This window comes from Mesorhizobium sp. M0848, assembly GCF_040319805.1.
In the GTDB taxonomy this organism is placed as follows: Bacteria; Pseudomonadota; Alphaproteobacteria; order Rhizobiales; family Rhizobiaceae; genus Mesorhizobium.
Genome location: NZ_JAMYOM010000010.1, coordinates 110,707 through 166,673 on the forward strand (window position 1 = coordinate 110,707; position 55,967 = coordinate 166,673).

The window sequence follows — 55,967 nt, forward strand, 5'->3', positions numbered from 1 at the left end:
TTCAAACAAGCGAATAGATTTGGCATGACCTATTCGATATGCTGATAGCACCATGGCCGCGCCACTCGATCTCAATCTGCTGAAAACCTTTGTCGCCGTCGTCGAGAGCGGCAGCCTTTCCAATGCGCACCCAGGGTCGGCCGCAGCCAGTCGGCGGTCAGCATGCAGATGCAGCGGCTGGAGGAGATAGTCGGCAGCCAGCTTCTGGTGCGTGGTCCCAGAACCGTCACTCCCAATGCGATCGGCGAGGATTTCCTGATCTATGCGCGCCGGTTGCTGAAACTGTCGGATGAAGCCTGGGCAAGCGTCACCCGGCCTAAGGAAACAGGCAGCGTCCGCTTGGGGGTGCCCGACGATTATGCCGCCTTCCTCCTGCCGCCCGTGCTCTCACGCTTCGCGGCGGAGCATCCCCTGGTGACGGTGGAGTTGATCTGCGAACAGTCGACCGCGCTGGTGAAGACGCTGGCGGAGGGGCGGCTGGATCTGGCGATCATCACCCGCTTGCCGGAGCAGCCGCTTGAGGTGATCCGGCTGGAACGCTTCGTCTGGGTCGCCTCATCAAACCATGTCGCCTGGGAGACCGATCCGCTTCCGGTCGCCTTGTTCGAACCGGGCTGCGCCGCCAGGATGAATGTCCTGCAGGCGCTTGGCGATGCCGACCGCTCCTATCGCTGTACCTATTCAAGCGCCTCTCTGCTTGGCCTGATCGCCGTCGTCCAGGCCGGGCTCGCGGTGGCTGGCCTCGCCCTGCGCAGCGTACCACCGTCGCTGCGCATCGTCGGCGGCAATGAAGGGCTTCCGGTGCTGCCGGACCTCGAAATCGGCATCCTGCGCAACCCGCTGTCGACGACCCAGGCGGTCGAGCGGCTGAATGATTTCCTGCGCCGCGATCTGGCACAACAGGCCTGACTCGCGGGCCTGTCTTCCGCAATCCCGCCGCGATGCAGCGTTTGTTAAAGCCTCGGTACTATAAGGCCGCCAGCCAGAACTCTCCGGAGGCAGCATGTTTCGAGCCGCTTCGTCCGCCAGCATCCTTCTCCTTGCCAGCTCGCTTGTGGCCCATGCCGGCGGCGACCCGGCCCTGGGCAAGAAGGCCTTCAACCGGTGCATGGCCTGCCATGAAGCAGCCACCGACCGCGACAAGGTCGGTCCGCATCTGCTGGGCGTCGTTGGTCGCACCGCCGGAAGTGCGGAGAGTTTTCTTGGCCGCTATTCCGAGGCGATGAAGAGTGCCGGCGCCGCCGGCCTGGTCTGGGATGAAGCCAATCTCACCGAGTATCTCAGGGCACCCAAGCTGAAAGTGCCCGGCAACAAGATGGCGTTTGCCGGCCTGGCCAAAGACGACGACATCGCCAATGTCATTGCCTATCTGAAGGCCGATCCCAAGCCCTGATCCGCTGTTCGTCAGCTCTGTAAAGCCGGCTTTCTCCTCGCATATCGCGGCCGCGATTGCTTCGGTGGTTTGCCCAATACAAAGGCATCCGTGCGCCTTCGCCTTGCCGCATGAAAGTTCAATGACAGCTGAACTATGGCTGGTCGGCAAGCTAATCACGCCAAGCCCACGCCTTCACTGGTTTTCAAGACCCTGACGAATTTTTTTGTTTTCACGCCGCCCTTATCTTCACGTCTTTCAATCCCCTGATGCCCCACATATATTCGCCGCTGTTCGCGACCAGCGACGTCATGCCGAAGCGGGAGGCCCCAATGGCGACATTGCAGAATTTCGACGCCGAAATTGCCAAGACCAAGCAGGTCGTGCAGGACATGCGCTCCAAGATCGAGCAATCCGGCACCATGCTTGATACGCTTGCCACATCAGACAAGAAGATCGGCGACGCAAATTTCGACCTCGAGAACGCCCGCATCGAGGATGTGCTGAAGCAGCAGAAGGTGATGGAAGGCAACATTGCCGACCTGATCATCGGGCTGGAGGACGCCACCAACGTCTTCGGCGCCGAGTTCGAGAGCATGAAGAACTACACCGGCTGGGAAAAATTCATTGGCATCTTCTCCAGCCAGAGCAAGCAGCGCATGCGCACCGACCGCGTTCGCAACATGTCGCTGGCCGGCAATCTGCAGGAACTGCTGGTCAAATCCGACACCATCGTCGGCATATTGAAGGCGCAGAAAGAGGTTCTCGACCAACGCTACAAGACCTCGGAAACCAGCCTGTCTCAGGTTATCGAGCGCCGCAAGACCACCATGACCAATCTCGAAGCCGTGCAGAAGCGCATCGAGGAGCTCAACCCGATGCTGCTCGACATCGAAAACAAGATCGCCGCTTCGACCAGCCAGAAAGACCGCACGCAGCTCGAAGGCGAACGCTCCAAGCTGGCGACGGAATACAACGAAAAGCAGGCCAAGGAGCAGGAGCTGCTGGCCGAGAGCCAGACGCTCGAGCGTTACACCTCGATGTTCCAGACCTTCGTCGATTCGCTCAACAACCAGATCGCCGCGCAATCGACGCTGATCAACAAGCTGACCATCGATACCGAGCAGCGCATCGTGCTCTACAAGGCGCTGGAAGATTCGCTGAAGACCGCGGCCCAGCAGGACGTCGCCCACAAGATCAACACGCTGGGCAGCCGGGTCGACAACACCGCCGAGGAAACCATGGCCGGCATCGGTGCCGCATCGCAAAAGCACATCGGTGACCTGCTCGAGATGCACGAGAAGAACATGGTCGCCACCGCCGACATCCAGCGCCGCAAGAAGCTGGCCGACGATGCCTTCGCCCGCCGCTTCGACGAGGTGCTGAAGAAGCACAATTCGGCTAACTACGTGCAGTCTTAAGGGTGACAGCACTGCCCGCGAGCGACCAGGCATGACCCCCGAAAACGAAGCGGCGGCACGGTATTTTTCCGCCATCACGGCCGCGCTCAGCGGCCTTGAAGTGTTCATGCGCGACGATCGCTCGCCGCTCTACCGGCATGGCATCGTCGCCAAGATCGTCGCCGAACACATCGCCAGGCTCGACAAGTCGTTTTCCTGCTGGCGCAACCGGCTCGGCTTCATGGACACATTCCGCATTTCGCGCGCCGAAAGCGGATTTCCGGTGTTCCAGAACCTGCTCGAACTGGAAAACGACCGACGCCAGGCCGACGCGCGGCTTGCCAACATTCCGCTCGCCGGCGAGTTGCGCGAGGAAATGGCCGACTTCATCCTGCGCCACAAGGAATTCCCCGCGGCGCTGCAGAAGTCGATAGCCGAGCGGCTTTATCTCGAGGACGTGAAAAGCGAGAACACCTTCGGCCCGTTCACCCTGGCGCAAACGGCCAAGGTCTCGGTCAATCCGAAGACGGGGCGGCCTTATTATCTCGTCCACTGGGCGACGTTCGACGGCAGCGCCAACCTGCCGCTAGTCTACATGGTGACGGTGGAGGATTCGTCCGAAACGATGATTCGCCAGCTTGTCGATAGAAACGGCAAGCTGAACGAGACGATTGACATTCCGCTGCCGGTCGATGGCCTGCTCAATCCCGAGCTTGCCCACCGTTTCGACGATTTCACCGAGAAGAACTCCGCCTATACGCTGTCGCCGGCGACCATCGCGGTCAATCTCGACAAGGATTTCGAGCCGCTGCACCCCAAGCAGCTGCGCCGCGTCGTGCTCGGCCCGTTCTATTCGGCTGGCATTACCGACAACAATTCGACGGTGACCGAGGTACTCGCCAAGGTGCGCAAGCCCGAAAATGCCTGGCTGCTGACCTGGACCATCCAGGAGGTCTATTCCAAGGCCGAGAAGCCCGGCCGCAAGGGCCTGTTTTCGAGCGAGAAGACGACCCAGGAATTCTTCATCAACACCGACGATCTGGAAGCCGCGCGCCAGGGCGTGTCGAGCTATGAAAACCACGCGCTGATCCCGCACGAGGCCTATCAGGCGCTCTACGCCGCTGGCGAAGCGCAAAAGGTCTTTGCCGGCTACAAGGTTCACATCCTGTCCAACGGACAGGTCATCTCGGACGTCTGACCGTCACACCACGGAGCACCCTTCATGGATACCGGCCTGACCACCATCCCGGAAGCCGCCATCGAGAAGCACCGCGCTACCGCGCAGAGCTTCATCACCCGTGTCGTCGTGCTGGAGGACCCGTCTAGCTCCTCCGGCACAGCGCTTGCCGGCACCAACCGCCGCTTCGTTTCGACCGTCTCGGTCGGTTCGGTGCGCCGCACGCGCGAGGTCGAGCTGTCGAAGACCGTCGGCGCCGTTCATCCCGATGATCAGCTGCTGACCATCCCGCAGCACACGCTCCTGTTTCGCGCCCGGCGCGGCACGGCGATCGCGCTGGCAATATCGGACGTCTTTGCCGAGGGCTCGGACCTTGAAAGTCTGCAGGCCAAGAACACCCGCGCGCCGCTCGAAGGCGACGAGGCGTCTACCTTCAAGAAGCTTCTGTCGGCCTCGGCTTACATTTCGGCCTTCAGCCTCGCCTCCTACCTGTTCCAGCTGATCGACAGCGACGGCGAGGCGCCCAACGACAGTCCCGAACCGGACTTCCTGTTCGACACGCCGCAGGATGCGGTGAAGTCGATCCTGGCCAGCCTCGACAAGGCGATCTCGGGATCGTCCGACGACGCCGACCTGATGACAAGGGCGCGTGCCTTCGCCCGCGTCGCCATCGACGGGCTGCTGGCCCGCAAGGGCCGCTTCGACGGCATCGGCCCGTTCGAGAACGCGCATATCCGTATCGATGCCGACGATTTCACCCTGGATGGTTTCGACGTCGCGCCGGGCAAGCGTTCAAAACCGCTGGTGATGACATTCAAGAAGCCGGAAGAGGTCGTCGGCAATCACATCGCCAAATACCAGTCGGTCAAGCTCGCCAAGATGCTGATGGCCTACGACTTCGAGCGCGAACTCAATCCGTTCGTCGAACTCGGCGGCTTCCTGTTCACCTTCATCGGCGACGGCGCCCCCGGCACCGGCAAGACGACCCTGATCCAGATGATCGCCGGCCTCGTCAACGGCTACTGCCAGGTCGCCGGCTATCCCTTCGCCTACGAGAATTTCGGCGTCGACCAGATCTCGTCCTATCAGGGCAAATCAGGCCAGAACTGCCGCCAGTTCATCAACAATGTGCTGAACCCGCGCGTCATCGGATTCGGCACCATCGACGACATCGACCAGGTGGCGGCGCGCCGCTCAGACGACCGCGCCTCGGCCGGCCAGCAGGAAATCACCGGCGTGTTGATGGATGCCTTCGCCGGTGCCGCGACCGTGGTGCGCGGCAATTGCTCGTTCGGCATGTTCTCCAACTATCCCGAAAATGTCGACGACGCGCTGCGCCAGCGCGCCGGCGCCCGCTGGCTGGTCGACGGGCCGCAGAGCCGCAACGACTACATCGATATTTTTGTCCTGCTGGCGGGAAAAAACCACAAGATCCCGCTCGGCGACCACGATCTCTACGCCGCGCAGGAAATCCAGCGCGCCGTGACCGAAGCCTATGAGGGGCACGAGAAGCCGCAAGAAGACGGGCTGATGAAGGTCTACGAGCGCTACATGAAGGAGAACGGCGCACCGAAATCGATGGCCGACATCGGCACCTATCTGCACCTGATCAAGGATGCCGAGCCCCGCTTCACCGGCCGCGCCATCAAAAACGTCACCGACGCCATCAAGATGCGCGCCATGGACATCGAGCTTCCCGACGACTGGTTCGAGAAGCCGGAAGTCTTCATGCACAAGGGTTATGACGAGAAGAAAGCGATGATCGAGGAACTGCGCGGCCCCTTTTCGATGGACATGGTCATGCAGGAGATCAACCGCTACGCCGACTCGGAGTTCCGCTATTCCGACAAGTCCGACGACTCCGCCGTACAAAAGCTGCTGCGCGACGCCCGCCTGCGCGAACGGGCCGCGCGCGAGATGGAGGAGATGAAGAAGAAGGGGCTGTGGAATGCGTGAGTGCGCGCCTACCCCCCTCTGGCCTGCCGGCCATCTCCCCCTCAAGGGGGGAGATCGACTTTCACCATCGCTTTTGCCAATCTTCGACCTATCTGGAGAAGCGACACGGACGACGCTGCCAATCTCCCCCCTTGAGGGGGAGATTGCCGGCAGGCCAGAGGGGGGTGCTGGCACGCTCCTCGGGAGCGATGCACCTTGACCACAAAACCCGCCAAACCCGATCTCCTGCGCGACAACGAGCTGATCTATGGCCGGCTGCTGACGGTCGACGAGCCGCATTTGATCCAGCGCTACAACAAGGCGCTCGCCGCATTCGGCTTGAAGCCGACCAAACTAAAGAGCTTGCAGATCGACCGCACCGGCTTCTCGCCTGAAGTGGCCGAGGAATGCGATGATTATGACTATCTCGATCCCAACGAGGTCAACCGCCGCTTCATCATCCTGACGCCGTCGCAGATCGACCTGCCGGTGGTGCACACCGCCTTCTCCAACACCTCGCAACTGATGTTCGAGTTCATGTCCAGGAACCGGCGCGCCATCGATGCGCTGACGATCAAGGACGTCATCTACGGCGAGATCGAGGATTCCATTCCGAAGGTCAACGACATCGAGGATTTGCTGTCGATCAGCCAGGTCGAATTCAAGGTGCTGTCGGCCGAGGATGTGCTGGGCAAGGCCGCCGAACTCGGCAAGCTCGTGGACCGGCTGAAGCAGGAGCCCGATGCCTGGCGCGACAGCGCCATGCTGAACCGGATGGTGGAGCTTGCCAAGATCTGCGGCGACATCCGCGAGAACGCGCTGGTGCCCGACCAGGTGATCTTCCGCCACAATGCCTACTGGACCAGTCACTTCGGCGGTCTCTACGTGTTCGTCGACCCTGATATAACGACGGTGATCAGCGATCCGGCCGCCCCCGGTTTCCGCCGCTCGCGGCCGTGGCAGGTCAGCTATCTCTCGATCAACGACGCCGACAAGGTGTTCAAGTTCCTCGCCACCACCGGCCGCATCGAGCTGCCGCGTGCCTCCTGGGTGGAGACCTCGGGCTATCTCGAGCACCGCGCCGAGATGGTGGTGCGCGCGCTGATCCGCGATGCCGAGCCGAACCGCAATTTGACCGATGTCGACAAGGTCTGGCTGCAGACCTGGATCCAGAGCCATGCCGACCTGATCACCAGAGACGGCAATTTTCCGTTCCTCAACGCCGCCAAGCGCGAGATCGCCCAACTCGGCCACCTCAAGATCGAGGATGTCTTCCCGCAGCAACGTTTCCTTGTCATCCGCGCCAAGCCTGACCACCCCGACGCCTGGCTGACCAACCGGCTGATCTCGGATTTCGTACCGTCGGACTTCGTTTCGCGCTACATCTTCAACAAGGACGGCTTTTATGAGGACTATGGCGGCTTCAGCGACGCGTGGCGATCGCATGTTGTGGACGTTCTCAAAACCACATATTTGAAGGACAAGGTGGCGTTTCGCACACGCCTCTACGGCCTGACTGACTAGAACGAAATGAATCGTTATGTCGTTCTAACTTCTTGTTTTGGCGCATGATGTTATCCAAAAAGCCTGCAACTTTTTGGCGTCATGCTTTGAGGGGGTGACACAGCCATGCTCGATCCGATCGTGAATTTCTTCACCCGCATTTTCCAGTGGATTGGCCGCGGCATCGGCCTGTTGATCGGCGTCATCCTGTGGCCGTTCCTGTGGGCCGGGCGCTGGTACACGCAGCGCGGCTGGATCCTCAAGGCGGCGGTCGGCCTCGCCCTGCTGGTGCTGATCGGCCTCTACGCCAATTTCTTCTACGCCACCCAATGGTGGAACAATTTCAACCCGAACTATCCCGACACCTACACGTTCGAGAAGCGCAATGTCTCCGCCGGCGAACAGGTCTCCGCCGGCGCCGGCACCGACACCGCCAAGACCTGCGGCAACTCCGGCATTGCCCAGATCGCCGCCGACCTGACCGACTTCAACGTCAACCAGAATGCCTGGATCTCGTCGATGATCCTCTACAAGCTTGGCCTGTTCGGCATCGACTGGGACAACACGCCGTGGATGGACAACAAGGCCTCCTTCCAGCGCGGCATCAACCAGGCGGTGCGGCGCACCGCGACCGAACTCGCTGACAATCTCGGCCGCGTCCGCACCACCTCGCAGATCGACAGCGATCTGCAGAATGCCCGCGGCAACCTGCAGTTCGACGAGGAGACCTGGTATTTCGGCCTGAACCCGTTCGGCCCCAAGACGCCGACACCGAGCTACTATCGCGACGCTGTGCGCATGCTGCGTTCCTTCAACGCTCGCCTTGCTACCTGCCAGGCGACATTCGACGCCCGCGCCGACAATCTGAAACAGTATATCGACCGCATCTCGTCCGACATCGGCTCGACCTCGGCGATCCTCAAGGAACGCGCCGAGAACCACAACAATGGCTGGTTCGACTTCCGCGCCGACGACCGCTACTGGTTCGCCTATGGCCAGCTCTATGGCTATTACGGCCTGATGAAGGGCGCCCAGGCCGACTTCGAGGACGTCATCAAGGAAAAGCATCTGCAGAACCTGTGGGACACAATGGACTCGCAGTTCGTTTCGGCGCTGAAGATCCAGCCTTTCATCATCGCCAATGGCCGCGAGGATGGCTGGCTGTTGCCGACGCATCTGACGACGATGGGCTTCTATGTGCTCAGGGTGCGCTCCAACATGGTCGAAATCAGCAACGTTCTGACGCAGTAGCGCTGTTCCATTAGGGACCAGGCGATGGCGAATTTGCGCCGTCGCCTCTGTCGCATTCCGTGCATTGTGCGGCTGTTTTGAGACGGCGGCGCGGCGTGTCCTCTGGCTTCTATACGGCGCGGCAACGGAGCCAGGAAGAACCGATGACAGGTCGGCCGGTCCGCAGAGGAATTTTCTCTATAGGAAACATAGTTGCATGAAAGTTGACGCCGCGGCAGCGACAGGGTTAGAACATGCCCGCGCCCGGGTCCAACCTGCCTGCGAGTAAGATCAACCCGTCCCCTCCATCGTCCAATCCAGAGGAAAGCCGTCATGGCCGAAGTGAAGTCCGACATCGAGATCGCGCGCGGCGCCAGGAAAAAGCAGATCCAGGAGATCGGCCAGAAGATCGGTATCCCGACCGAACATTTGCTGCCCTATGGCCACGACAAGGCCAAGATCTCAGCTGAATTCATCAAATCGGTGAAGGGCAACAAGGACGGTAAGCTGATCCTCGTCACCGCCATCAACCCGACGCCGGCCGGCGAAGGCAAGACCACGACCACGGTCGGTCTCGGCGACGGCCTGAACCGCATCGGCAAGAAGGCGATCATCTGCATCCGCGAGGCCTCGCTGGGCCCGAACTTCGGCGTCAAGGGCGGTGCCGCCGGCGGCGGCTATGCGCAAGTCGTGCCGATGGAGGACATGAACCTCCACTTCACCGGCGACTTCCATGCCATCACCACGGCGCACAACCTGCTTTCGGCGCTGATCGACAACCACATCTACTGGGGCAATGAGCTCGGCATCGACACCCGCCGCGTCGTCTGGCGCCGCGTCATGGACATGAACGACCGCGCGCTGCGCGAAATCATCTGCTCGCTCGGCGGCGTCGCCAACGGATTCCCGCGCGAGGGCGGTTTCGATATCACCGTCGCCTCGGAAGTCATGGCCATCCTGTGCCTGTCGACCGACCTGAAGGACCTCGAAAAGCGCCTCGGCGACATCATCGTCGCCTATCGCCGCGACAAGTCGCCGGTCTATGCCCGCGACCTCAAGGCCGACGGCGCCATGGCCGTGCTGTTGAAGGACGCCATGCAGCCGAACCTGGTGCAGACGCTGGAGAACAACCCGGCCTTCGTGCATGGCGGCCCGTTCGCCAACATCGCGCATGGCTGCAACTCGGTCGTCGCCACCACGACGGCGCTCAAGCTCGCCGACTACGTCGTCACCGAAGCCGGCTTCGGCGCTGACCTCGGTGCTGAAAAGTTCTTCGACATCAAGTGCCGCAAGGCGGGCCTCAAGCCGGCGGCGGCCGTCATTGTCGCCACCGTGCGCGCCATGAAAATGAATGGCGGCGTCAAGAAGGAAGACCTCGGCAAGGAAAACGTCGAAGCGGTGAAGAAGGGCTGCGCCAATCTCGGCCGCCACATCGAGAACATCCGCCAGTTCGGCGTGCCGGCGGTGGTTGCCATCAACCACTTCTACTCCGACACCGACGCCGAGATCCAGGCGATGAAGGACTATGTCGCATCGATGGGCGAAGAGGCGATCCTGTGCAAGCACTGGGCGCACGGCTCGGCCGGCATCGAGGATCTCGCCAACAAGGTGGTGGCACTGGCCGAATCCGGTGCTTCGCAGTTCGCGCCGCTCTATCCCGATGCCATGCCGCTGTTCGAGAAGATCAACACCATCGTCCAGCGCATCTATCGCGGCTCGGAAGCGATCGCCGACAAGTCGGTGCGCGACCAGCTCAAGGCCTGGGAAGACGCCGGCTACGGCCACTTGCCGGTGTGCATGGCCAAGACGCAGTACTCGTTCTCGACCGACCCGAACCTGCGCGGCGCGCCGACCGGCCACACGGTGCCGGTGCGCGAGGTCAGGCTGTCGGCCGGTGCCGGCTTCGTCGTCATCATCTGCGGCGAGGTCATGACCATGCCCGGCCTGCCCAAGGCGCCGTCCTCGGAAAAGATCTTCCTCAACGAGATGGGCCAGATCGAAGGCCTGTTCTAAAATCCTTCAGTTCAAACCGCAAAGGGCGCCGCAGCGATGCGGCGCCCGTCTGTTTTCGGATAACCCTAAGCAGCGCTGCGCGACAGCGCCCGCTGGTTGGAGCCGAAGATCGTGTCGCGTTCCGGCAACGCGCCGGTTTTCAGGCACTCGACCCATTCGGCGGTCTTGAGCACCGCCGCGAAGCGCGACTGCAGGATGATCGTGACCACGCGGTGGATCTCCTCGGCCGAGGCGTAGCCGGCGCTGTTGGCGTAAGGCACCGAGCCGGTCGCATCCGACAGGAACTCGACGGCAAAGCCCATATGCACGGCGTGGATGATGGTCGACAGGTCGCAATTATGCGTCATGTAGCCGACCACAGTGATCGTGTCGATGGCATTGGCGCGCAGCCAGTCCTCGAGATCGGTGCCGGTGAAGGCGGAGGGCAGGTTCTTTTCGACATAATGGTCGCGCTCGCGCCTGGCGATCTCGGGATGCAGTTCCCCGCCGTGGCTGCCCCTAGCGAAGATCGGCGATGTCTCCGGCGCCATCTGCTTGACGACCACCACCTTGATGCCGGCAGCAGTCGCTGCATCCATCGCCCGCGCCACATTGACGACGCTGTCGCGGAACGGCGGATGCTGGATGGCGAGATTGCCGCCGTCATAGTCGTTCTGCACATCGACGACGATCAGCGCCCGGCGTGGCGTGGTGTTGGCTGGGTCAGACATGGTGTTTTCCTTTCCGGCTTGAATGCGATGGGCCGAAAATAGACGGGTCGCCGGCCTGCTAAAAGTGGCCCGATTGACATCATTCGAAAGAATTGGGACAATCCGCTTTCAACTACCGGAAGCACCCATGACCGACCCGATCATTGCCGTCCTCGCCTTCGACGACATCAGCCCGTTCCATCTTTCGGTGCCGTGCCTGGTCTTCGGCGAGGACAGGACGGCGCTTGGCCTGCCGCGCTTCGACTTCCGCATCTGCGCGGTCAAGGCCGGTCCGATCCACACAGAAGCCGGACTGACAATTGCCGCGCCGCATGGGCTCGAAGGGCTCGACGGCGCCGACATCGTCATCGTCCCAAGCTGGCATCATCTCGGCGAGCCGGCACCGCCGCTGCTGATGGAGGCGCTGCGCCGGGCGCACCGACGCGGCGCCCTGATCGTCGGCCTGTGCCTCGGAACCTTCGCCATTGCCGCTGCCGGACTGCTTTCGGGCCGTCGTGCCGCGACGCACTGGGCCTATTCCGAACAATTGCAGACACTCCATCCCGACGTCGCCGTCGATGCCTCGGTGCTCTATGTCGACAATGGCGACATAGTGACCTCGGCCGGCGTCGCCGCCGGTCTGGACTGCTGTCTTCACATCGTGCGCGCCCGCTACGGCGCGGAAGCCGCACTGCGGCTCGCACGCCAGATCGTCCTTTCTCCGCATCGGCAGGGCGGGCAGGCGCAATTCATCGAGCATCCGGTGGCAAGAAGCGCGGACGCCGACCGGTTCACCCAAGCCCTCGACGCGGTTCGCGCGGCGCTCGGAGAGACGCATAGCCTGGATAGCGTCGCCGAGGCCGCCGGCCTGACCCGGCGCACCTTTACCCGCCGCTTCCAAAAATCGATCGGCACCAGTTTCGGCGATTGGCTGACCAGCCAGCGGATAGAACTGGCTCAACGGTTGCTGGAGGCAACGGAGAAATCGACGGACATGGTGGCGTTCGAAGCCGGCTTCGGCAGCGCCACCTCGCTGCGCCAGCATTTCGCCGCAAGGCTCAGGACATCGCCGGCGCAATATCGGCGCGAATTCTCCAGGCGAGCCGGTCAGGACGAGCGCATGGCGTACGTCCTGTCGTCCTGATCTGTTCAGTCCCGCTTGACCTGATGTGCCGGATTGCCGACCACCGTGGTGTTCGCAGCCACGTCGCGTGTCACCACCGCGCCGGCGCCGACGATGGCACCTTCACCGATGCTGACGCCGCCAAGGATGACGGCTGAGCCGCCGATCCACGCATTGGCGCCGATCTCGACCGGCTTGGCGATCTCCAGTCCAGCTTGCCGCCCAGCGGGCTCCCTATGGTGCTCGGCGCAGTAGATCTGAACATTGGGGCCGAGCAGCGTTCCCTTGCCGATGCGCACACTCGCTGTGTCGAGGATGGTGCAGCCGGCATTAAGGAAGACGCCGTCGCCGAGAAAGATGTTGAAACCATAGGCGCAGTGAAACGGTGCCTCGATGCGGGCGCCCTCGCCGGCGTTGCCGAGCAAAGCTCTCAAGCCCGGCCCGAGATTGCCGCGCTGCCGCGGCGGCAGCGAGTTATGCTCGAACACCGCGTCACGCGCTACCACACGCAAGGACTCCAGCTCGTTATCGAGGCAGGTGTACCATTCGCCGGCCGCCATCTTCACGCGCTCGCTCTTAGCCATGACGCGGTCTCCAATTCACGTCCTTGCAAAGCACAAGTGCAGCCAACAGAAAAGCGCCTGATGCAAGTACTGGTCAAATATTGGACCTATGGTAGCCTGTGTCTCAAGGCCGTCTTGGCCCGGTGATCGAGGGGGATCGACCATGCTCTACATTCTCGCACTTCTGATCGGCGTCATTGCCGGTCTTCGCGCCATGACGGCGCCGGCTGCCGTTGCCTGGGGCGCTTATCTCGGCTGGCTGCCGGTTGCCGGCACCTGGGCGAGCTTCATGAATCACTGGGCGGCTATCGGCATCTTCACCATCCTGGCCATCGTCGAACTGGTCACCGACCAGTTGCCGTCGACGCCGAGCCGTAAAGTGCCGCAGCAATTCGGCGCCCGCATCGTCATGGGCGCCTTCACCGGCGCGGTGATCGGCGCGACAGGCGGCGCCACCATCGGCGGCTTGATTGCCGGCGCCATCGGCGCTGTCATCGGCACGCTGGGCGGCGCTGAAGCTCGCGGCCGGCTCGCAGCCGCCTTCGGCAAGGATCCGCCCGCCGCCTTCATCGAGGACGCGGTGGCGATCATCGGCGGTCTGCTGATCGTGGCTGCGGTGGCATGACGACGAAAACCTTCGACGCCATCATCATCGGTGCCGGACAGGCTGGCCCTCCGCTGGCCGGCCGGCTGACGGCCGCCGGCAGGAGCGTGGCGCTGATCGAGCGCAAGCTGGTCGGCGGCACTTGCGTCAACACCGGCTGCATGCCGACCAAGACCATGGTCGCCAGCGCCTATGCCGCGCATCTGGCGCGCCGCGCCGCCGACTACGGCGTGACGCTCAGTGGCCCCGTCGGCGTCGACTATGCCAGGATCAAGGCGCGCAAGGACAAGGTGACGATCGAAGCTCGCACCAATCTCGAGACCTGGATTGCCGGCATGGACAAATGCACCCTCTATCGCGGCCATGCGCGTTTCGAATCCGCCAACACGGTGCGCGTCGGCGACGATCTGCTGACCGCCGAAAATATCTTCCTCAACACCGGCGGCCGCGCCTCGGTCCCAGACCTGCCCGGCATCCACGACATCGACTATCTGACCAATTCCTCGATGATGAATCTCGACGTGCTGCCGCGCCATCTCATCGTCGTCGGTGGCAGTTACATCTCGCTCGAATTCGCACAGATGTTCCGCCGCTTCGGCTCGGAGGTCACAGTCATCGAAAAGAGCCCACGCCTGACCGGCCGCGAGGACGAGGACGTCTCTGCCGCCATCCTGTCGATCCTCGAAAACGAAGGCATCGCGGTCCATCTCGGCGCCGACGACATCGCTTTCGCCAGACAAGGCCAGGACATTGCCGTGACCTTCTCCGCCGGCAAACCGCCGGTGGTCGGCTCTCACGTGCTGCTGGCTCTGGGGCGGACGCCCAACACCGATGACCTCGGCCTGGAGAGGGCTGGCGTGGAGGTCGACAAGCGCGGCTTCGTCTCTGTAGACGACCAGTTGCGCAGCAGCGTGCCCGGCATCTGGGCGATGGGCGACTGCAACGGCAGGGGCGCCTTCACCCACACCTCCTACAACGACTACGAGATCGTCGCCGCCAACCTGCTGGACAATGATCCGCGCAAGGTCAGTGATCGCATCGAAGCCTATGCGCTCTACATCGACCCACCGCTCGGCCGCTGCGGCATGACCGAGGCCGCGGTGAAGAAATCCGGCCGTCGCGCGCTGGTCGGCCAGCGGCCGATGACCCGCGTCGGCCGCGCTATCGAAAAGGGCGAGACGCAGGGTTTCACGAAGATCCTGGTCGACGCAGACACGAGGGAGATCCTCGGCTGCTCGGTGCTCGGACCCGGCGGCGACGAGGTTATCCATTGCGTGCTCGACCTGATGTACGCCAAGGCGCCCGTCGACACGCTCGCGCGTGCCGTGCATATCCACCCGAATGTCTCGGAACTGTTGCCCACCATTGCTCAGGAACTGAAGCCGCTGGCTTGACAGCCTGTTGGCGACCCATTTCAAAGCTCTTCCTTTTCTGCATCGCTGCAATGCAGCAATGCCGCTTGCGCACGGCGGCGTCCTTCGCGCAGTCTCAATTTGAACCGATTCAGTCTGGACGCCCCATGCCCTTGCCGATCCTTGCGCTTGCCATTGCGTCCTTCTGCATCGGCACCACCGAATTCGTCATCATGGGCCTGCTGCCCGAGGTCGCGGCCGACCTCGGCGTGTCAATCCCTTCGGCGGGTCTGCTGGTCACCGGCTATGCGCTGGGCGTCGTCTTCGGCGCCCCGATCGTCGCCATGGCCACCGCGCATTTGCCGCGCAAGCCGGTGCTGGTCGGGCTGGCCGTGCTGTTCGTCGTCGGCAATCTGTTTTGCGCCATCTCGCCCAACTACTGGACGCTGATGGCGGCGCGCGTTTTCACCGCTTTCGGCCATGGCGCCTTCTTCGGCATCGGCTCGGTCGTTGCCGCCAGCCTGGTGCCGCGCAACAAACGGGCCAGCGCCATCGCGCTGATGTTCGCCGGGCTGACGCTCTCCAACATCCTGGGTGTTCCCGCCGGAACCGCACTTGGCGAAGCGTTCGGCTGGCGCTCCACCTTCGTTGCCGTGGTCGGTATCGGCCTGATCTCGGTGGCAGCGATCGCCTGGCTGGTGCCGTCCGATGTCGCCCAGCCAAGCGGTGGCGGCCTGCGCGGCGAGCTACGCGTGCTGGGCAAGCTGCAGGTCTGGCTGGCCATGCTGATCGCGGCGCTGACTTCCGCAAGCCTGTTCACCGTCTTCACCTACATCAAGCCCTACCTCACCGAGGTATCGGGCTTGTCGACCTCCGCAGTCACGTGGGTTCTGCTGCTGTTCGGCGCGGGTATGACCATCGGCAACATTATCGGCGGCAGACTGGCCGACTGGAAACTGATGCCGACGGTGATCGGCACGCTGCTGCTGATGGCCCTGCTTTTCGTTGGCTTCAGGCAGTTCGGCGCAATCGCCAGCGTTGCCGTCGGCATCGTCTTCCTGTGGGGCCTGCTCATCTTCGTCGTCGTGCCGCCGCTGCAGATCCGGGTCGTCGAGGCGGCCTCCGAGGGACCGAACCTCGCCGCCACGCTGAACCAGGGCGCCTTCAATGTCGGCAATGCCAGCGGCGCCTGGATTGGCGGCGTGGCCCTTTCCGCCGGTGTTTCCTATGCCAATTTGCCGCTGGTCGGCGCAGCACTCGCTTTGTTGGCAGTGACCGTCGCCGTGCTGTCACAGGCGCTGGACCGGCGCGCGCCGGTCATCCCGCTCCCGGCTGAATAGTCTCTTGCGCCTATAGCGCGGCGGGCTGGACCAATCGACATAGGCGCCTTCAAATCGCATGTCTTCTGGTCCTTGATGGAGGAAGTCATGCAGAAATCGATCGAGCGCATCGCCGGCGAAAGCGAAGGGGTTTCCTACGAATTCCCGCTGTTCCGCTTCACTGGTTCCGACAAGGCTGCTCCTTCGGCCTATCTGCAGGCGGCGCTCCATGCCGGTGAGTTGCCGGGCGTCGTCGCCATCGACGCGCTGATGCCGATGCTTGCCAGGGCGGAGGCCGAAGGCCGCATCAAGGGCAACCTCACCGTCGTGCCCTGGGCCAACCCTGTCGGCCGGGCGCAATATCATTTCGGCGAGCATCAGGGCCGCTTCCATCTGGGCACGCGCACCAATTTCAACCGCGGCTTTCCACTGCTCGCCGCGCCCGACACAGCGCTCTTGCCCGACACCACCCTTGGCAGCGTCGACCAGCGGCTGAAGACGCGGCTGGTGCAGCTGTCGTTCGGCCATGACATCGTGCTCGACCTGCACTGCGATGACGAGGGCCTCGCCTATCTCTACGTCCACACCAGCCTGTGGCCTGATATGGCCGATTGCGCCGCGGCCATGGGCGTCGACGCAGTCGTGCTGTGGAGCGAGGACACCGACGGCACCTTCGAGGGCGCCTCGATCATGCCCTACCAGAATGTCCCAGCTCATGTAGCCAAGCTCGACCGCCGCGTCGCCACCACGGTCGAATATCGCGGCATCCTCGATGTCGACGGCGCCCTGGCCGCCTCTGATGCCGACGGGCTCTACCGGTTGCTTGTGGCGCGCGGCGTGATCGCCGATAGCGCCCTGCCCGCACCTGGCCCCTTCACCGGCGTCGTGGCGCCATTGGAGAACATCGACATGATGCCGGCGTCTCGGGCGGGTGCCGTGCTCTACGACGTGAAACCCGGCGACCGCGTCGCCAAGGGCGCGCGCCTCGCCACCATCGTCCATGCGCCCGGCGAAGCCGATGGCCGCACCGAAATCTTCGCACCGCAGGACGGCATCATCCTGACCCGCCGCTCTCGCCGCATCATCCGCGCCGGCGAGGATCTCTTGAAGCTGGTCGGCGACAGGAAGAGCACCGACGCCCGGTCGGGGACGCTGGAAGATTGAGAAAGCTTTGCCTCGTAGTTTGCCGAAGCACTCCATAGCTTCGTCATTCTAGGGCGAAGCAAGGAGCGAAGCGACGCGGCGCAGACCCTAGAATCCATGCCGCGACTTCAAAGCGTCGCTACGTTCAGAATTCTGTTCCGCTGCGCCCTTCAACTGAGGTCGCGGCATGGATCCTCGGGTCTCCGCGACGTCGCTTCGCTCCTGCTCCGCCCGTGGATGACGAAGTTGCGAGGCTTCGGCCAATCCCAAACCCGTTGCATGCAGCATCACCGCCTAGCCCGAAATGGCCTGCCTAGCCTTCGCCTCCAGCCATTCGGCCATCTGCCGGTAAGGCACCGGGCCGTGGCTGATGCGGGCGACACCCAGTTCCGCCAGTCGCTGACGCGGCGGCACATGCGCCAGCGCGATGATATTGACCGGCAACGCGATTGCCTTGCAAAGCGTCTCGATCAGGTCCTCATCGCCAAGACCCGGCGCAAAGAAGCCGTGTGCGCCGGCTTTTTCGAAGGCCTGCGCGCGCTCGATGGCCTGGTCGAGCAGGACGTCGTCATGCGCATCCGGTTTTGCCTTGAGGAAGATGTCGGTTCGGGCGTTGATGAACGCCGGTATGCCGGAGGCCTTAACGGCCGCCGCCGCGGCTTCGATGCGTTTTACCTGAACAGCGATGTCGTGCAGGCCGCTGCCACCGACAACCTGGTCTTCGAAATTGAACCCAACAGCGCCAGCCCGCAGTGCCAACGTTACCGTGCGAGCAACAATTTCCGGGTCGACGCCGTAACCACCCTCGAGGTCCATGGTCACCGGCAGGTCGACGGCAGTGACGATGCGCTTGATGTTGTCGAGCGCCAGCTCCAGCGGGATTTTCTCGCCATCGGCATAGCCGAAGGCGGCCGCCACCGGCCAGCTTCCGGTGGCGATCGCCTTGGCGCCCGCTTTCTCGACGATCTTGGCCGAACCCGGATCCCAGACGTTGTAGAGAACGATCGGGTTTCCCTTGACGTGGAGGGAATGGAACGTCCGCGCACGCTCGATCTGCTCGGTCATGATTGTTTTCTCGTCTTCCTGCTGTTGATGAACATTCTAAGCGCCATAGCCGGTTCTGGCGATGTACCATGAGGCGCAGAAGCGACAGCCACCGCAGGCTTTTCAAATCAGTTGCGCATCCGGTTTTTCGCGGCTATGGATTTCGCCATGAACATGCGTTCGATCAAGACCATTTGGTGGTGGGCCTGCTGACAGCGGCCTGTTCGAACACGTGCGCGTGAAAAGAGAGGGTGGCCGCAACGGAAAGTCCGGGCGGCCATTTGTTTTTTCCAAGCCATTCCCGGGTCCGTTGCCCAAGAAGCTGATGGAGACGGCAATGACGATGAAGGTTCTGGAAAACGGCGCGGAAAGTTTCGTGACCGCGGGTGGCATAACCATCACGCGCGCGCGCCACGACCGGCCCTATGCAGGTGCGATTGACGCCTATGTCGACGGCCTGAATTCGCGCCGCGGTGCGGTGTTTTCCTCCAATTATGAATATCCCGGCCGCTACACGCGCTGGGACACCGCCATCATCGATCCGCCGCTGGTCGTCTCGGCGCGCGGCCGTGCCATGCGCATCGAGGCGCTGAACCGCCGTGGCGAGGCGCTGCTGCCGGTCATCGGCAAGGCGCTCGCCAGCCAGGCGGATGTCACCATCGCCGAGACGTCGAAGACACTCATCCGCCTCGATGTCGCCAAGCCCGGCCGTGTCTTCACCGAGGAGGAGCGCAGCCGCGTCCCTTCAGTCTTCACCGTACTGCGCGCCATCACCGCTCTGTTCAAGACCGAGGAAGACGCCAATCTTGGTCTCTACGGCGCCTTCGGATACGACCTCGCCTTCCAGTTCGATCCGGTCGAACACACTCTCGAGCGCAAAGAGAGCCAGCGCGACCTGGTGCTTTTCCTGCCCGACGAGATCCTGGTCGTCGACCATTATTCGGCCAAGGCCTGGACCGACCGCTACGACTATGCCGGCGACGGGTTTTCGACGGAGGGGCTGGCGCGCGACGAAATCGCCGAGCCGTTCAAGAGCCCCGACCGCATCCCGCCGCGCGGCGACCACGAACCCGGCGAATACGCCGATCTGGTGCGCAAGGCGATGGATTCGTTCAAGCGCGGCGACCTGTTCGAGGTCGTGCCCGGCCAGATGTTCTACGAGCGCTGCGAAACGCAGCCATCCGAGATTTCGCGCAAGCTGAAGGCAATCAACCCCTCGCCCTATTCCTTCTTCATTAATCTGGGCGAAGGCGAATACCTGATCGGCGCCTCGCCCGAAATGTTCGTTCGCGTCAACGGCCGCCGCGTCGAGACCTGCCCGATCTCGGGCACCATCAAGCGCGGCGACGATGCCATTTCGGACTCCGAGCAGATCCTGAAACTGCTCAACTCGAAGAAGGACGAATCCGAGCTGACCATGTGCTCGGACGTCGACCGCAACGACAAGTCGCGGGTCTGCGAGCCGGGTTCGGTGCGCGTCATCGGCCGCCGTCAGATCGAAATGTATTCGCGTCTGATCCACACGGTCGACCACATCGAAGGCCGGCTGCGCGAAGGCATGGATGCCTTCGATGCCTTCCTGTCGCACGCCTGGGCGGTCACCGTGACCGGCGCGCCGAAATTGTGGGCCATGCGCTTCATCGAGCAGAACGAGAAAAGCCCGCGCGCCTGGTATGGCGGCGCGATCGGCATGGTCAATTTCAACGGCGACATGAACACCGGTCTCACCCTTCGCACCATCCGCATCAAGGACGGCATTGCCGAAGTGCGCGCCGGCGCCACATTGCTGTTCGACAGCATTCCCGAGGAAGAAGAAGCCGAAACCGAACTGAAGGCATCCGCCATGCTCTCCGCCATTCGCGACGCCAAGACAGGCAATTCCGCCAGCACCGAGCGAACCACCGCGCGCGTCGGCGACGGCGTCAACATCCTGCTGGTCGACCACGAGGATAGTTTCGTCCACACGCTGGCCAATTATTTCCGCCAGACCGGCGCCAACGTCTCGACCGTTCGCTCGCCGGTGCCTGAGGAAGTCTTCGACCGGCTGAAACCCGATCTCGTCGTGCTGTCGCCCGGCCCCGGCACGCCGAAGGACTTCGATTGCGCCGCAACCATCAAGAAGGCGCGCGCCCGTGAACTGCCGATCTTCGGCGTCTGCCTTGGCCTGCAGGCATTGGCGGAGGCCTATGGCGGCGAACTGCGGCAGCTACACATACCGATGCACGGCAAGCCGTCGCGCATCCGGGTCTCCAAGCCCGGCATCATCTTCTCGGGCCTGCCCAAGGAAGTGACCGTCGGCCGCTACCACTCGATCTTTGCCGATCCGGTGCGGCTGCCCGACGATTTCATCGTCACGGCCGAGACCGAGGACGGCATCATCATGGCCTTCGAACACCGCAAGGAGCCGATCGCCGCGGTACAGTTCCACCCGGAATCGATCATGACGCTCGGCCACAATGCCGGCATGCGCATCATCGAGAACATCGTCGCCCACCTGCCGCGCAAGGCCAAGGAAAAGGCCGCCTGACAATCATGGCCGAAACCGAGAACACGATGGCGATCGCGGCCAAGGCGGCCGCGAAGCGCAAGGTCGCCAATCTTGCCTTCTGGTCGATCATCATTGCCGCAATCGTGCTCGGCCTGAAACTCGTCGCCTGGTACGTCACCGGCTCCGTCGCGCTCTATTCGGACGCGCTGGAATCGATCGTCAACGTCATTGCCTCGGTTGCAGCCTTCTGGGCGATCCAGGTCAGCCACAAGCCGGCCGACCAGGACCACCCTTTCGGCCATCACAAGGCCGAGTATTTCTCGGCGGTGCTGGAAGGCGTGCTGATCGTGCTCGCCGCCCTTTTGATCCTCAACGAGGTCTGGCGCCACTGGCAGACCCCGGCACCGCTCGAACAGCCCTGGGAAGGTCTTGCCGTCAACGGCGTCGCTACAGTCATCAACGCCTTCTGGGCCTGGACGTTGATCCGCGCCGGCAGGGCGGAGAAGTCACCGGTGCTGGTTGCCGACGGCAACCACATCATGACCGACGTGGTCACCTCGATCGGCGTCTTCGGCGGCCTGGTCGGAGCGATCCTGACCGGCTGGCAGATTCTCGACCCGGCACTTGCCGTCCTCGTGGCGCTGAACATCCTGTGGCAGGGCTGGCACGTCATCGGTTCGTCGATGAACGGCCTGATGGACCGCGCCGTCGACACCCAGGAACACATGCGCATCCGCGACGTCATCTCGGCCAATTGCAAGGGCGCGCTGGAGGTGCACGACCTCAAGACGCGCATCGCCGGCCGCGCCACCTTCATCGAGTTTCATCTGGTCGTCGATGCCGACATGTCGGTCGGCGCCAGCCATGTCATCTGCGACCGCATAGAGGACGCGCTGAAGGCCGAAATCCCCTCGGTGCGCGTCACCATCCATGTCGAGCCCGACGACGAGGCCAAGCTCCCCAAGGGCACGACGGCCGTGCCGTTTGCGTGAGGCGGTCTCCCGTCACGACCTTGGAAAATTAGCCAAAGCCCCTCGACTTCGTCATCCACGGGCGGAGCAGGAGCGAAGCTCCGTCGCGGAGACCCGAGGATCCATGCCGCGACCTTGGCCTCAGAGTGCAGCGGAACAGAATTCTGCACCGCAGCAGCGCTCGGATGTCACGGCATGGATCCTATGGTCTGCGCCGCGTCGCTTCGCTCCTTGCTCCGCCATAGGATGACGAAAACGCTGGGTGCTTACGGAGCGCATGCCGATTGCGGCATCGGCTGCAGCCGATAGACCTTGTCGTCGGATTTCGTCTTGCCGTCGGTGGCCTTCGAACACAGGTCGACGATCGCGAGTGCACTGTTGGGATTGGCCAGCATCATCGTGCCATCGGCACCACGCTTGAGGAAAATCTCCTTCTGCGCGATGTCGCAGGAGAAATCGCTCATCTTCGAACTGGCCGCGCAGCGCCACTGGTCGGCTTCGGCCTGGCAGGAATAGGTCTGCGTGACTTTGGCCGATTTCTGCCGTGTGGTGACGGTAACGGCAATGTCGGCGCCATCAGGCCAGTTGGCTGCGTCGCCCCCTGAAGCAAACGACGCCAGTTCGACCGGGCCGCGGAAAACCCGGATCGACTTGGTGAGCTGATCGGGGTGCGAGCCGAGATGCGCTGCATCGTAGTCGCGCCCATAGCAGAATGCCTGGTCCGGCTTCAGCCGCTCGCGCAGTGGAGCCCCGAGCGCAGGGGCGATCGGATCGATGCGCGCGAACTCGGCCTTGCAGGTCGCCGCCGGCATCGGGTCGAGGCGGAAATTGTCGTCCTCCGAGCCGAGCGCCTGCCTGTCATACTCCGCTGCGCCAAGCTCCTCTTCCGATCCGGCATCGAGATAGATGTCGGGCTGCAGATCCGAGAGAAGCAGCCGGCCCTTGTCGTCGACCTTCAGCGATGCAAGCGTCCGGTCGCACTCCATACCGCAATGGATGGGGCCTGTCTTGCCGTCCTCCGACACATGATTGCACCAGCCGCCGGCCCATTCCGGCGCCTTGGCGCCGCGCACGGAGGTGGCGATGAAGGCATTGTAAGAAGTGTCGGAATTCACGGTCGGCTCTTCATTCGGCCGGCTGACCGGATCATGGCCGTAGTAGAAGAAGATCCGCGCCACCTTCTGCTTCGGGTGCGCCTTGAGATGCGCCGCATCATAGACGCGGCCGAAACAGGCGTCAGTGCCGTTGGGACTGAGTTCAGTGAGCTTGAGTGCATCATCGGCGAAGGCCGAGCCGGCAAGCGTGGCAATCAGCGCCGCGCCAGCAATTGTCTTCCATTCCCCTGCCCTGAACGCCACGTGATCTCTCCTCCGCATCGACAGGACGCAACGTCAATTTATGCTAGTATTGCGGCCGCAGCCACGCAATTCGCGGCGGGCCGCCAAGCGAAGGAGGATGCCATGCGTCGGCGCGACATGTTCCGCGCGGTTCTTGCCGGAACCGGAACGCTTCTCGGTTTGCGGGCAGCACAGGCAGCCGCCACCGAGCCCACAAGGCAAAAAGTCGCCTACCACTTGAGCGACACCGACAAGGTCAATTTCGTGCTCGGCAACATCAAGAACCACTATGAGGGCACCGGCGGCAATGTCGACATCGTGCTGGTCGTGCATGGTCCGGCCTTGGCCAGCTTCAAGTCGAAGGGAATATCGGCCGCGATTTCCGGGCGCTTCGCCGGCCTGGTGCGGCAGGGGCTGGAATCCCATGCTTGCGCCAACACCATGCAAGGCATGGATATTTCGCTCCCCGACCTGCTCGCCGGGTTTCATGCCGCCGACAAGGGCGGCGTCGTCAAACTCGCCGAACTGCAAGGCCAAGGTTACGCCTATCTGCACCCGTAGAGCGGTTTGCTTGGCGCAAATTCCCCAAGGGAAAGCGCTACTCCTTTTCCCGGGAAACCGTTTCACACGTTTCCTTGAATTGCTCAAAGGCTTGAACACCGGGGTGGCAAGGGCCTACGAAGGACAGGCAGACGTCCCGGAGGAAGAACCGTGCCAGCCACCACACTCAGCATACCCGATCTTGCCGGCAAGGCAGTGCTGGTCACCGGTGCGTCGACCGGCATCGGAGCGGCGCTCGCGCTGGCCTATGCAGCGCAGAAATGCAAGGTGGCGCTGCACTACAATTCGAGTCAAGACGCCGCCGAGAAGCTCGGCCTGACGATTGCCGACAAGGGCGGCGAGGTGTTTCTCGTTCAGGGCGATTTCTCCGTTGCCGCCGATGTCGAGCGCGTCGTCGAGGATAGCGCGCAATATTTCGGCCGCCTCGACGGGCTGGTCAACAATGCCGGCGGCATGCTTGGCCGCATTCCCTATGCCGAGCAGACCGAGGCGCATTACGACGCTGTGATGGACCTCAACGCCCGTTCGGTACTGACTGCTTCGCGCAAGGCGATCCCGTGGCTGAAGAAACAGGGCGGCTTCATCGTCAACACCTCCTCGATCGCCGCCCGCAATGGCGCCGGCGGCGGCGCCGGGCTTTACGGCTCGGCCAAGGCCTTCGTCTCCAATGTGACGCGCGGCATGGCCAAGGAACTGATCGGCTTCGGCATCCGCGTCAACGCGGTGGCGCCCGGCACCATTCTCACCCCGTTCCACGAGCGCTATTCGACCGACGAGCAGATCAAAGGCATGGTCGCCACCATTCCGCAGGGACGCGCCGGCACGGCGCAGGATTGCGTCGGCGCCTATCTGTTCCTCTCTTCCGATCTTCTCAGCGGCTACATCACCGGCCAGGTCATCGAGGTGAATGGCGGCCAGTTGATGCCTTGAGCGGCTATCGGCATACTGGCGGTCTGCACGCTCTTGTCGAAACCTCAAAGGGAGACAACGGAATGTATGGACTGATCGGCAAGATGCGGGCGGCGCGCGGCCAGCGTGACGCGGTCATCGACCTCCTGCGCGCCAGCACCGGCGCCCTGCCGGGTTGCCTGAACTACATCATCGCCCGCGACCCCGCGGATGCCGATGCGATCTGGGTCACCGAAGTGTGGACCGACGCCGAAAGCCACAAGGCCTCGCTGCAGCTTCCCGAAGTCCAGGCGGCGATCGCCAAGGCGCGGCCGTTCATCGCCGGCTTCGAATTCCAGGTCGAAACCCACCCTGTCGGCGGCTTCGGCCTGGCCGACGGCAAGACGGGGTGAGTTCGATGCCAACTTTGAGGAGCAACCTTTGACGCAGACAGTAAACATTCGCGATGCGAAAGCCCATCTGTCGCGCCTTGTGAGACGTGCAGCCCAAGGCGAGTCGTTTGTTATTGCCAAAGCCGGCAAGCCGTTGGCCAGAATCGTGCCGATCGAACAACCGGCTCTGCAGGCGCGACGGGTCGGTTTTATGGCCGGCCAGTTTTCCGTCCCCGACGATTTCGACCGCATGGGTCGCAATGAGATCGAGCAACGGTTCGACGCCGGCTTATGAAACCTGTTACTCGACACCTGGACGGGTGAAACAATAGTTTTCTATGAACCGCGGTTCGCATTTTTCGCCCTGCGGGTCTAAGAGCGAAACATGGATTCCTCGGCCGAGCAGCCCTCCCCGGACCTGCCCACACTCGAGCGCATGGCGCGGATGCGCAAGCTCTGGCAGTGGCTTGCCCTGCTGGTTGTTTCTCTCCTGTTTGCCGGCGCGCTGGAACTCGCCACCCTGCCGGCGGCGTTGCTGATCGGGCCGATGCTGGCGGCCATCGTCGCCGGCACCAATGGCGCCACGGTGCGTGTGCCGCGCCTTCTGTTCGGCGCCGCCCAGGCGATCGTCGGCTGCCTCGTCGCCAGCTCGATCTCGGCCGACATCTTTCCAGTCTTCTACCGGGAATGGCCGCTGTTTCTCGGTGTCGTGGTGGCCACCGTCACGGCCTCCAGCCTGCTCGGTTGGCTGATCAGCCGCTGGCGCATCCTGCCCGGCACCACCGCCGTCTGGGGTTCGTCGCCGGGCGCGGCCACCGCCATGGTGCTGATGGCCGGTGCGTTCGGCGCCGACCAGCGTCTCGTCGCCTTCATGCAATATCTGCGCGTCATCTTCGTCTCGATGACGGCAGCACTCGTTGCCAAGATGTGGGTCGACACATCGGGCGTCGAAATCCCCGCCATCACCTGGTTCCCGCCGATCGACGCCCAAGCCTTCGCCGCCACCATCGGCATCGCGTTTATCGGCGGCTTGGCGGGAAAGCTGTGCCGGCTGCCTTCTCCCTACTTCCTCGGCACCTTCATCTTCGGCGGCGTCATCCATCTCGGCCTGGGCGTTGAGATGCAATTGCCGCCCTGGCTGCTGGCATTCAGTTACGCTATGGTCGGCTGGTCGATCGGGTTGAATTTCACCAGGGCGATCCTGCGCCATGCAACGCGCGCGCTGCCGCAGATCATCGCCTCGATCGTGGCGCTGATCGCCTTTTGCGGCGGCCTTGCCTTCATGATCAGCCATCTCCTGGGCATCGATCCGCTGACCGCCTATCTGGCGACCAGCCCTGGCGGCATGGACAGCATCGCCATCATCGCCGCCGCAGCGCAGAACGTCGACATCTCCTTCGTCATGGCGCTGCAGTCGGCGCGCTTCCTGATCGTGCTGCTGGTCGGCCCGAGCGTCGCGCGACTGGTGGCCAGAAGCGTCAGGCAATAGGCAAAACCGACGCCGGAGACGGTCATAAGCCGCGGATTATTCCTCGCCGCCCTCGCCCACGCTGTGCGCGTCCCGGCGCCAGTAGGCGGTGACCAGGTGCCGGTCGCGCGACAGGTTCCACTGCTTGCGCACGATCTTGCGGATCTCCCGGAAATCGCCGAATTCGCATCCGGCCCAGACATAAAGACCGTCGGCAAGCGCCATGTGGCTGCGCTCCCGCAAGGCGGCTGGCAACAGGCCGGCGGTGCCGGCCTCTCGGCCGTGCCGGTAGAGCCAGGTGATATCGATATTGTCCCCTTGCGCCAGCGCGATCACGTCATCCGGGCCATCGACCTCGATCAGTGCCTCGGCGCGGGTTGACGCCGGCAAATGCTCCAAAATCCGGCCGATGGCTGGCAGTGCGGTGTCGTCGCCGAGCAGAAGCAAGATCTGCGCCACCGGGGCGTCGCCGCCGCCGGGTCCGATCATGCCGATGACATCTCCCGCCTGTGCATTTTGCGCGAAGGTGGCGGCGGGCGTCTCCTGGCCGGGGTGCAGCACGAAATCGACATCGAGCCAGCCGCTTGCGGCATCCAGCGCCCGGATCGTGTAGACCCGCACGGCAAGAGCATCGTCGCCCGAAGGCCAGACAATCAGGCCGTCGGCGCCCATCGTCGGCCAGACCGGCTGGCGGCCAGCCGGCGGCAGCAGCAGCCGCATGTGCAGGCCGCCATGGCTAAACCGGCCGAGATCTTTGCCGGCGAAGCGCAGACGCTGCATATGCGCCGAAATCCGCGTCGACGACATCACCGTGATCTCGCGGAAGAAGACCGGCGTGCCGGCGTCAACGCCGTCGCCTTGCCAATGAATGCCCCCGGTCGTGCCGAGATGTTCGGCGACATGGCCGGCGACCGTCATCTTCATGTAGGACAGGCAGGTTTCGTCTGTCGCCGCGACCCGGATCAGCACGCTTTCATCATCAAGCGTAGCGCTCAACGAGCCGTAGTAGAGGCGGAGCTCCCACTGGTCGGCAACGCCAGTGTCAATCTCGAATTCGCTGTGCTCTGCGCGCAGCCGGTCCATCACCAACCTGATCGCCGCGTCGCTGATCCGGGTTTGCGCGCTAAGTTGGTCCATCGCTCAGTCCTTCGCAACAATTCGGCAAGCGCCGCAGCGCCACCGCCGTCAGCGACATGCCACAGCCGCTGCGGCGTTTCCACATAAACTTGATTATAAATTTCATATTTAGCGATGAACGCCTACCGCGCAGCAAGCCGCTCGGGAAGGAAGTCGACGAAGACGCGCACCTTCGGCGACAAATGGCGATTGGAGGGCCACAGCATCCGGAACTGGCCACGGCCGTCGACATGACCGTCGAGGACGGTACGCAGCCTGTCTTCGTGCAGCGCCTCGCGCACCAGGAAATCCGGCATGCAGGCTATGCCGAGGCCGGCGAGCGTGGCGCCCTTCAAGGCTTCCATGTTGTTGCAGGTCAGCATCGAGCGGATCTGCGGTTCGGCGCTTCCGGTCATGAACGGCCACTCCAGCAACCTGCCGCTGTTCAGGAAGCGGAAGTTTATGCCGAAATGCGTGGTGAGATCCGCCGGCACACTGGGGGCGCCATGACGATCCAGATAGGAGGGCGCCGCGCACAGCAGCATGCGAAAGGGGGCAACGGGTCTCGAAACAAGGCGCGAATCCGGCAGTTCGCCGCTACGGATCGCGACATCGATGCCCTCGTCGATGACGTCGACGATCCGGTCGTTGAAATCGATGTCGAGCTCTATCTCCGGATAGCGGGCCATGAACTCCGACAGCACCGGCAGCAGCAAATGATAGGTGACGATCGGAGTGGATATGCGCAGCCGCCCATGCGGCGTTTCCCGTGTCCGCGACAGCATCGCTTCGGCATCGTCGATGTCGTCGAGGATGCGGCGCACGCGCTCGTTGAACAGTCTGCCCTCTTCCGTCAGGCCAATCCGCCGCGTGCTGCGCTGCAGCAGCCGCACGCCGAGTTCCTGCTCGAGACGGGCGACACTTTTGCCGACGGCGGAAGCCGAGATGCCAAGTCCCCGCCCGGCAGCGACGAAACTGCCGAGCTCGGCGGTGCGGGCGAAGGCCAGGAGGCCGTTGAGACGATCCATCGCGTCATTCCATTCGAGCGTTTCAGTCCGATATACCAGGAGATATAACACTATTTTTCCTGAAATGCCGGCGACCTATCTTGTCATCACGACCGGCTCCGCAACCGCGCGGCTACCGGCAGATACTGCTTCAGATAGGGAAATCCATGACTTCTAGGACCACAACCGGCTCTGCCGAGAGATGGCTCGTGCTCTTGTCCGTGTGCCTTGCCGCGATGACGATGCCCTTGACCTTCACCGGTCCGGCCGTCGCTCTGTCGCGCATCGCGGCCGATCTCGGCGGCAGTCCGATCGAGCTCAACTGGGTGACCAACGCCTTCATGCTGACCTTTGGCGCCACCCTGATGGCGTCGGGCGCTCTGGCCGACAACCATGGCCGCAAGCGCCTCTTCCTCGTCGGCCTCTCCCTCTATATCCTGGCATCGCTGGGCGCGATGCTGGCGCCGGACATCATCTGGTTCGACATTTTCCGGGCCGCGCAGGGGATCGGCAGTGCGGCCGCCTTTGCTGGCGGCGCCTCGGCACTTGCCCAGGAATTCGAAGGGCCATTGCGGCTGCGCGCCTTCAGCTTTCTCGGCACCAGTTTCGGCATCGGCCTCGCCTTCGGCCCGATCGCGTCGGGCCTGCTTATCTCTGCATTCGGCTGGCGGTCGATCTTTATTCTGGTTGCAGCACTCGCGATTGCCGCCGCCATGCTCGGCCTGCGCACCATCAGGGAATCGCGAGATCCGGATGCGACTGGCCTCGACTGGGCGGGAGCCGGCACCTTCACGATCGCGCTGGCGTCGCTGACCTATGGCGTGCTCCATGCCCCGCAGCGCGGCTGGGCCGATCCCCTTGTCGTCACCCTTCTGGCCGCTTCTGTCATCTGTTTTGTCGCCTTCGTCTTTGTCGAGCGGCGCGCACAACGGCCGATGCTTGACCTCACGCTGTTTGCCTATCCCCGCTTCGTCGGCGTCCAGTTTCTGGCTGCGGCACCCGCTTACGCCTTCGTCGTCCTGCTCGTCCTGTTGCCGATCCGCTTCATCGGCATCGAGGGCATGAGCGAGATCAAGGCCGGGCAATTGATGATCTGCCTATCAGGCCCGCTGCTGATCCTGCCGATGCTCGCCGGACAGCTGGCGCGCTGGATCGCGCCGGCCACGATCTGCGGCGTCGGCCTGCTTGTCGCTGCCGCCGGGCTTGTCTGGCTGAGCCTGACACCACCGGTCGATAGTGCGCTGGTGGCGCCGCTGATGCTGATCGGCGTCGGCATCGCCCTGCCCTGGGGATTGATGGACGGGCTTGCCGTCAGTGTCGTGCCGAGAGAGCGCGCCGGCATGGCGGTCGGCATCTTCAACACCACCCGCGTCGCCTGCGAGGGTGTGGCGCTCGCGATCGTCATGGCGACCCTTTCCGGCTTTACCGCCGCGCAGGTCGCCGCCGAGGAAACGGCATCTTCGACGGAGGCGGCGGCGGCAGCCCAGCTGCTGGTGACCGGCAATCTCGGCGAATCAGCACAACATCTGCCCCAAGCCGGAGCCGCTGTTCTGGTCCAGGCCTACGAGACGGCGTTCGACAGGCTGCTGATCGTGCTGGCGGCAATCACCGTCATGACCGCCGTCGTCGTCTTCCTTGGCCTGCGTCGCGGATCGGCTTCAGGTGAAAGTGTCGACGTCCAGGCAGTGCCGCAGGAAGGGTAGCAGTCAGCGGACGGCCCCCGCTATCAATCGAGCCTGTGCATCAGGTCCTCATCCAGCCAGCGGCCGAAGAAATAGACCAGTTGCTTGTGCCACCACGGCCAGTCGTGGCTGACATCGCCACCCCAATAATCGACCCAGGCGGGAATGGACTTGTCGCGCAGGATTTGTTCCAACCTGCGCGTCTCGACCAGCATCCGCTCTTCCCATGCGCCCTGCCCGCAGCAGAAGATCAGCCTGAGCGCCTTCAGCCGGGTCAGCAGTTTGGGATCGACGATGCCGGGCAGATAGTCCAGCGGCGAGTTGTAGAAAATGTCGCCCTCGAGCGCTTTGCCGAAGAAGTCGCGCGCCGAATAGACGCCCGACAGCGCGATGACGCCGCTGGCAAGTTCGGGAAAGCGGAAGACGAAGTTCGACGAGTGATAGCCGCCCATCGAACAGCCCGAGAACAGCGGCTTCAGCTTGCGGCCGCCATTGGCCTGCTCGGCTGCGGACAGGAACTCCGGCAGCGCCTCCTCGCGCACATAGCGGAAATAGGCTTCGTGGCGGGCGATGCGATGGGCCGCGTCGGCATGCTTGTCGAAGAAGGATTCCGAATCGACGCCGTCGACCGTGAACAGCTGGATGCGGCCGGTGTCGATGAATTCGGCCAGTGCGCCCACCCCGCCGGAATCCTCGAACTGGTAGAACCGGCCCTGCGAGGTCGGAAACACCACCACCGGCCGGCCGGCATGGCCGTAGCGCTTGTATTCCATGTCGCGGCCGAGCTGGCTCGAGAAATTCTTGTGATAGGAGATGTCCATCGCCTCACGCCTTTTCCGCGTGGATATAGGCGACTGCCTCGCGCAACGCTGCTTCGTCCTTCGAGCGCATCTGATAGGCGTAATTTCCCATGGCGCGGCTGAAAACCTCTTCGATGGCCTGATGGTGGACGATCTTGTCGCGGTGCGCGGCTAGCACGTCCTCATGGCTGTGCAAATAGTGGAGGCGTCGCTTGCGGCTGGCATAGGCGGTGAAGTATTTGCCCTCGTAAGGGCCGCCGGCGGCATCTCTGACCACCATATCGGCCCATGCCGCATAGACGTCGACGTCGAACGTATAGTTGATCGCATCGGTCATCCAGGCGCCGGGCGGACGCATGTTGACCTCCAGCGCGATGACCCGGTCGTCCTTGGTCTCGAACAGCTCAATGTGGAAGAAGCGTTCGCGCACGTCGAACGCCTTCAGTATCTTGCGGCCGGCCTCCTCGATCGCCGGTCTAACCTTGGGAAAGCAGGTGTAGCTCATGTGGCGGTCCTTGTTGACCACCTCCATGATGCTCTGGTCATAGCGATGGCTGGCCGCCAGCACCACCTCGCCGTCGCGGTTGACCAGCCCGTCATAAGTCACCACCAGTCCCTCGATGAACTGCTCCATGACGAAGGTCACGTCCTCGGGCTTGTCCCGGAAGAACTGGTCGAGTTCCTTGGCGTTGGAGATCTTGAAGGTGTTCGATGCGCCGGAACCGCTGTCGGGCTTGACCACCACCGGATAGCCGACGCGCCGGATGAAAGTCATGGCCCCGGCACGGTCGGAGCATTTGCGCTGCGCGATGGTGTCGACGCCACTCTTGCGGAAGAAGGCGCGCATGCGGCTCTTGCGCTTCAGATTCTTCACGAAATCGAGCTTGGTGCCGTAGATGTTGAAGTCGGAGCGGATGTTGGCTTCCAGCTCCAGCCAATGTTCATTGAGCGATTCGAAACGGTCGATGCGGCCCCATTTGTGGATGAAATGCCCCATCGCCCGGAACACCGGATCGTAGTCTTCCATGTCGGCGACACGGTAATATTCCGAAAGCGCCGCCTTCAGCTTGGCGTCGAGTGCGTCATAGGGTGCGTCGCCGATGCCGAGCACCCTGGCTCCGGCCTTCTTCAAACGGTCGCAGAAATCCGCGCCGTTGGCGGGAAAATGCGGGGAGAAGAACACGAAATTCATGGACAACCCCATCGCAACCCGTCGATGCCCAAGTCTGGCGCATTTGCAGCGCCTGGGGAAGGGCATGTGCGGTGGGGACAATATCCAGCAAAATCCGGCCAGCAAAGCCAAGGCACCGAACTCGGGTTCCCTCGCGGCCTTCGGCGCGTTGGCTGACGGAGCATCAAACGAAAAACCCGCCTGTGCGGCGGGTCACTGGCGCAGATCAGCACCATGGACGAATATGTACCGTAGCTGAGGTCACCCAGTCAAGAAAAAATTCCTATCGTGGAAAGCTGCCGGCACAAAGGCTGCCAACACTGCCGAACTCGCTGTCATCAGCATTACCCGCAATGCGGCCCCACTTGCCTCCCACAAGCCGCTCCTATATGAGATCAGCCATGAACACGCGCGCCACCAACGCTTCCCGTCCGACCGGTTTTTCCGGCGAGACCGTGCGCGCGCTGGCTTCGACCCTGCTTCTTCTCGGCCTTATCGGCGATCGCCGGGTTCGCTGAAGGAGCGCCCGGCGGTCGAACCGCCGCGCAAGCGCATGCTCCTTGGCAATCACATCAAGCGAACGAAATTCTGGTAAGGCGCCGCTCGCCATCAATCCACCTGAGGGTGGATCCATGAGCCGCCGGGAGAAAAGACGATGAACGCACGAGAAGAGATCCGTTCCGATGCCGCGGTAGCCGGCAAGGATGCGGAACGAAGCATCCAGAACAAGGGCATGTCCGACGCAGCCCGCAAATATCAGCCCTATCCGACCGTCGGCCTCACCGACCGCACATGGCCCTCGAAGGTCATCGACAAGGCGCCGATCTGGTGCTCGGTCGACCTGCGCGACGGCAACCAGGCGCTGATCGATCCGATGGGCCATGAGCGCAAGGCACGCATGTTCGGCCTGCTGCTCGACATGGGCTTCAAGGAGATCGAGATCGGCTTCCCGTCGGCCTCGCAGACCGATTTCGACTTTGCCCGCTGGTGCATCGAGGAAGGCAACGTGCCCGCCGATGTCTCGCTGCAGGTGCTGGTGCAGTGCCGGCCGGAGCTGATCACCCGCACCTTCGAGGCGCTGAAGGGCGCCACCAACCCGATCGTCCATTTCTACAATTCGACCAGCGAGCTGCAGCGTCGCGTCGTCTTCGAAAAGGACGTCGGCGGCATCAAGCGGATCGCCACCGACGCCGCCAAGATGATCACCGACATGGCGGCCAAGGCCGGCGGAGGCTTTCGCTTCGAGTATTCGCCGGAGAGCTTTACCGGCACCGAACTCGAAGTGGCGCTGGAGATCTGCAACGCCGTCACCGAGATCGTCAGGCCGACGGCGGACAACAAGCTGATCGTCAACCTGCCCTCGACGGTCGAGATGTCGACACCCAACATCTATGCCGACCGCATCGAGTGGATGTGCCGCAACCTCGACAACCGGGAGAACCTGCTGGTCTCGCTGCATCCGCACAATGACCGCGGCACCGGCATCGCCACCACCGAACTCGGCCTGATGGCCGGCGCCGACCGTGTCGAAGGCACGCTGTTCGGCAATGGCGAGCGCACCGGCAATGTCGACATCGTCACGCTGGCGCTGAACATGTACACGCAAGGTGTCGATCCGTTGATCGACTGCTCCGACATCAACCGGATGAAGGACGTCTACGAATATTCGAACCAGTTGAAGATCCCCGAGCGCCACCCCTATGTCGGCGAACTCGTCTACACCGCCTTTTCCGGTTCGCACCAGGATGCCATCAACAAGGGCATGAAGGCGCTGAAGAAGGCCAATACGAGCCTGTGGGAAGTGCCCTATCTGCCGATCGATCCGGCCGATGTCGGCCGCAGCTATGAAGCCATCATCCGCATCAACTCGCAGTCCGGCAAGGGTGGCATCGCTTATGTGCTGCAGGCCGATTACGGCCTCAACTTGCCGCGCAATCTGCAGATCGAATTTAGCCAGGAAATCCAGGCGATCACCGACGCCGAGGGCAAGGAAGTGCCGGCCAGGCGTATCTACGAGCGCTTTCTCGAGACCTATGTCGATCAGCCGGCCGCGCGGCTGAAATTCCTCGATCACCACACCTATCCCAGCACCGAAATCAAGGGCCGGCGCGTCGTCGAGGCGGTCATCCTGGACAATGGCAAGGAAGTGACGATCTCCGGCACAGGCACCGGTCCGATCGACGGCTTCGTCGATGCGCTGTCGCGCCATGTCGGCGTCGAGATGTCGGTGCTCGACTATTCCGAGCACTCGATGCAGCGCGGCTCGAACGCGTCAGCCATTTCGTATGTCGAGATGGAGTATCCCCAGGGCAAGCTGTTCGGCGCCGGCATCAACACCAACATCGTCGCCGCCTCACTGGAGGCGGTGATGTCTGCCGCGAACCGTATCGTCGGTAAAAAAGCCGGCTGACGCCCGACGGGAACAAAGATCGGAACCCTCCCAACCTGGTGAACGGTTCCGATCTTTCGGGCCATTAACCACCGCGGAATTATCCGGTGGGTACGTGATCGCATAACGGGGTGTATACTTGTGTGGTGGTGCGGGACCTATATGATCGCGCCTCAACCTGTGCCGACTTCGAGAGGATCGACACTTGCAGCATGCCACGCCTGCCGCCCCCGCAGTGCGCGAGACACTGGAGCGACTGCTTGCCAGCCAAACGTTCGGCCGATCCGAACGCGCGCGCAAGCTGCTGCGTTATCTTGTCGAACGTGAACAGGCCGGCGAAGCCGACAGGCTCAAGGGCTTTTCCATTGCCATGGATGTTTTCGGCAAGGACGGCGACTTCGATCCGTCCACCGATGCCGTGGTGCGTGTGCAGGCAGGCAGGCTGCGCGAGCTTCTGCAGCACTATTTTGCCAATGAGGGAATTGCCGAGCCGGTCCGCATCGCCATTCCGCGCGGCGGCTATGTTCCTGCCTATGAATTGAACGCGATCCGCCTGCCGGATATTGCCGAGGCTGTTCCCGAACTCAGGCTGGACGGCGTCGTATCCGCCGATCGGTCCAACGAAGCCGGCACGGGCATGCTGGACGCGATGTCTCTGGCTTCCGTACCGATTTCGCCTGCCCCCTCGGTGGCGCGCCATCTCCGCTTTTTCTGGATGGCGATCGCCTTGGTCATCGCCATGCTGGGCGTACTGATCCTTCGCCAGGGCAGCACTGCCTTGCTGGCAGGCGGCGACATCTCGGCAACGCCGGAGATCGCTGGCGCAAGCGCAAGCGTCACGGCATCGGCAAGGGCTGACGCCCTTCCGCAAGTCTATATCGGACTCAAGGCTGACGGCCCCGACGCCAGCCGTGTCGCCGCATCGCTGCGCGCCGGCCTGAGTGGCTTCGATACCATCGACTTCATCGGCCGCGACACCGTCGGCGATCCGGCTGACGACGCTGCGAGCTTCATATTCGACGTCCTGCCCGGACCGGACGCGGGCGACATCACGATCGAACTGCAAAGCATGGCGTCCGGACGGGTGCTTCTATCGCGCAATCTCACCCCCGCCGACAGCGCACCTGCCGCGGTCGAAGACCGTATCGCCGACATGCTGAGCTCGGCACTCCCCGCCTCCGGCACCATCTACAACTATATCGAGCAGACCGGCACGCCAAACGGCCTGACGCAATGTCTGCTGCTCAACGGCAAATATTATCTCGACCAGAACGCCAGGACCCATGAGGCAGCCTACCGTTGCCTCGAGAAGCTGGCCAATGGTGGAACCAAGTCCTCGCTCGTCTATTCGGAACTTGCTTCCCTGCATCTCGAGGCGGTGTCCGATCATTACGCCTATCCGCCCAATGCGACGATTGAGACAGCCGTCGAGTTTGCCCATCGCGGCGTGCAGATGGGTCCGACCAGCCCTTATGCGCATCGCTCCTACGGCTATGTCAGTTCGCGCCTCGGCAATACGGACGAAGCGATCCGCTGGATGCGCAAGGCCTATGAACTCAACCCCTACGACCTCGGCATGGCCGCCGCTTACGGCTACGGGCTGATCTTCGCCGGACGATATGCCGAGGGAACGCCGATCCTCGATCATGCGGCGGAGACCTTCAGCGGGCACCCGACATGGTGGGACTACGGGCTGTTCGTTGGTGAGTTCATGCTCGGCGACATGAACAAGGCGGTCGCGGCCAGCATGGCACTGAGAACGACGGCAACGAAATCACACTATCTGGCGGCGCGGCTGGTCGGCGCCAAGGCTGCCGGACAGGACCATCTGGTGAGCACGCTGCTGAAACAGCTGACCACCGAGTTCCCCAAATTTGCCGCCGATCCACGGGCGACTTTCGTCGAGCGGAAATATCCGGCCGACCTGACCGACCGGCTGGTCCAGGCACTCCGCGCTGCCGGGCTCGGCAGCCCAAGCTGACACCATCGACGTCCGCGCACTGGCTGCGCCGCGTCCCGATGGATTTCCTGCGCTCCGATCGCCGATTGCCGATTGGTGGCCAAGTTCTGTACACAACCGTACAAATCGCGAAAATTTTACTGGTCATCACGTTGGACTAGGAGCAATTCAGCCATCATTGGTGTCGCGCATTCTGCAATAACAAAAAAATCAGCTTTCATGACCGCATCACTTTTTGCCGCCGAAGAGGGTGTTGGCTCGAAGGCCATCGTCCTGCTGCACGGTTTCGGCGGCTGCCATGATGTATGGCGCGAGGTGATTTCCGCCCTGACGCCTTCCACGCATACGCTGGCCTATGATCTGCCTGGGTATGGGATGTCGCTCGATTTTCCCGCCGCCGGTCCGGCCAGGGTGGCGGCCAAGGCCGTGCTCGCCGATCTCTCTGAGCGTCGCCTGAAGCGCGTTCATCTCGTGGGCCACTCGATGGGCGGTGCCGTGGCGGCGCTGATGGCGCTGGCCGAGCCTGAAAAGATAGCCTCGCTGACGCTTCTGGCGCCGGGCGGCCTTGGCCCCGAAATCAATGGACCGCTATTGCGCCGCTATGCCGAAGCCTCGGATCGGTCCGAGATCCGCTCCTGCCTCGCCGTCATGTCGGGACCTTCAGCCCCGCCACTCGAACATATGGTGGACACCCTTTGGGAAATGCGCAGGCGACCCGGCCAACTCGAAAAGCTGGTCGAGATCGCAGCCGCCATGACCGTGGACGGTCGGCAAGGCGTCATCCCGCACGATCGCCTCGATGGACTGAACATGCCAGTGATGGTGGCATGGGGAACCAACGATGCGGTGCTGCCCTTTACCCAGGCGGATGACCTGCCGGCGCATTTTCACGTGCACCACGTGCTGGAGGCCGGCCATATGCTGGCTGAGGAAGCCCCCGGCCTTGTTGCCGAGATCATTCGCCGCAACACCAATCGTCGCGCCGGGCCACATCGCCAGAAATTCGCCGCAGCAGCCAGCTGACCTTTTTCGCACGACAACCTTCCTGGGCACCCCGGGGGCCGTCGATCTCGCCAGTGCATTTTGCCGGCGGCTGTGTTAACCCGGTGTTAACCAAACCCACGAGGCAGACGCCGATGAAGGAAGCAGGCGAGAAGACCATCGACCAGTCCAAGAAACTGTCCGATGCCATCCGTGATGTCAAAAATGCCTTCGCCGACCGCGACGACGTCGTCGTCGACATGCGCGAGGCGCATCGCATGCGCCTCGATCTGCTCGCCGCCGAACTGGCACCGGTTTTTGCCGATGTTCCGGCCGACATGGACAATTTCGACTTTGTCGTCTCGTCCGGCTTGCAGCCGCGCTTGTGGATCGACGCCATCAGTCATGTCGCCATGGGGCGCGACCGCCGGACCTATCGCTTCCTCAAGGACACCCGTATCGGCCGGGTGGTGCTTGCCGAATCCACCGAGATGAAGCCGGTTGCCCATTCCGTGACACGCTATGTCGCGGAGCGCATTGTCGAGCGTCAGAGGATGCTGGAAGGCGGCGTCGAACCGGCCGTCGCCGGCATGAAACGTGCCTATGTGCCGGAAGCCGAACCGCCGCTGCGCGCGACGGCGCGCGGCAAACGCTGGTCGGCCTTTCTGTCCGGGCTTGGCCTTGTGGCTGCCGGTGCCCTGGTCGGTCTTCTCGTGTCCATCGTCCTGTTCTGGGACCGCATCGTCGCCATGGTAGTCAGCTTGCGGCCATAGCGGCGCCAGTCACGGCACCGAGTTCCAGCGTCTGCAGATCGGATGGCGGCATGGACGGCCCGGTCAGGCCGCGCCGCGTCAGCCGGATCCGCCAGTTGCCCGTCTCGCCGTCAATGTCGAACAGATTGTACTGCGCCGCCGGGTTCTTGCCGCCCGGCGCCTGGCCGGCGGCGGCGACGCCGACCGCTGGAATCCTGACGCCGCGACCGCCGATGAAGAACAGCGACGGCAGATGTGAATGGCCGTGCAGGACAAGGTCGGCGCCGTGGCGGCGAATGATCTTGTTGAAGCGGGCAATGCCGAACAGCCGCTTGTGCTGCGGGACCGCGCCGCGCACCGGCGGATGATGGATCATGATGGCGCGGAACAGCCCCTGTCCGGCGGTATCCCCGAGGATTTTGCCGAGCCGCTTCGCTTGGCCTTCCATGAAGAAACCATTGGCCATGAAGGGTGCCGTGGCGCGCGCTGTCGAGACACCGATCAGCGCGACGTTGCCGCGCACGCGCAGATAGGGAAATGCGTTACGATCGACCGGCGTGTTGACGCCGTCGCCGCTCATCCACGCCGCCCAGGATCGGCAGACCTTGTCGAAGGCGCCTGGCACATAGGCGTCGTGGTTGCCCGGAACGACCGAAACATCATGCGCCGGCCCCAGCGTCTCCAACCAGTGCCTGGCCATCTCGATCTCGCCGTCGAGCGCCAGATTGACCAGGTCGCCGGTGACGGCGAGGTGGTCAGGCGTGTTCGCCTTGATGTCGGCGACGATCGTGTCAATCACCGCATCATGCATATGGCGGCGGCGGTTGCGCTGCCAGTTGACATAGCCGAGCACGCGCTTGGAGGCGAGATCGCGATAGGATACATCGGGGAGCGGCCCCAGATGGACATCGGAAATATGCGCGAGCCTGAACATACAACCTTCATAGGCGACCCGCGCGCGGCTTTCCACCCACGGTTTCGCTATCAATGACGAGCCCTGAAGATGCCTTCCGCCAGACCGGCTGGCCAGGTTTGAGGGCCAGGCTGTTCCATCTCTATTTCGTGCTGCGGAGGCCGATGACGCTTGGCGTGCGCGGCTTGATCCACGACAGGGCGTCCAGGTCCGTCTTCCTTATTCGCCATACCTATGTACCGGGCTGGCAGCTTCCCGGCGGCGGCGTCGAAGTCGGCGAGACGATGAACGAGGCACTGGCCCGTGAACTGGCCGAGGAAGGCAACATCGCTCTCACCGCCCCGCCGGTGCTCAAATCGATGCATTTCAACCGCCGCTCCAGCCGCCGCGACCATGTCGGCTTTTATTTGCTCGAGCATTTCAGCCAGACGGCGCCGAAGCTGCCGGACCACGAAATCGCCGAAGCCGGCTTCTTCCCGCTCGACGGCTTGCCGCAGGGCACGACGCCGGCGACGCTGCGCCGGATCGCCGAGGTTTTTGACGGCGAGCAGCCCTCGCCCTACTGGTAGATCAGGCTGCCGCTTTCTCGAAGCGCGCCCGGTCATGCCGTGCGGCATAATCCAGATCCGGTCCGACAGGCACGATCCGCGTCGGATTGATTGTCTGGTGGCTGCCGTAATAATGCGCCTTGATATGATGCAGATTCACCGTCCCGGCCACATCAGGCACCTGATAGAGATCGCGCAGATAGTTGGACAGGTTCGGGTAGTCGGCGATACGGCGCAGATTGCATTTGAAATGGCCGACATAGACCGGATCGAAGCGCACCAGCGTGGTGAACAGCCGCCAGTCGGCTTCGGTGATACGATCGCCGACGAGATAGCGCTGCTTCGACAGCCGCTCCTCCAGCGTATCCAGCGCTGTGAACAATTCACCGAACGCCTCTTCATAGGCACGTTGCGTGGTGGCGAAGCCGGCGCGATAGACGCCGTTGTTGACCGCGGGATAGACCAGCGCATTGATCCGATCGATCTCGCCGCGCAACGCCTTCGGATAGAAATCGAGGCTGGCGTCGCCCCATTCGTCGAAGGCTGAATTCAGCATGCGGATGATTTCGGAAGACTCATTGGAGACGATGGTCTGCTCCTTTTTGTCCCACAGCACCGGCACCGTCACCCGGCCCGAATAGGCGGGATCGGCCTTGGCATAGATCTGGTGCAGGAAGTCGAGGCCGTAAAGCGTGTCGCCCGTGGCGCCGTCCTCAGCCACGAACGTCCAGCCGTTGGCGCCCATGAAATGATGCACCACCGACACCGATATGACGCCTTCCAGCTTCTTCAGCGCGCGAAAGATCAACGTCCGGTGGGCCCACGGACAGGCAAGCGAGACATAGAGGTGATAGCGGCCGGGCTCGGCCTTGAAACCGCGCGTCCGGCCTTCAGCCGGCTTGCCGTCAACAGTGATCCAGTCGCGCCATTGCGACTGCGTCCGCACGAAGCTGCCACCATTGTCCGCCGTATCATACCAGCGATCCTGCCATCTTCCTTCAACCAGCAATCCCATGCAAATCTCCTTGCGTCCTGTTGGTTGATGTAGGCACAAGGCTGCCCTGTCGAAGACGTCAGGTGCTGAACAGACCGTCACTTGGCAGAAATGACGGACAAAAACGGCCGATTGCAGCGGCGGGAAATTGATGCTAGCGGACAATCCGCATGTTCGACTTTGCTTTGATCCGGTTTGACCGACGACGAAAGGGCGCCCGCGCTTGATGAAGCGCTGACTGGCGAATGCTGCCGTTTGCAGCAAACCTCTCCTCCTTGTATCGGACCGCAACGACCATGAGCCTTGCCGACGTGAAATACCTGCCGGAAACCCCGGCGCACGACCCCGAGATCGAAGCCATCAACGACGAAGCCTTCGGGCCCGGCCGCTTTGTGCTGGCCGCTTACAAGATCCGTGAAGCCGGAGGGCACGAGCGCTCGCTGTCCTTTGTCGCCGTCGACGGCGACCTTGTCGTCGCCTCGGTGCGCATGACCCGCATCGCCGCCGGCGCCGGCCGCGCATTGATGCTCGGGCCGCTCGCGGTGCGGCCGGCCTTCAAGAATCTCGGCATCGGCCGCCGGCTGGTGGCGATCGCGCTGGAGGCCGCCGCCCGGGCCGGCGCACCTGCCGTAATGCTGGTCGGTGACGAGCCCTATTACGGGCCGCTCGGTTTCAAGCGGATTCCGCGCGGCCAGATTTCGATGCCGCGCCCCGTCGATCTCGACCGGCTACTGTCGCACGAGATCGCGCCGGGCGCGGTAGCCAGGCTCTTGGGCGAGGTCGGCCACGCCGATCAGGCCAGGGTGGCCGATCCTACCGCGGCGATGGCTTGACCTTTCCCTTCGATCTGGCGCCTGATCCATCCCACTGTTCCCGAGATCAAAGGATGACGCCATGAACCCGAACGGCCAGATCGCGATCGTCACCGGCGGCGGCTCCGGCCTTGGCGAGGCAACGGCGCGCGCGCTGGCGGCCAAGGGCGCCCGCGTCGCCATCTTCGATGTCGGTATCGATCGCGCGGCCAAGGTCGCGGCCGAGATCGGCGGTATAGCCGTCCAGTGCGACGTCAGCAGCGCCGACAGCGGGACCGCTGCCCTCGCCGACGTTACGGCCAAGCTTGGCCAGCCACGGATCCTGGTCAACTGCGCCGGCATCGCCATCGGCGTGAAGACGATCGGCAAGGATGGTCCCCACCCCCTTGATCAGTATCGCAAGGTGATCGAGGTCAATCTGATCGGCACGTTCAACATGATCCGCCTCGTTGCCGAGCGCGCGTCGAAGCTCGAGCCGCTGCAGGGCGGCGAGCGCGGCGTCATCGTCAACACCGCTTCGGTTGCCGCTTATGATGGCCAGATCGGTCAGGCCGCCTATGCGGCTTCCAAGGGCGGCGTCGTCGGCATGACGCTGCCGGTGGCGCGCGATCTTGCCCGTTCCGGCATCCGCGTCTGCACCATCGCACCCGGCATCTTCAAGACGCCTATGATGGCCGGCATGCCGCAGGAAGTTCAGGATTCGCTGGGCGCCGCCGTGCCATTCCCGTCGCGCCTGGGCGAACCATCCGAATATGCCGCTCTCGCCCTGCACATCGTCGAGAACCAGATGCTGAATGGCGAGACCATTCGCCTCGACGGCGCCATTCGCATGGCGCCGAAATAGAAGGTCATGAGCGCCGGCCTGTCCGCTGCCGCTAAAACCGGGCCGCTGGCCGGGCTGAAGGTGATCGAGATGGCCGGGCTCGGCCCGGTGCCGCTGGCCGGCCTGATGCTGTCGGAGATGGGCGCGCAAGTGTTGCGCATCGAACGGGCGGGGACGAGCCAGTTCCTGTCGCTGCCTGATGAGTACAACATCAACCGCCATGGCCGCGCCGTCCTGCGCCTCGACCTGAAGCGCCGTGAAGGCACCGATCTGTTGTTGCGCCTTGCCGAAAAGGCGGACATGTTGCTCGAAGGCTTTCGCCCGGGTGTCATGGAACGGCTCGGCCTCGGCCCGGAAGCGGTGCAGGCGCGTAATCCGGCGCTGATCTACGGCCGTATGACCGGCTTCGGCCAGGACGGTCCGCTCGCCGGCCGCGCCGGCCACGACATCACCTACCTCGCCTATAGCGGCGTGCTGCACGCCATCGGCCATGCCGACGGCCGTCCCGTCCCGCCGCTCAACCTTGTCGCCGACTATGGCGGTGGCGCCATGATGCTGATTGCCGGCGTGCTGGCCGCCCTGTTCCAACGTTCGCGCACGGGCAAGGGTGACGTCATCGACGCAGCGATGGTCGACGGCGCCTCGATGCTGGCGGTGCCCCTGCACGCCTTGACGGCGGCCGGCTTGTGGAGCGACAAGCGCGGCGCGAACCTGCTCGATTCCGGCGCCCCGTTCTACGACACCTATGAGACGGCGGATGGCGGGCACATCGCCATTGGCTGCCTCGAGCCGCAATTCTTCGCCGAATTCGCCAGGCTGCTGCCGCTCGACGAGCACTTTGCGTCCGGCCAGTACGACAAGGCCCTGTGGCCGCCGATGCGCGCCGCCATTACCGATCGGATCCGGCAGAAAACCCGCGACGACTGGGACCTTCTGTTCGCGCAAACCGATGCCTGCGTTGCACCCGTTCTGTCGCTGCAGGAGGCGAAGCACCACCCGCACAATCGGGCACGCAACGCCTCTGTGACGACAGGTGCATTTGAGCGCCCGGCCCCCGCGCCGCGTTTCTCGAATTCGCAGCCGACATTGGCTACTATGCCAGGCAATGAGGATTTGTCGCCATCGGCAATTCTGGCACGTTTCGGCTTTGCGAAAGCCGAGATCGACGACCTTGTCAAATCCGGCTTGCTGACCGATAACTAGAGCATAAAGATCAACTTACTGTGGTGCTGCCTTGGACGAGCCGAAAAAGGATGTGATCCGCGAGACGGACGCCGAAGCGATCCGGCTGGCGAAGACGCTTCTGCGCAGCGCCCGCTTTGGCGCCCTGGCGGTGATCGAACCGCAAACCGGCTCGCCGCTGGCCAGCAGGGTCGGCGTGGCCACCGACATCGACGGTGCGCCGCTGATCCTGGTTTCGATGCTTTCGGCGCACACCGGCGCTCTGCTTGCCGATCCGCGCTGTTCCCTGTTGCTCGGCGAACCGGGCAAGGGCGACCCGCTGGCGCACCCGCGCCTGACATTGATCTGCCAGGCGGCACGGCTTGAGCGCGGATCAGCCGAACACGCCCGCACCCAGCGCCGTTATCTCAATCACAATCCCAGGGCGAATCTTTACGCCGGTCTCGGCGACTTTTCGATCTTTCGCCTCGGTCCGCAACGCGCCAGCCTCAACGGCGGCTTCGGCAAGGCCTATCAGCTCGATCGATCGGATTTGCTCGCCAGCGGACCGGTCGTCGAGGAACTCGCGGCGCGCGAACAATCCGCCATCGACCACATGAACGCCGACCATCTCGACGCAATCGCCGTTTACGCACAGCATTTCGCCAAAGCGTCCGGAAACGGCTGGCGTGTTGCCGGATTCGATGCCGATGGCATGGATCTGGTGTCGGGCGACGATGTTTGCCGGGTCTTTTACCCACACCCTTTGGCGGCGGCAGGCGAATTGCGGCACGTTCTGGTCGATATGGCCAAGGCCGGCCGAGCCATGGCCGACGCCGGGACTGAGACTTAATTATGCTGGATCAAAAGCAACACTTGAGATTTAAGTGAAATGCTCTACCTTTTGGTGACGCTGAATCGCCAGCGCCGATCGACAAGTGAATTTATGGAATCAGACGCCATTGCCCCCATGGCGTCGGGATGAACAGGAAGCATGGGGGATCGATGGTCTCGACAAAGCTAATCGTGAACGCCGAATCGGCGGCAGAGTTTCTCATGCTGATGGGCAATGAGAAGCGACTGTTGATCATGAGCTATCTCGCCGAAGGTGAAATGTCGGTTGGAGCCATTGCTGAGAAGGTGATGCTCAGCCAATCCGCCCTGTCCCAGCACCTCGCCAAGTTGCGGGCGCTCGACCTGGTCGAGACCCGCCGCGACCGGCAGATGATCTACTACTCCTGCAAATCCGACGCCGTGCGAGAACTGCTTGTCATGCTGGACGGCATTTTCGGCAGCGGCAAGGATGACCTCTCCCAGATGGCGCACCGTTTGCGCCGTGCTGGAACCTGACCACATAACCGCCGATCTCGCCGGTGATTTCAGAGCGACATGCGCCCATCCGGGGCGCACAAAGCTGGCTGATTGTCCCGAATTGTCGCATCGTGCTTTCCAAACAAGATGAGCGCCGGGAAGCGGTCCGGATTTTCGGGCCGATGCGACGGTCGCGAGGAATGCATGGATCCCATTCGCATCGACGACCCGCAAGATCCGCGCGTCGCTGCCTATCTCGACATTCGCGAGCGTGACCTCGCCGGCCGGCAAGGCCGCTTCGTCGCCGAAGGCAAGGTGGTGCTCGACCTGCTGCTCTCGACCGGGCGCTTTGCCGCCGAATCGATCCTGGTCCTGGAAAACCGGCTGGCAGGTCTCGACAACATCCTGAGCAAGGCGCCCGCCGACCTCCCGGTCTATGTCGCCACCAGCGCGGTGATGGACGCTATCGCCGGATTTCATATGCATCGCGGCATCCTGGCCATTGGCCGCAAGGGAGAGCCGCAGCCGGCCGAAGACCTGCTCGATGGCTTGCCGCCTCGGGCGCTCGTCGTAGTGCTCGTCGGTATCGCCAACCATGACAATGTGGGCTCGATCTTCCGCAATGCCGCCGCCTTTGGCGCTGACGCGGTTCTGCTGGATGCGACATGCTGCGACCCGCTCTATCGCAAGGCGATCCGCGTTTCGGTCGGCGCCGCGCTCAAAATCCCCTTCGCATCGTTCTCCGACACCGCCGGCTTCACAACGATGCTCGCCCGACGTGGCTTCGAACAATTCGCGCTGTCGCCACGCGGGAAGACCGACATCCGCGATGCGCAGCGCAGTAAGCGCCTGGCGCTCTATCTCGGCACCGAGGGCGAAGGCTTGCCGGACAACCTGCTCGCAAGCCTGCGCAACGTGCGGATTACCATGGCGGAAGGCTTCGACAGCCTGAATGTCGCCGCGGCTTCAGCCATCGCGCTGCATCATTTTTCGGCTAGAGCAATTCTAGGAAAAGTGTGAAGCGGTTTTCCGTCCAGAATTGCGTCAAAGCAAAGAGTTAGGGCATTTCGCCGTTTCCGTGAAACGGTGAAATACTCTAAAGAAGCCTGATTCAGCTTGTCGCGTCAGCCTTCTGCAGCGCGCGCACGCGGTCGGCAAGACTGCGGTCACCGTTGCCGGAGCGGGCGTCCGACGGTACCGCCAATGCCTTGGCGACCGGCGAACCAGGCCCCTCGAGCTTCGCCGTCAGATGGACGACCTCCGCCGCCAGCGCGTTCATCTGCTCGCGCAAGGCAGAGCTGCTGTCCGTGGCCTTGGACGCGGCCAGTGCGGTGAGGTCGGCCTTCAGCCGCTTGTTCTCGCGCGCCAGCGCCGTCAGCCTCGCCTCGAGCTGCTCACGGTCACTGTCGAGCTTGGCGATTGCCTTGTCCAAATCATCACTCCTGGCGACATCGCCGCCCTTGCCGACCAGCCGCAAGGCTGGCGCGCTGTCTTCGGATTTCGATCTTTCGCGCATGCGTGCCAGTTCCTTTTCGCGGCGGTCGAGTTTGTCTTCGCGATCGGCAAGTGTGGCCAGCAGCCGCTCGACCTTCTTGTCGAGCTCGGCGGTCCTTTTCTTCTCGGCTTTCAGAGCGTCCCGCGCGGCCTTGCTTTCGGCCGCGATTTCCTGGCCGCGCCTGTCGGCTTCCTTGCGCTGGCCGCGCAGCATCGCAATGTCACTGGCGAGTTTCTGCATTTCGGACTCTCGCGCCACGAGCTCGATCTGCCGGCTGCTCGAGGAAAAACTGGCATCGTCATACATGCGCTCCAGCTTTTCCAGCTCAACTGCGCGCTTTTCCAGCTTGCGCTCGGTTTCCTTCAACCGCTCCGAAAGCTGCTGCAACTCGCCCTCTCGTTGACGCAGCGCTTCGTTCTTCGCGCCCAGTTCGGTCAGCGCCTGGTTCTTGTCCGTCCGCTCGACCGCCAGGCCCTTCATGGCCTCGCGACCGCGATTGATCTCGACGAGTTGTTCGGCCGCCTTCTCTCGCAACGCCTTGACGCTGATTTCCAGGCGGCGCGTCGTCATAGCGTATTCGGCGCGGATGCGATCCTTGTCCGCCTGGATCTCGGTTTGCGTCAGAGGGATCGAGGATTCGACGCGTCTGCGTGTAAGCGCGACCGCACGACGCCATATGGCCGGAGCCACCATGAGCGCCAGAAAGCCAGCGCAGAGAAAGCCGAGGACGAAGAACAGGACCGACTGGACCAAGTGACTACCCGTTGTGGCCGGTAAGCATCAAACAAGATAAACCAAAAGCGCATAGAGCGCTTGACTGTGCCACGTTGACATGGCGGAAATCCAGCGTTGCGGCAAGGGTTTGCCGCAACGCCACGAGTTTAATGCATGTCGACCCAAAAGCGGTCCCGGTTTTGGGCAACGACAGCCAAGGACTTCAGCTTAGAACGGATTCCAGGTGGCGCGCTCGGTAAGCTTCAGATAGCCGAGATTGACGCCAAGCCGGGCACCGACACCGGTGCGGATCGGCACCAAAATCACATTGTTGTTCTTCAGCACGTTGAAGCCGACGCCAGCCACCACATAGGCCGAACCGGCGACGCCGCCATAGCGGTTGTAGAGGCTGCCCACATCGTCGAGATTGTAGACCAGCATCATCACTCGCGAACCCTCGCCGCCGAAATCCCAGCCGAGCGACGGGCCTTGCCAGAACACTTTGTGGTCGCCGGCATTCTTGGTGTAGAGCGTGCCTTCGCCATAGGTCAGGCCACCGATCAGCGCGCCCGAGCCCTCTTCGCCCAGCAGATAGCCGTTGGGCAGGCCGTAGGAGGCAAAAATCTTCTCGATCACCGTGGCGAGCCCGCCCGATGTCGCGCCAAAAAATTTGTGACCGGAATCGACAATCTCCTGAGCGGTGTATTCCTGGGCCCGCAGGGCTGAAGTCGAGAAGACGAGAACGCCCAGGAGCGTGACCGCCATTGAGAAGACACGGAGAAAGCTCCGGTCGTAGTATCGGGAAAACATGCTTCCAATCTCCGTCAGGGAGCACCTTCGCCGACGCCTCGCACCCCGTACGGCTCTTTTAGCCGGCCGTTAAGGGTAACTGTTAGGGGCAAACTATGCCGTAATCCTTTTTCAACCATTAAGCTCACACATGAACATGGCGGTTCGAAGGCTGTTTGGGGTCGCTCAAGTGGGGCCGGCAGCCTGCGTGAACACGCCATTTGCCACAACCACAATTTGGATTTGTTGCTGCACGCACGGGCGCTGTGTATTCAGAAAGCCCGAGGAGAGAGTGCGTGATTCGTGTGGCAGGCGACGATCGATCGCCCGGCCATGAGTTGTGAGATTTTGCAGGGATTTTTCGCCGATGGCCGATCTGTTCACCCTTTCCGCACCCGATCTGGCAGCGCTTTTGTGCAGTCGGGTCTGCCACGATATCATCTCGCCGGTCGGCGCGATCAACAACGGGCTCGAATTGCTTGATGAAGGCGGCGCCGACGAGGACGCCATGAAGCTGATCCGCCAGAGCGCCCGCAACGCTTCGGCCCGCCTGCAGTTCGCCCGCATCGCCTTCGGTGCCGCCGGCTCGGCCGGCATGTTGATCGATACCGGCGATGCCGAAGCGGTCGCCATCGCCTTCCTCAAGAACGAAAAGCCGGAACTGACCTGGAACGGGCCCCGCGCGTTGTTGCCCAAGAACAAGGTCAAGCTGCTGCTCAACCTGATCCTCGTCGCCAATGCCGCCATTCCGCGCGGCGGCAAGCTTTCCGTGACGCTGGAAAATCTTGAGACCGAACCGCGTTTCGCGCTTGCGTCGGCCGGCCCGATGCTGCGTGTGCCGCCGAAGTTCCTCGAACTGCATTCCGGCCACAAGCCGGAGGAACCGATCGACGCGCATTCCGTGCAGCCCTACTACACGCTGCTTCTGGCGCGCGAAGCCGGCATGACGATATCGATCCACGCGACGCCGGAAGAAATCGTCCTTTCTGCGGCCTGATTGCGCAGCCGATAAAGCGAAGTATTTCTACATTGAAATCTGTAATTCCAGCTCATCGACTTGAGATGCATCTGGTCGTCCAGGCAGTGCCAAAGCATTCGCGAATAAAAGCAGGCACCTGCCTATCTTTGTAAAAATTTTACCTAACGCCTTTTCGGCTTCTTTACCAGATTGGCCTATGGTCCGCCCTGGATGCCCCCGACGCTACCGGACTGCCAGAAGGCAAAGAGGACCCGGAAATGAAACGCTGCATGTTCGTCGACGATTCAAGCGTCATCAGGAAGGTTGCAAAACGCATCCTGGGCGGCTCCGAAATGATTGTCATCGAGGCCGCCAGCGGACTTGACGCGCTGGAGATGTGCGCCGCCGACATGCCCGACATCATCGTCGTCGATGGCGCCTTGCCCGACGTACCGGCGGTCGATCTCATCCGTCGCGTCCGCGCCATGGAGAGCCCGATAAGGCCGCAGATCCTGATTTCCCTGGTCGAGCTCGATATTGCTTCGATCATGCGGGCCAAGCGCGCCGGCGCCCAGGGCTATCTCTTGAAGCCGTTCAACCGCCCGCAACTGCTCGAGCGCTTTCGCACCTTGAAGAGCGCACCTGATTCGGCACCCTTGAGCAATTCCAGAAAAAGTGCGTGACGGTTTTCTGCTCGGAAGCCCAAAAACAGACCGTTACCAGCCCGTCATGCAAAAACCCGGCCGAAGCCGGGTTTTTTATTGAAAAGATTTGAACGATTCGTCGCTCAGGCGCTGACGCGAATGTCTTCCGGTTCGCGCAGCACATAGCCGCGCCCCCAGACCGTTTCAATGTAGTTCTGACCGCCCGATGCCGCGTCGAGTTTTTTGCGGAGCTTGCAGATGAAGACGTCGATGATTTTCAGCTCAGGCTCGTCCATGCCGCCATAGAGGTGGTTGAGGAACATTTCCTTGGTCAGCGTGGTGCCTTTGCGCAGCGATAGCAACTCCAGCATCTGGTATTCCTTGCCGGTCAGGTGCACGCGCTGGCCGCCGACTTCGACTGTCTTCGCATCGAGGTTGACCACCAGGTCGCCGGTGGTGATGACCGACTGGGCGTGGCCCTTGGAGCGCCGCACGATGGCATGAATGCGGGCAACCAGCTCATCCTTGTGGAACGGCTTGGTCATGTAGTCGTCTGCACCGAAGCCGAGGCCGCGCACCTTGTCCTCGATGCCGGCCATGCCGGAGAGGATGAGAATAGGTGTTTTGACCTTGGAAAGGCGAAGCGTTCTCAAGACCTCGTAGCCCGACATGTCAGGCAGGTTGAGATCGAGAAGAATGATATCGTAGTCGTAGAGCTTGCCTAGATCGACGCCCTCTTCACCGAGATCGGTCGTGTAGACGTTGAAACTTTCCGATTTCAGCATCAGTTCGATGCTTTGTGCGGTTGCACTGTCATCTTCTATCAGCAGAACACGCATTTCATTCCCCTTTTCTGCTGCCGGACCATTTCACGACCCGTCCGGACCCGGAGCAGTGGTTGCCTTGTGCAGAGGCTGCCATTGAATGGTTAACAAATCCTAATTTCCCGTCCATGACGGTACCAGATTTTTTAACCTCTTTCTACACCCTCTTGAATCTAATAACGAATCTCAGAACCAAATTCCTAATGCAACACATTAACAACCTGGACTAAGCGACTCCAGGGACTCATCGACGTCGCTTCCGCATCGGTGGCCGGAATTTTTACCCGGCCTTAAGTCCTGACCCGTATGATTAACAATGCCCGTAAACGAATGGTTACCGTCGGCAAAAAACTTTAGGGTTTTGTTTCCCATAGTTAGGGGAAAGGCGGTGGACACGGGTGCGGCCTGGGCGTTTCCAGGTGGTTTGGACGATAGATGCGGGTGTGCGTTTCCGGGAGTACCGAATCATGAAGTCACGTGAAAACCTCGTTCGGCTGAAACAGTTTCAGGTGAATGAGAAGCGGCGGCAGCTGCTGCAGCTCGACATGATGATCGCCGAGTTCGAACGCATGGCCGTCGAACTGGAGCTTCAGATCACCGCCGAGGAAAAGAAGGCCGGCATCACCGACATCAACCATTTCGCCTATCCGACCTTCGCCAAGGCGGCTCGCCTGCGCCGCGACAACCTCAGGAATTCCCAAAGCGACCTCGCCCAGCAGCGAAGCGCCGCCGAATCATTACTCGGCGAAGCTGAAGCGGAGCTTTCCAAGGCGGAAATGCTGGAATCGCGCGACACGAAGATCCGCGAAGCCGAAGTCGGTGGCCGCAGCGCCATGATCGGCTAAGACCTGGCGGTTTGCCGCGCCAACGCCCGCCATCAGGCTGGCGCATTGTCGCGGCTTGCGGCTCCGGCGAGATCCGCCTTACGCGGCCCAATCCCCTTCACTCTCGGCAATTGCCCTTGCACGGGCATCCTTGATATCCGGCGCATGCTGCTCCGCCCATGACCTGATCTGGGTAAGCAGTCCCGCCAGGTTCTGGCCGAGCTCGGTCAATTCATATTCGACGCGCGGCGGAATGACCGGGAAGATCTCGCGCCGCACCAGGCCGTCGCGCTCGAGCACCCGCAGCGTCTGCGTCAGCATCTTCGGCGTGATGCCTTCGAGCTTGCGGGCGAGCTCGCCATTGCGCAGCCGGCCTTTGCGCAGCGCGCAAACCACCAGATAGACCCATTTGCTGGCCAGCATCTCCAGCACGGTGTGCGAAGGACACGTCCGCCGGAACGCATCATACCCGAAACCGCAATCATCTTCACTATCCATGGGGTGCGTATATATCAGGAAGGTACATACTGGACAAGAGACTATTACTATCCAAATGATAGTGGCATCAACCGAGCAGGAGACATCTCAATGCGTGCCGTTATCCAGAAATCCGTCGGCGGACCCGACGTCCTTGTCATCGCCGATCAGCCGGATCCCACGCCAGAGGCCGGCGAAGTGCTGGTTCGCGTCAAGGCCGCAGGCATCAATCCGGTCGACGGCGCCGTCCGTGCCGGCTACTACCCCTTGCTCGGCGAGCCGCCCTTCATCCTGGGTTGGGACATCTCGGGAACTGTCGAAGCACTCGGCCCCGGCGTCACCGGCTTCAAGATCGGCGACGAGGTGTTCGGCATGCCGAGCTTCCCCAAGCAGGCGGCGGCCTATGCCGAGCTGGCTGCCGTGCCTGCCGATCAAATCGCACTGAAGCCGAAGGGCGCGGACCACCTCCAGACGGGCGCCTTGCCGCTGGCCGGCCTCACCGCCTGGCAAGGGCTTGTTCGTCACGGCAGACTGAAATCGGATCGGCGCGTATTGGTGCATGCGGGAGCCGGCGGCGTCGGTCATCTGGCGGTGCAGATCGCCAAGGCGCGCAGCGCCTACGTCGTCGCCACGGCCAGCCCGGGCAAGCTCGATTTCGTCCGCAAACTGGGCGCCGACGAAGTCATCGACTACACCAAGGGCGATTTCACCGATCAGGTCCGCGACATCGATCTGGTGCTGGATCCAATGGGCGGCGACCACGCCCAACGCTCGCTGAAGGTGCTCAAGCGTGGCGGCGTGCTGGTGTCATTGCTCGATGTCAGCGACAACACAAGGGCCCAGGCCGGCGCGCGAGACATTCGGGTCGAGCGTATGTCCGTCGTGCCCGACAGTGAGGGCCTGCTGGAACTGGCTCGGTTGATCGATGCCAACAAGCTTGCCGTCCATGTGGCGAAGAGCTTCCCGCTGGACCAGGCGGGGGCCGCTCACGCCTTCCTCGCCACCAAGCCGATCGGCAAGGTTGTGCTGTCGCTCTGAGCGGGAGCGGTGAAAAACAGAAGGGCGCGGGGTTAGCCGCGCCCTTCGTCTAAATTCGCGATGGTCAGTGCCGGTATTGCTGGATGCGTGTCGTGCGCAGCCCGGCAAGGCCATATTCGTCGATCGACGCCTGCCAGGACAGGAATTCCTCGGTGGTGAGCTTGTAGCGTTGGCATGCCTCGTCCAGGCTCAAAAGCCCGCCGCGCACGGCCGCAACCACTTCCGCCTTACGCCGGATAACCCAGCGACGTGTATTGGTCGGCGGCAGATCGGCAATCGTAAGAGGGCTGCCGTCAGGCCCGATAACATATTTGACTCTCGGTCTAACCAGATCGGTCATCGTACTCTCTACAAAAAACTCAAAGACCCAATCCCCGCCACGTTACCGCCACAGCTTTAAAAATTGCCTAAGCAGACCCTAATGACTAGGTAAGGATCATGAACGCCGCGTTAGTCTTTTCGCCGGCATTTGAAACATCTGCCCGCAAACCCTGATTTGCCGGGGAAAATGCATCCCCTGGCGGAGATCGGACGCAACCGGTGAATCGCCCTGCACGCTGGCGCGCCGGTAAAGCTTGACCTATATTCTCGACATTGGCATTGAGGCGCCGTGCAGAACGAAAGCATCATGAACAGTCTCGATCTTCCCGGACGTCCCGAAAACACCCGCATCGTCGTCGCCATGTCGGGCGGTGTCGATTCCTCTGTCGTCGCCGGCCTGCTGAAACGTGAGGGCTACGACGTCGTCGGCGTCACCTTGCAGCTCTACGACCACGGCGCGGCGACGCACCGGGCCGGATCATGCTGCGCCGGGCAGGACATCGACGATGCCCGCCGTGTCTCCGAGACGCTCGGCATCCCCCATTATGTGCTCGACTACGAGGAACGCTTCCGCAAGGCGGTCATCGATCCCTTCGCCGAGAGCTACGTCGCCGGCGAGACGCCGATCCCGTGCGTTTCCTGCAATCAGACGGTGAAGTTCGCCGACCTCCTGGCCACCGCCAAGGAGCTCGGCGCCGACGCGCTGGCCACCGGCCACTACATCCGTTCCGGCGCCAACGGCGCCCACCGCGCGCTCTACAGGCCGGTCGACGCCGACCGTGACCAGAGTTATTTCCTGTTCGCCACCACGCAGGCACAGATCGATTATCTGCGCTTTCCCCTTGGCGGCCTGTCGAAGCCTCAGGTTCGCGCCATTGCCGAGGAGATGGGGCTGGCGGTTGCCGCCAAGCAGGACAGTCAGGACATCTGCTTCGTGCCGCAGGGCAAGTATTCCGACATCATCGCCAAGCTGAAGCCGACCGCCGCCAATCCGGGCGACATCGTCCACATCGACGGCCGCGTGCTCGGCCGCCATGAGGGCATCCTGCGCTACACGATCGGCCAGCGCCGTGGCATCGGCATCGCTTCCGGCGAGCCGCTTTACGTCGTCCATCTCGATGCCGACCGCGCTCGCGTCGTGGTCGGCCCGCGCGAGGCGCTGGAGACGCACAAGATCTATCTGCGCAATATGAACTGGCTGGGCGACGGACCGCTCACAGACGTCCCTGCAGGCGGCCTGGAGCTGTTCGCCAAGGTCCGCTCGACGCGGCCGCCGCGCCCGGCCGTGCTGCATCATCGTGCCGGTGCCACATGGGTGGAACTGGTCGACGGCGAGTCCGGCATCGCGCCGGGCCAGGCCTGCGTGCTCTACTCCGATGACGGCAACGAAGCTCGCGTGTTCGGCGGCGGCTTCATCGAGCGTTCGGAGCGTGGCGCCGAGGCCGAGGCGATGCTGACCCGGCTTGCCGCCAGGCCGGCCCAGATACCTGCCGAATAAGGTTCCCGCCGAATAATCCGCGCTTCAGGAATTCGACTTGGTGTGGGTGACCGTGCCGGCGGTCAGGATGCGCAGCACCCTGATCGCTTCCTCGCCGCTGGTACGCGGTTCGGCACGCGTCTCGATGCACTGGATGAAATGCTCCAGCTCGCGTGTCAGCGGCATGCCCTGGGCAACCGCGACATAGGACGGCTCATTGGTGGTGAAGGCCCATTGGCCGCTGTCCTGCCACACCGCGTGGCGGTAGACGGCTAGCTTGCGTTCCCATGGCTCGACGTCGTCGAACACCGCCATCGCCTTGGTGCCGACCACGGTCAGCCGCCGCTCGCGATAGGGATTGAGACGCGAGGTGAAGAGATGGCTGCGCAGGCCGTTGGGGAAGCGCATGTGCAGATGCGCGAAGTCGCTGAGACTGTCGAGCAGAGCGGCCCCCTCGCCGCGCACCTCGATCGGCTCCGTGCCGGTGATCGCCAGGATCATCGACAGATCGTGCGGCGCCAGGTCCCACAGCGCGTCGTTCTCTGTGTGGAACTTGCCGAGGCCGAGCCGGTGCGAGTGGATGTAGCGGACTTCGCCGAGTTCGCCCTTGTCGATCAGCCCTTTCAGCGTCTCGAAGGCGGGGTGGAACCGCAGGACATGGCCGACCATGAAAACGCGGCCATTGTCCTTGGCCGCCTGCACCGCACGCTCGGCGTCGGCAACCGTCAGCGCGATCGGCTTTTCCACCAGCACGTCCTTGCCGGCCGCGACGGCACGCACGGCAAGGTCGGCATGGAATTGCGGCGGCAGCGCCATGACGATGGCGTCGATATCGTCACGCACGAACAACTGGTCCGGCTCGATCGCCAGGCAGTCCTGCTCGCTGGCGAAGCCTTCTGCGCGGGCCCGGTTGGTGTCGGAGACCGCGTGCAGCGCGCCGAGCGCCTTGAGAGTGCGGATGTGGTTGCTGCCCCAGTATCCGCAACCGAGGACTGCTATGCGCGGCTTCATCTGTTTCAAACTCTAAAAACTCTTGGCCGAGACATAGCGACGTGCCCGTTCGAACTCAACCCCGGCGGCGGCAACCAAATGTCCGCACGGCAAAGCTTTTCGATAATGACGATAAGCCGGCAAGCCGGTTGCTTCGAAGCTTGACAGGCTCACCCTCCCAACCTTATATCCGCGCGACCTTGGCGAACGCCCCCGACATGCCTTTCGATTTGAGGCGGATTTCGGGTCTTTCGCCGCCCTGGCGGGGTAGCTCAGTTGGTTAGAGCACGGGAATCATAATCCTGGGGTCGGGGGTTCAAGTCCCTCTCCCGCTACCACTTCAAACCCCACTATCGTACGCAATGGCCGATTGTGGCGGGCTGCCCAATGCGGTGTCCTGTGCGATAGCGGCTATATCTGACCT

At 62.7% G+C, this 55,967-nt stretch carries 53 protein-coding genes and 1 tRNA gene; 38 read left to right on the forward strand and 16 right to left on the reverse strand.

Going from position 1 to position 55,967, the window contains the following annotated elements:
• Positions 1–162 precede the first annotated feature (162 nt).
• From NKH95_RS13790 to NKH95_RS13825, 8 genes are all read left to right on the forward strand, one after another.
• Positions 163–909 carry a LysR substrate-binding domain-containing protein gene (locus NKH95_RS13790; protein WP_352891771.1) on the forward strand — a complete coding sequence of 249 codons (747 nt, stop codon included), beginning with the start codon at positions 163–165 and terminating at the stop codon, positions 907–909.
• Positions 910–1,003: 94 nt separating this feature from the next.
• Positions 1,004–1,393: a c-type cytochrome gene (locus NKH95_RS13795; protein WP_023809867.1), complete on the forward strand. Its 390-nt coding sequence runs from the start codon at positions 1,004–1,006 to the stop codon at positions 1,391–1,393.
• Positions 1,394–1,704: 311 nt separating this feature from the next.
• On the forward strand, positions 1,705–2,793 hold the full coding sequence (locus tag NKH95_RS13800; protein ID WP_023809868.1) for a hypothetical protein: 1,089 nt from the start codon (positions 1,705–1,707) through the stop codon (positions 2,791–2,793).
• Positions 2,794–2,824: 31 nt separating this feature from the next.
• Positions 2,825–3,970 carry a hypothetical protein gene (locus NKH95_RS13805; protein WP_023809869.1) on the forward strand — a complete coding sequence of 382 codons (1,146 nt, stop codon included), beginning with the start codon at positions 2,825–2,827 and terminating at the stop codon, positions 3,968–3,970.
• A 24-nt stretch (positions 3,971–3,994) separates the two neighbouring features.
• Positions 3,995–5,905, forward strand: a complete 1,911-nt coding sequence (locus tag NKH95_RS13810; RefSeq protein ID WP_023809870.1) for an AAA family ATPase — start codon at positions 3,995–3,997, stop codon at positions 5,903–5,905.
• Positions 5,906–6,100: 195 nt separating this feature from the next.
• Complete coding sequence (locus NKH95_RS13815; protein ID WP_031212740.1) at positions 6,101–7,408, forward strand: DUF6638 family protein; 1,308 nt, start codon at positions 6,101–6,103, stop codon at positions 7,406–7,408.
• Positions 7,409–7,513: 105 nt separating this feature from the next.
• Positions 7,514–8,638, forward strand: coding sequence for a DUF2333 family protein (locus tag NKH95_RS13820; RefSeq protein WP_013529949.1), 1,125 nt, complete (start codon positions 7,514–7,516; stop codon positions 8,636–8,638).
• 312 nt (positions 8,639–8,950) lie between these two features.
• Complete coding sequence (locus tag NKH95_RS13825) at positions 8,951–10,630, forward strand: formate--tetrahydrofolate ligase (protein ID WP_023809872.1); 1,680 nt, start codon at positions 8,951–8,953, stop codon at positions 10,628–10,630.
• Between the two features lie 65 nt (positions 10,631–10,695).
• Here the strand turns inward: NKH95_RS13825 and NKH95_RS13830 are convergent, their stop codons facing one another.
• Positions 10,696–11,340, reverse strand: a complete 645-nt coding sequence (locus NKH95_RS13830) for a cysteine hydrolase family protein (protein ID WP_023809873.1) — start codon at positions 11,338–11,340, stop codon at positions 10,696–10,698.
• A 127-nt stretch (positions 11,341–11,467) separates the two neighbouring features.
• Between NKH95_RS13830 and NKH95_RS13835 the strand changes: the two genes are divergently transcribed.
• Positions 11,468–12,463 carry a GlxA family transcriptional regulator gene (locus NKH95_RS13835; protein ID WP_023809874.1) on the forward strand — a complete coding sequence of 332 codons (996 nt, stop codon included), beginning with the start codon at positions 11,468–11,470 and terminating at the stop codon, positions 12,461–12,463.
• A gap of 5 nt (positions 12,464–12,468) precedes the next feature.
• On the opposite strand, the gene NKH95_RS13840 is transcribed toward NKH95_RS13835, so the two are convergent.
• A complete protein-coding gene (locus NKH95_RS13840; protein ID WP_128303722.1) occupies positions 12,469–13,026 on the reverse strand; it encodes a sugar O-acetyltransferase in 558 nt (185 codons plus the stop codon).
• Positions 13,027–13,168: 142 nt separating this feature from the next.
• On the opposite strand from NKH95_RS13840, the gene NKH95_RS13845 reads away from it, so the two are divergent.
• From NKH95_RS13845 to NKH95_RS13860, 4 genes are all read left to right on the forward strand, one after another.
• On the forward strand, positions 13,169–13,630 hold the full coding sequence (locus NKH95_RS13845) for a DUF4126 domain-containing protein (protein WP_128303721.1): 462 nt from the start codon (positions 13,169–13,171) through the stop codon (positions 13,628–13,630).
• Positions 13,627–15,003 (forward strand): FAD-containing oxidoreductase, encoded by a 1,377-nt coding sequence (locus NKH95_RS13850; protein WP_352891776.1) that lies wholly within the window; start codon positions 13,627–13,629, stop codon positions 15,001–15,003. Before NKH95_RS13845 ends, NKH95_RS13850 begins: the two co-directional genes overlap by 4 nt.
• A gap of 125 nt (positions 15,004–15,128) precedes the next feature.
• Entirely contained in the window at positions 15,129–16,301 is a 1,173-nt protein-coding gene (locus NKH95_RS13855) for an MFS transporter (protein WP_292702147.1), read from the forward strand.
• A gap of 87 nt (positions 16,302–16,388) precedes the next feature.
• Positions 16,389–17,444, forward strand: coding sequence for a M14 family metallopeptidase (locus NKH95_RS13860; RefSeq protein ID WP_352759547.1), 1,056 nt, complete (start codon positions 16,389–16,391; stop codon positions 17,442–17,444).
• A gap of 273 nt (positions 17,445–17,717) precedes the next feature.
• Here NKH95_RS13860 and NKH95_RS13865 read toward each other — a convergent pair whose 3' ends face one another.
• The gene (locus tag NKH95_RS13865; protein ID WP_352891777.1) at positions 17,718–18,488 is read right to left on the reverse strand and encodes an isocitrate lyase/PEP mutase family protein; all 771 of its coding nucleotides are present in this window, start codon (positions 18,486–18,488) and stop codon (positions 17,718–17,720) included.
• Positions 18,489–18,804: 316 nt separating this feature from the next.
• Between NKH95_RS13865 and NKH95_RS13870 the strand changes: the two genes are divergently transcribed.
• Positions 18,805–20,994, forward strand: coding sequence for an anthranilate synthase (locus tag NKH95_RS13870; protein WP_352891779.1), 2,190 nt, complete (start codon positions 18,805–18,807; stop codon positions 20,992–20,994).
• 5 nt (positions 20,995–20,999) lie between these two features.
• On the forward strand, positions 21,000–21,947 hold the full coding sequence (locus NKH95_RS13875; protein ID WP_352891781.1) for a cation diffusion facilitator family transporter: 948 nt from the start codon (positions 21,000–21,002) through the stop codon (positions 21,945–21,947).
• A gap of 245 nt (positions 21,948–22,192) precedes the next feature.
• Here NKH95_RS13875 and NKH95_RS13880 read toward each other — a convergent pair whose 3' ends face one another.
• Positions 22,193–23,284, reverse strand: coding sequence for a hypothetical protein (locus tag NKH95_RS13880; protein WP_352759539.1), 1,092 nt, complete (start codon positions 23,282–23,284; stop codon positions 22,193–22,195).
• Positions 23,285–23,386: 102 nt separating this feature from the next.
• Here NKH95_RS13880 and NKH95_RS13885 point away from each other — a divergent pair, with 102 nt between their 5' ends.
• From NKH95_RS13885 to NKH95_RS13905, 5 genes are all read left to right on the forward strand, one after another.
• Complete coding sequence (locus NKH95_RS13885) at positions 23,387–23,824, forward strand: DsrE family protein (protein ID WP_023809884.1); 438 nt, start codon at positions 23,387–23,389, stop codon at positions 23,822–23,824.
• 150 nt (positions 23,825–23,974) lie between these two features.
• The gene (locus NKH95_RS13890; protein ID WP_023809885.1) at positions 23,975–24,754 is read left to right on the forward strand and encodes an SDR family NAD(P)-dependent oxidoreductase; all 780 of its coding nucleotides are present in this window, start codon (positions 23,975–23,977) and stop codon (positions 24,752–24,754) included.
• Positions 24,755–24,816: 62 nt separating this feature from the next.
• A complete protein-coding gene (locus tag NKH95_RS13895; RefSeq protein WP_127290228.1) occupies positions 24,817–25,125 on the forward strand; it encodes a putative quinol monooxygenase in 309 nt (102 codons plus the stop codon).
• Between the two features lie 28 nt (positions 25,126–25,153).
• A complete protein-coding gene (locus NKH95_RS13900) occupies positions 25,154–25,399 on the forward strand; it encodes a type II toxin-antitoxin system Phd/YefM family antitoxin (RefSeq protein ID WP_023809887.1) in 246 nt (81 codons plus the stop codon).
• Positions 25,400–25,489: 90 nt separating this feature from the next.
• Positions 25,490–26,593: an AbrB family transcriptional regulator gene (locus NKH95_RS13905; RefSeq protein WP_352553369.1), complete on the forward strand. Its 1,104-nt coding sequence runs from the start codon at positions 25,490–25,492 to the stop codon at positions 26,591–26,593.
• Between the two features lie 36 nt (positions 26,594–26,629).
• On the opposite strand, the gene NKH95_RS13910 is transcribed toward NKH95_RS13905, so the two are convergent.
• Positions 26,630–27,709, reverse strand: a complete 1,080-nt coding sequence (locus NKH95_RS13910) for an SIP domain-containing protein (protein WP_352796164.1) — start codon at positions 27,707–27,709, stop codon at positions 26,630–26,632.
• 122 nt (positions 27,710–27,831) lie between these two features.
• Positions 27,832–28,716: a LysR family transcriptional regulator gene (locus NKH95_RS13915; protein ID WP_352796167.1), complete on the reverse strand. Its 885-nt coding sequence runs from the start codon at positions 28,714–28,716 to the stop codon at positions 27,832–27,834.
• A gap of 146 nt (positions 28,717–28,862) precedes the next feature.
• Here NKH95_RS13915 and NKH95_RS13920 point away from each other — a divergent pair, with 146 nt between their 5' ends.
• A complete protein-coding gene (locus NKH95_RS13920; protein ID WP_352891786.1) occupies positions 28,863–30,398 on the forward strand; it encodes an MFS transporter in 1,536 nt (511 codons plus the stop codon).
• 23 nt (positions 30,399–30,421) lie between these two features.
• Here NKH95_RS13920 and NKH95_RS13925 read toward each other — a convergent pair whose 3' ends face one another.
• Both NKH95_RS13925 and NKH95_RS13930 read right to left on the reverse strand, forming a co-directional pair.
• Positions 30,422–31,198 carry an esterase family protein gene (locus NKH95_RS13925; RefSeq protein ID WP_023809891.1) on the reverse strand — a complete coding sequence of 259 codons (777 nt, stop codon included), beginning with the start codon at positions 31,196–31,198 and terminating at the stop codon, positions 30,422–30,424.
• Between the two features lie 4 nt (positions 31,199–31,202).
• Positions 31,203–32,369: an ATP-grasp domain-containing protein gene (locus NKH95_RS13930; protein ID WP_023809892.1), complete on the reverse strand. Its 1,167-nt coding sequence runs from the start codon at positions 32,367–32,369 to the stop codon at positions 31,203–31,205.
• Between the two features lie 712 nt (positions 32,370–33,081).
• Between NKH95_RS13930 and leuA the strand changes: the two genes are divergently transcribed.
• The 4 genes from leuA to NKH95_RS13950 all read left to right on the forward strand — a co-directional run bounded on the left by leuA (position 33,082) and on the right by NKH95_RS13950 (position 38,451).
• Positions 33,082–34,758, forward strand: coding sequence for a 2-isopropylmalate synthase (gene leuA / locus NKH95_RS13935; RefSeq protein ID WP_023809894.1), 1,677 nt, complete (start codon positions 33,082–33,084; stop codon positions 34,756–34,758).
• Positions 34,759–34,942: 184 nt separating this feature from the next.
• A complete protein-coding gene (locus tag NKH95_RS13940; protein ID WP_023809895.1) occupies positions 34,943–36,718 on the forward strand; it encodes a tetratricopeptide repeat protein in 1,776 nt (591 codons plus the stop codon).
• Positions 36,719–36,916: 198 nt separating this feature from the next.
• The gene (locus tag NKH95_RS13945) at positions 36,917–37,720 is read left to right on the forward strand and encodes an alpha/beta fold hydrolase (protein WP_352440341.1); all 804 of its coding nucleotides are present in this window, start codon (positions 36,917–36,919) and stop codon (positions 37,718–37,720) included.
• 113 nt (positions 37,721–37,833) lie between these two features.
• A complete protein-coding gene (locus NKH95_RS13950; RefSeq protein ID WP_023809897.1) occupies positions 37,834–38,451 on the forward strand; it encodes a hypothetical protein in 618 nt (205 codons plus the stop codon).
• On the opposite strand, the gene NKH95_RS13955 is transcribed toward NKH95_RS13950, so the two are convergent.
• Positions 38,435–39,364, reverse strand: a complete 930-nt coding sequence (locus NKH95_RS13955; RefSeq protein ID WP_023809898.1) for a metallophosphoesterase family protein — start codon at positions 39,362–39,364, stop codon at positions 38,435–38,437. The genes NKH95_RS13950 and NKH95_RS13955 overlap by 17 nt on opposite strands.
• Positions 39,365–39,417: 53 nt before the next feature.
• On the opposite strand from NKH95_RS13955, the gene NKH95_RS13960 reads away from it, so the two are divergent.
• Positions 39,418–39,912, forward strand: a complete 495-nt coding sequence (locus tag NKH95_RS13960) for an NUDIX domain-containing protein (protein ID WP_023809899.1) — start codon at positions 39,418–39,420, stop codon at positions 39,910–39,912.
• Between the two features lies 1 nt (position 39,913).
• On the opposite strand, the gene NKH95_RS13965 is transcribed toward NKH95_RS13960, so the two are convergent.
• Positions 39,914–40,906, reverse strand: a complete 993-nt coding sequence (locus NKH95_RS13965; protein WP_023809900.1) for a glutathione S-transferase family protein — start codon at positions 40,904–40,906, stop codon at positions 39,914–39,916.
• 275 nt (positions 40,907–41,181) lie between these two features.
• Between NKH95_RS13965 and NKH95_RS13970 the strand changes: the two genes are divergently transcribed.
• The 6 genes from NKH95_RS13970 (at position 41,182) to NKH95_RS13995 (ending at position 46,012) form a co-directional block, all read left to right on the forward strand.
• A complete protein-coding gene (locus NKH95_RS13970) occupies positions 41,182–41,718 on the forward strand; it encodes a GNAT family N-acetyltransferase (RefSeq protein WP_023809901.1) in 537 nt (178 codons plus the stop codon).
• A 61-nt stretch (positions 41,719–41,779) separates the two neighbouring features.
• Positions 41,780–42,541: a 3-hydroxyacyl-CoA dehydrogenase gene (locus NKH95_RS13975; protein WP_128303701.1), complete on the forward strand. Its 762-nt coding sequence runs from the start codon at positions 41,780–41,782 to the stop codon at positions 42,539–42,541.
• Between the two features lie 6 nt (positions 42,542–42,547).
• A complete protein-coding gene (locus NKH95_RS13980; protein ID WP_352796178.1) occupies positions 42,548–43,723 on the forward strand; it encodes a CaiB/BaiF CoA transferase family protein in 1,176 nt (391 codons plus the stop codon).
• A gap of 31 nt (positions 43,724–43,754) precedes the next feature.
• Complete coding sequence (locus NKH95_RS13985) at positions 43,755–44,534, forward strand: HugZ family pyridoxamine 5'-phosphate oxidase (RefSeq protein WP_352796181.1); 780 nt, start codon at positions 43,755–43,757, stop codon at positions 44,532–44,534.
• A 152-nt stretch (positions 44,535–44,686) separates the two neighbouring features.
• A complete protein-coding gene (locus tag NKH95_RS13990; RefSeq protein WP_023809905.1) occupies positions 44,687–45,031 on the forward strand; it encodes an ArsR/SmtB family transcription factor in 345 nt (114 codons plus the stop codon).
• Positions 45,032–45,196: 165 nt separating this feature from the next.
• Positions 45,197–46,012, forward strand: coding sequence for a TrmH family RNA methyltransferase (locus NKH95_RS13995; protein ID WP_352721701.1), 816 nt, complete (start codon positions 45,197–45,199; stop codon positions 46,010–46,012).
• Between the two features lie 91 nt (positions 46,013–46,103).
• Here NKH95_RS13995 and NKH95_RS14000 read toward each other — a convergent pair whose 3' ends face one another.
• Positions 46,104–47,240 carry a coiled-coil domain-containing protein gene (locus tag NKH95_RS14000; protein WP_352721703.1) on the reverse strand — a complete coding sequence of 379 codons (1,137 nt, stop codon included), beginning with the start codon at positions 47,238–47,240 and terminating at the stop codon, positions 46,104–46,106.
• A gap of 189 nt (positions 47,241–47,429) precedes the next feature.
• Positions 47,430–47,966 (reverse strand): DUF1134 domain-containing protein, encoded by a 537-nt coding sequence (locus NKH95_RS14005; protein WP_245273156.1) that lies wholly within the window; start codon positions 47,964–47,966, stop codon positions 47,430–47,432.
• Positions 47,967–48,357: 391 nt separating this feature from the next.
• On the opposite strand from NKH95_RS14005, the gene chpT reads away from it, so the two are divergent.
• On the forward strand, positions 48,358–48,987 hold the full coding sequence (chpT, locus tag NKH95_RS14010) for a histidine phosphotransferase ChpT (protein ID WP_024504504.1): 630 nt from the start codon (positions 48,358–48,360) through the stop codon (positions 48,985–48,987).
• A 239-nt stretch (positions 48,988–49,226) separates the two neighbouring features.
• Positions 49,227–49,631: a response regulator gene (locus NKH95_RS14015; RefSeq protein WP_032901484.1), complete on the forward strand. Its 405-nt coding sequence runs from the start codon at positions 49,227–49,229 to the stop codon at positions 49,629–49,631.
• 104 nt (positions 49,632–49,735) lie between these two features.
• On the opposite strand, the gene ctrA is transcribed toward NKH95_RS14015, so the two are convergent.
• The gene (gene ctrA, locus NKH95_RS14020; RefSeq protein WP_006203583.1) at positions 49,736–50,431 is read right to left on the reverse strand and encodes a response regulator transcription factor CtrA; all 696 of its coding nucleotides are present in this window, start codon (positions 50,429–50,431) and stop codon (positions 49,736–49,738) included.
• A gap of 452 nt (positions 50,432–50,883) precedes the next feature.
• Here ctrA and NKH95_RS14025 point away from each other — a divergent pair, with 452 nt between their 5' ends.
• Entirely contained in the window at positions 50,884–51,261 is a 378-nt protein-coding gene (locus tag NKH95_RS14025) for a flagellar export protein FliJ (protein ID WP_013529907.1), read from the forward strand.
• Positions 51,262–51,339: 78 nt separating this feature from the next.
• Here the strand turns inward: NKH95_RS14025 and NKH95_RS14030 are convergent, their stop codons facing one another.
• Positions 51,340–51,738 carry a winged helix-turn-helix transcriptional regulator gene (locus NKH95_RS14030; protein WP_023809911.1) on the reverse strand — a complete coding sequence of 133 codons (399 nt, stop codon included), beginning with the start codon at positions 51,736–51,738 and terminating at the stop codon, positions 51,340–51,342.
• 90 nt (positions 51,739–51,828) lie between these two features.
• Here NKH95_RS14030 and NKH95_RS14035 point away from each other — a divergent pair, with 90 nt between their 5' ends.
• Entirely contained in the window at positions 51,829–52,755 is a 927-nt protein-coding gene (locus NKH95_RS14035) for an NADP-dependent oxidoreductase (RefSeq protein ID WP_352891788.1), read from the forward strand.
• Between the two features lie 64 nt (positions 52,756–52,819).
• Here the strand turns inward: NKH95_RS14035 and sciP are convergent, their stop codons facing one another.
• On the reverse strand, positions 52,820–53,095 hold the full coding sequence (gene sciP, locus NKH95_RS14040; protein WP_013529904.1) for a CtrA inhibitor SciP: 276 nt from the start codon (positions 53,093–53,095) through the stop codon (positions 52,820–52,822).
• 288 nt (positions 53,096–53,383) lie between these two features.
• Between sciP and mnmA the strand changes: the two genes are divergently transcribed.
• Positions 53,384–54,574, forward strand: coding sequence for a tRNA 2-thiouridine(34) synthase MnmA (gene mnmA, locus NKH95_RS14045; RefSeq protein ID WP_127317831.1), 1,191 nt, complete (start codon positions 53,384–53,386; stop codon positions 54,572–54,574).
• 24 nt (positions 54,575–54,598) lie between these two features.
• Here mnmA and NKH95_RS14050 read toward each other — a convergent pair whose 3' ends face one another.
• The gene (locus tag NKH95_RS14050; RefSeq protein WP_352792921.1) at positions 54,599–55,564 is read right to left on the reverse strand and encodes a Gfo/Idh/MocA family protein; all 966 of its coding nucleotides are present in this window, start codon (positions 55,562–55,564) and stop codon (positions 54,599–54,601) included.
• 240 nt (positions 55,565–55,804) lie between these two features.
• Here NKH95_RS14050 and NKH95_RS14055 point away from each other — a divergent pair.
• A tRNA-Met gene (locus tag NKH95_RS14055) sits at positions 55,805–55,881 on the forward strand.
• Positions 55,882–55,967: the final 86 nt, after the last annotated feature.

Bases quoted from the DNA above. Each gene is read 5' to 3' on its own strand.
- NKH95_RS13945 (WP_352440341.1), top strand. From the start codon at position 36,917: ATGACCGCATCACTTTTTGCCGCCGAAGAGGGTGTTGGCTCGAAGGCC.
- sciP (WP_013529904.1), bottom strand. From the start codon at position 53,095: ATGACCGATCTGGTTAGACCGAGAGTCAAATATGTTATCGGGCCTGAC.
- NKH95_RS13810 (WP_023809870.1), top strand. From the start codon at position 3,995: ATGGATACCGGCCTGACCACCATCCCGGAAGCCGCCATCGAGAAGCAC.
- NKH95_RS13820 (WP_013529949.1), top strand. From the start codon at position 7,514: ATGCTCGATCCGATCGTGAATTTCTTCACCCGCATTTTCCAGTGGATT.
- NKH95_RS13950 (WP_023809897.1), top strand. From the start codon at position 37,834: ATGAAGGAAGCAGGCGAGAAGACCATCGACCAGTCCAAGAAACTGTCC.
- NKH95_RS13920 (WP_352891786.1), top strand. From the start codon at position 28,863: ATGACTTCTAGGACCACAACCGGCTCTGCCGAGAGATGGCTCGTGCTC.
- NKH95_RS13850 (WP_352891776.1), top strand. From the start codon at position 13,627: ATGACGACGAAAACCTTCGACGCCATCATCATCGGTGCCGGACAGGCT.
- NKH95_RS14025 (WP_013529907.1), top strand. From the start codon at position 50,884: ATGAAGTCACGTGAAAACCTCGTTCGGCTGAAACAGTTTCAGGTGAAT.
- NKH95_RS13990 (WP_023809905.1), top strand. From the start codon at position 44,687: ATGGTCTCGACAAAGCTAATCGTGAACGCCGAATCGGCGGCAGAGTTT.
- leuA (WP_023809894.1), top strand. From the start codon at position 33,082: ATGTCCGACGCAGCCCGCAAATATCAGCCCTATCCGACCGTCGGCCTC.
- NKH95_RS14015 (WP_032901484.1), top strand. From the start codon at position 49,227: ATGAAACGCTGCATGTTCGTCGACGATTCAAGCGTCATCAGGAAGGTT.
- ctrA (WP_006203583.1), bottom strand. From the start codon at position 50,431: ATGCGTGTTCTGCTGATAGAAGATGACAGTGCAACCGCACAAAGCATC.
- NKH95_RS14050 (WP_352792921.1), bottom strand. From the start codon at position 55,564: ATGAAGCCGCGCATAGCAGTCCTCGGTTGCGGATACTGGGGCAGCAAC.
- NKH95_RS13825 (WP_023809872.1), top strand. From the start codon at position 8,951: ATGGCCGAAGTGAAGTCCGACATCGAGATCGCGCGCGGCGCCAGGAAA.
- NKH95_RS13795 (WP_023809867.1), top strand. From the start codon at position 1,004: ATGTTTCGAGCCGCTTCGTCCGCCAGCATCCTTCTCCTTGCCAGCTCG.
- NKH95_RS13830 (WP_023809873.1), bottom strand. From the start codon at position 11,340: ATGTCTGACCCAGCCAACACCACGCCACGCCGGGCGCTGATCGTCGTC.
- NKH95_RS13980 (WP_352796178.1), top strand. From the start codon at position 42,548: ATGAGCGCCGGCCTGTCCGCTGCCGCTAAAACCGGGCCGCTGGCCGGG.
- chpT (WP_024504504.1), top strand. From the start codon at position 48,358: ATGGCCGATCTGTTCACCCTTTCCGCACCCGATCTGGCAGCGCTTTTG.
- NKH95_RS13995 (WP_352721701.1), top strand. From the start codon at position 45,197: ATGGATCCCATTCGCATCGACGACCCGCAAGATCCGCGCGTCGCTGCC.
- NKH95_RS13960 (WP_023809899.1), top strand. From the start codon at position 39,418: ATGACGAGCCCTGAAGATGCCTTCCGCCAGACCGGCTGGCCAGGTTTG.
- NKH95_RS13865 (WP_352891777.1), bottom strand. From the start codon at position 18,488: ATGACCGAGCAGATCGAGCGTGCGCGGACGTTCCATTCCCTCCACGTC.
- NKH95_RS13895 (WP_127290228.1), top strand. From the start codon at position 24,817: ATGTATGGACTGATCGGCAAGATGCGGGCGGCGCGCGGCCAGCGTGAC.
- NKH95_RS13845 (WP_128303721.1), top strand. From the start codon at position 13,169: ATGCTCTACATTCTCGCACTTCTGATCGGCGTCATTGCCGGTCTTCGC.
- NKH95_RS13905 (WP_352553369.1), top strand. From the start codon at position 25,490: ATGGATTCCTCGGCCGAGCAGCCCTCCCCGGACCTGCCCACACTCGAG.
- NKH95_RS14030 (WP_023809911.1), bottom strand. From the start codon at position 51,738: ATGGATAGTGAAGATGATTGCGGTTTCGGGTATGATGCGTTCCGGCGG.
- NKH95_RS13835 (WP_023809874.1), top strand. From the start codon at position 11,468: ATGACCGACCCGATCATTGCCGTCCTCGCCTTCGACGACATCAGCCCG.
- NKH95_RS13800 (WP_023809868.1), top strand. From the start codon at position 1,705: ATGGCGACATTGCAGAATTTCGACGCCGAAATTGCCAAGACCAAGCAG.
- NKH95_RS13805 (WP_023809869.1), top strand. From the start codon at position 2,825: ATGACCCCCGAAAACGAAGCGGCGGCACGGTATTTTTCCGCCATCACG.
- NKH95_RS13975 (WP_128303701.1), top strand. From the start codon at position 41,780: ATGAACCCGAACGGCCAGATCGCGATCGTCACCGGCGGCGGCTCCGGC.
- NKH95_RS13855 (WP_292702147.1), top strand. From the start codon at position 15,129: ATGCCCTTGCCGATCCTTGCGCTTGCCATTGCGTCCTTCTGCATCGGC.
- NKH95_RS13790 (WP_352891771.1), top strand. From the start codon at position 163: ATGCAGATGCAGCGGCTGGAGGAGATAGTCGGCAGCCAGCTTCTGGTG.
- NKH95_RS13870 (WP_352891779.1), top strand. From the start codon at position 18,805: ATGACGATGAAGGTTCTGGAAAACGGCGCGGAAAGTTTCGTGACCGCG.
- NKH95_RS13965 (WP_023809900.1), bottom strand. From the start codon at position 40,906: ATGGGATTGCTGGTTGAAGGAAGATGGCAGGATCGCTGGTATGATACG.
- NKH95_RS14005 (WP_245273156.1), bottom strand. From the start codon at position 47,966: ATGGCGGTCACGCTCCTGGGCGTTCTCGTCTTCTCGACTTCAGCCCTG.
- NKH95_RS13875 (WP_352891781.1), top strand. From the start codon at position 21,000: ATGGCCGAAACCGAGAACACGATGGCGATCGCGGCCAAGGCGGCCGCG.
- NKH95_RS13885 (WP_023809884.1), top strand. From the start codon at position 23,387: ATGCGTCGGCGCGACATGTTCCGCGCGGTTCTTGCCGGAACCGGAACG.
- NKH95_RS13840 (WP_128303722.1), bottom strand. From the start codon at position 13,026: ATGGCTAAGAGCGAGCGCGTGAAGATGGCGGCCGGCGAATGGTACACC.
- NKH95_RS13910 (WP_352796164.1), bottom strand. From the start codon at position 27,709: ATGGACCAACTTAGCGCGCAAACCCGGATCAGCGACGCGGCGATCAGG.
- NKH95_RS13955 (WP_023809898.1), bottom strand. From the start codon at position 39,364: ATGTTCAGGCTCGCGCATATTTCCGATGTCCATCTGGGGCCGCTCCCC.
- NKH95_RS13970 (WP_023809901.1), top strand. From the start codon at position 41,182: ATGAGCCTTGCCGACGTGAAATACCTGCCGGAAACCCCGGCGCACGAC.
- mnmA (WP_127317831.1), top strand. From the start codon at position 53,384: ATGAACAGTCTCGATCTTCCCGGACGTCCCGAAAACACCCGCATCGTC.
- NKH95_RS14035 (WP_352891788.1), top strand. From the start codon at position 51,829: ATGCGTGCCGTTATCCAGAAATCCGTCGGCGGACCCGACGTCCTTGTC.
- NKH95_RS13930 (WP_023809892.1), bottom strand. From the start codon at position 32,369: ATGAATTTCGTGTTCTTCTCCCCGCATTTTCCCGCCAACGGCGCGGAT.
- NKH95_RS13925 (WP_023809891.1), bottom strand. From the start codon at position 31,198: ATGGACATCTCCTATCACAAGAATTTCTCGAGCCAGCTCGGCCGCGAC.
- NKH95_RS13860 (WP_352759547.1), top strand. From the start codon at position 16,389: ATGCAGAAATCGATCGAGCGCATCGCCGGCGAAAGCGAAGGGGTTTCC.
- NKH95_RS13915 (WP_352796167.1), bottom strand. From the start codon at position 28,716: ATGGATCGTCTCAACGGCCTCCTGGCCTTCGCCCGCACCGCCGAGCTC.